Source organism: Streptomyces sp. MGP-BFMKR1, assembly GCF_057766585.1.
The window spans coordinates 5,356,375-5,414,045 of record NZ_CM173408.1 but is presented as its reverse complement, the minus strand read 5'-3'; the positions used below and the strand labels follow the sequence as shown (position 1 = coordinate 5,414,045).

Sequence of the window (57,671 nt, the reverse complement as noted above, 5' to 3'; positions counted from 1 at the left end):
ACTGGTCGAGAACCCCCTGACTCCGGTCATCAAGCGGTCGATCTCCGGCAAGCGGAGGCGGTAGGCGGGCGGGTACGCGGAGCGGCACCCGCGGAGTGATCGCGGAGCGACTGCGAAGCGACGCCGGCACGGCCGCGGAGCCCGTCGGCCCGGTACGCGCGCACAGCGCGGTGCCGGGCCGTTCGCGTTTGCGGGGGCGTTCGTGGCGCGGGGGCGTTCGCCTGGCCGGCCGTTGGTGGCGCGGGGCCTTGGCGGGGCAGGGGCGTTCGCGGCGTGGGGCCGTTCGTGGCGCGGGGTGGTTCGCGGGGCGGGGCCTTGGCGGGGCAGGGGCCTTCGCGGCGTGGGGCGTTCGCGGCGCGGAGCGGTTCGCGTCGGTGAGGCGGTTCGCAGCGGCGGGAGGTCAGGCGGGTTGGCTCGCCTGGCTGGAGGGGGCGGGGCTGGCCAGCAAGGTGGCCTCAAGGCCGGCGACGATCACCCGAAGCCCCTCCTCGAACCGGTCCCCGTAGTCGTGGAAGAGGTCCGGGCCCACCTCGACCGCCAGCGGAAACTCCGACCCAATGAACTCGGCGCGCTCCGCCACGTCGTACCCCGGCGCCTGCTCGCCCGGCATCGGATGCACCGCCTGCTCCTCGATGGCGAAGCCGAGGGTGTAGGTGAACGCGATGAACGAGGCGCGGGCGGCCAGCCCCACGGGGTGGCCGGCCTCGACGAACACCCGCAGGTGCGCGTCGAGCGACTGCGCGTGCCCGGCGTCGGTGAAGCGACTGCCGCTGAAGACCTTCGCGCCGTCCCGCAGGCCGAGCAGCGTCTGCCGCAGCCGCCTGCTGGACTCGGCGAGCTGCTCCTGCCAGGTGTCCGCGACGATCGGACGCTCCTCGTGCATCCGGCGGTAGATCGCCGTGGCCATCTCGTCCAGCAGTTCCTGCTTGTTCTTGAAGTGCCAGTACAGCGCGGGCGCCTGCACGTTCAGCTCCTTGGCGATCCTGCGCAGGGTGAGCCCGTCGAGCCCCACCTCGTTCAACAGCCGCAGCGCGGTGTCCACCACCTGGGCCCGGTCCAGTCGCGTCGTCGCCATGTGGCCATTTTCCCTTCCCGCTCCGGTCCCCCGCCCCCAGGCCGGCGAGCCCTTGACAACTTAACAGCGTTAAGCGCACACTCCAAGTACGCGAACTTAACGAGGTTAAGGAGCCGTGATGGCCACTCGCTCGACACCCCACGCATCGCCGGCGCCCGAATCCCTCGCCCCGCCCGACGCTCCGCCCGAGGGGGCGACGTTCGGGGCGACATCCGGGGCGGCGCGGCCAGCGCGGCCGGTGGACGTTTCCGAACCAGGGATGCCGACGGGCCCGGTGACAGGTGCGTTGGCCCAGGCCACGGCGGAGACCGCGCCGACGGCCGTGCTGATCGTCGGCGCGGGCCCGACGGGCCTCACGCTCGCCTGCGACCTGGCCCGGCGCGGCGTGCCCGCGCGCGTGATCGAGCAGTCGGCCACCCTCTTTCCCGGGGCGCGCGGCAAGGGCGTCCAGCCCCGGACCCGGGAGGTCTTCGACGACCTCGGCATCGGCCCGGCCATCGCCCGGTTCGGTGGCCCCTATCCCCTCATGCAGCGCTGGCGCGGCAGGCAGCGCCTTGAGGAGTGGGACATGCTGGACCGGGCCGAGCCGCACGAGGGTTCTCCGTATCGCGAGACGTGGATGGTGCCGCAGTGGCGCACCCAGGAGGTGCTGTACGAGCGGCTGCGCGAGTTGGGCGGCAGCGTCGAGTTCCGCACCAGGCTGACCGGGTTCCACCAGGACGCGCACGGCGTGAGCGCGACGCTGGCGAGACCCACCGGTCCTGACGAGACCGTCCGGGCCGCCTATGTGATCGCGGCGGACGGCGGGCGCAGCACGGTGCGCAGGCTGACCGGCGTGGCCATGAGCGGGCACACGGTGGACCCGTTGCCGATCCTGGTCGCCGACGTACGCCTCGCGGCCTCGCACGACGGCGTGTCCGGCCCCGCGTCCGACACCGGGGGGACGGTCACCCCGGTCTCGGACGAGGCGGGCGCGGCGGGGTCGGCCGACGAGACGGCTGGCCCTGGCGGCGCGGGGGCGGCCGGGGGTTCCGAGTGGCTGGCGGCGGCGCGGATCGATCGCGACCACTGGCACGTGTGGTCGGAGGACCAGGACGGGAGCACGGCGCTGTGTCCGCTCGCCGGGACGGACACGTTCCAGTTCCTGGCCCAGTTCGATGACCCGGACGCCGTGCCGGACACCACTCCGGACGCGGTGCGCCGGTTGCTGGCCGAGCGCACGTCGTTGCCCGCGTCGGCCGTCCGCGAGGTGCTCTGGGCCTCGGAGTTCCGACCGCGCGCCGCGATGGCCGAGCGGTTCCGGATCGGCAGGGTCTTCCTGCTCGGCGACGCGGCCCACGTGCACTCACCGGCCGGCGGCCAGGGCCTCAACACCAGCGTGCAGGACGCCTACAACCTCGGTTGGAAACTGGAGCAGGTGCTGCGACACGGCGCGCACGAGAGCCTGCTCGACACCTACGAGGAGGAGCGGCTGCCCATAGCCGCCGAAGTGCTCGGCCTCAGCACCCGGCTGCATCGCGGGCGCCCGCTCGACGAGGCCGGCGGTGGCGTGCGGATGGGCTCCGACACTCACCAGCTCACCCTCTCGTACGCGGGAGGCTGGCTCGCCGTGGACCGCCGCGCCCCACGCCCGGCCCCGGAATCCGACGCCCTGCGCCCCGGCGACCGGGCCCCGAACGCGCGCTGTGTGGACGCCGCCGGCAAGGAGTTCACCCTCTTCGACGCCTTCCAAGGGCCGCACTTCACCCTGCTGGACTTCCGCACCGCCCATGATCTGCCCGACGCGCCCACGCCACCCGACCGGCCCGCCACCCGGAGCGAGCCCTCCGAGACCGCCAGCCCCACATCCGCCACCGCCACCAGTGCCACCGCCCTCACCCCCACCGTCCTCACCCCAGCCGCCGGTCCCCCAACGCCCCCCGAACCCATCCCCGCCCACCACCACGATCAGGCCCCACTGCGGCACATCGTCATACGCCACGCCTCCGCGCACGCCCAACCGCGCTACGGAAAGGCGGTGTTCCTGATCCGGCCCGACGGTTACATCGGCCTCATCACCGACGACCCGAGCGACGTGCCGGATTACCTCACCCGCATACGCCGCGGGCGCCCCGCCACCACAGCTCCGGGTGCGGACCACGGCGCGGCACCCCACGTGGCCCGCGGCGCGACTCCCGGTGCGGGTCGCGACGCGACCGTCGGCACGGACCGCACGGTGGAGCGGGCGTCCGGCGCACCCGCGAGCCGCTAGGCCGGTAGGAACGGCACGGCGCTCCTACCCGCCCAAAGCGCCGATGCCCCGATGCCCCGATGCCCCGACCATGCTCGTCCGGGTGCCCGGGTGCCCGGGTGCAACAGGACTCGGCAGGACTCGGCAGCACTCGCGGCGTCAATTCCACCCCAGGAGGTAGGTGACGCCGGAATCCGGCGCCTCGGCGATTTTGACGGGTTGCGAACCCGCGCGCAGCGACTGGCGGTACACCTCGACCTTGTCACCGCGTTCCGCGAGAAAGGCGATCTGTTTCTTGTCCGGCGAGGGCACAGCACCGTAGGAGGGGAGATCGGTCTCGGGGAGGAGTGGTTCGACGTCCCGCACGATCTGGAGGTCTGCCGTGAATCGCACCCGGAGGATCTGGGCGTTCGACTTTCCCGCGTGGGAGCAGATCAGCTCGCGGGAGTCCAGCCAGAATTCGGGCGAGCAGTCGGGGACCTCGGTACTGCCACGGGGAATTCGCGGTCCGTTGCCGCCGTAGTCCACGCTTTTGCTCAACGGGGTTCCGGCGTCGCGGTCGGCACCGCGCTTACGGAGTTGGAGTTGGTTCCAGACGGTGTTGTGTTCGGCGACGTAGCCGCCGGTGGGGTGAATGGCGGACTCGTTCAGATCGGAGTCCTTCGCGCGCCAGGCCACGCCGCCGCCGAAGGAGACCTCGCTGAGGGGCTCGCCGTCGGCGTCGACGGCCGGGCCACGGTCCCGGGCGCTTTCCGGCGGGTTCTCGGGCAGCCGGCTGCGCAACCGGCCCGCGCGGTCGATGTACCACAGGTCGCCCTCGTGGAAGACCGGATAACTGTCCCGTGGAGCGTCGGCGGGGCTTCCCGATTCCGGCTCCGGCCCCGCCGGCAGCCCCGTACGCACCTCGAAGGCCACCGCCCGCTCGCCCACCCCGCCGGGCCCCGCGATGCGCCCGGCCATCAGGGTGTAGTCCTCGTTGAACATCTGCCGCAGCGCCGAGGAGGCGGGATATCCGCCGATGCCGTCGTGGCAGGCGTAGGAGCCGCTGGGGTTCTGGTCAGCCGGCAGGTCTCCCGACGCCGTGGACACGACGCTGCCGTCACGCACGGAGAGCGCGGTGAGGGCGAGTTCCCTGGCGGGAGAGCAGTTGAGCAGCAACACGGTCTCCGGGATTCTGAATTCGGTACCCCTTACCCGACTTTCGACGCCTCCCTTTACAGCGGTGGGCGACGGTGAAGAATCGGATGAGCTGTCGCAGCCTGCCTGGAGGGAGATGACGGAGAAGGCGAACAAAGCGGTCAACAGACGGAGAGTCCGTCGACGGAGAATGCACCCCATGTGGTTCTCCTAGAGTCACCGGTCGGGCTTCGACACGCTGCGGTGGCAAGGCGAGAGAGCGAGCGTCACTGTATCCGCCCGTGGGGCGGTGATCCAGGGCGGCGAAGGGTTCGATGGGTCAGGGTCGTTGGCGAATCCTTTCCGCTGGCGCACCCCTCTTTCTTTACGTCCGCCCGCCCGTTTTAAACTCCCGCTGACGCCTCTCGTTGCGCTCCCCACCCACGTTTCCCTTCCGGCGTGCGGCAAGGTGAGATACACCCACGTTTCCCGCCTCATCTCTCCCTATCACCGGCTATTTCCGGCCGTACGCGGAGCGCCCGCCCGTTTTGCCGGGCGGGCGGAGCCCGCCGTACGCGGGGTCTGCGGTGGCCTGGCCCAACTCGGGCCGGACGTGCAGGAGGTAGCTGTGCACGAGGGGTGTCGCGTACGGCGCGGAGGGGGGTGCGCCGCGAGAACTCAGCGGTCACGCGCGGAGCAGCGGGCGCCGGGACGGGCAGGCAGGCAGGCAGGCAGCGGCGAAGCCTATGAGGGCGAGGCGGAGAGAGCGAAGGGCGAGGCGGGAGAGGCGGGGGGTAAGGAGCGAGCCGGAACGGGAGGGCAAGCGCCGGGCGGCGGTGGGGCGTTGCGGGGTGGGGTCAACGTCGCAGGCGGGCGTGCCAGTCGTGTTCGAGGATGGCGTACCGGATGAGGTCGTACCAGGCGCCGTTCGCATAGGCGTAGTGCCGCAACACGCCCTCGCGGGTCATGCCCGCCCGCTCCGCGGCGCGTTGGGCGGCGGCGTCGGAGGGGAGGACGCCCGCCCAGAGGCGGTGCAGGCCGAGCCGGTCGAAGCCCAGCACGCCGAGGAGGTAGCCGACTTCCATGCCGTGGCCGACGCTGGCCTGGTCGGCGCGCAGGGCCATGCCGACCTCGGCGCCGCGGTGGCCGGTGCGTACGAGGGCGTCCCGCTCGGGCCGGTCGAGGATGAGCTTGGCCGTGCCGATCAGTTCGCCCGAGTGCGCTCGGCTGACGGCGAGGCGGTAGTGCGTGCGAGGCCGCTGCCGCGCGCTGGCCAGGGCTTGTTCGACCAGCGCGACCGCGTCGCGACGGCGGAAGGAGTGCGCCCCGAACGCGCGCGTGGCGCCGGGGTCGTCGAAGACGGCCAGTACGGCGTCCACGTCCGTGGGCGCGAGTTCGCGTAGCCGGAACCTGCTGCTCTCCACCACGACAGCGTGCTCGCCGGGCGGCGCCGGCTCGCCCGGTCCCCGCGCGCCCCGGTGCGTCGCCGGCCGCTCGGGCGTCGGCGGCGCCCAGGACACGTCGGGGACGGCCTCGTGGTGCGGGTCGGCGGCCCGTGTTGGCGGGGCCACGCCGGGGGCGCCGTCGCGCGCGGCGGCCACGGCCCGGTGGTCAGCGCCGGCCGGGTCGGTCTCCCGGGTGCCGTGGGCCCGTGGCCGGGTCCGTTCGTGCGCCCGCTCGTGGCCCCGCTCCCGGTCCCATGCGGCGCGCCGCGACATGTCGCCACGCCCGTTCATCGGCCGCCCCCCGCGCGCTGCCCCGTCGGCCCGTAGCTCCCCCGGCGCGCGCCCCGAACGCGGCGCATGGCCGGGTGGCGCGGGTCGCGACCACGGCGTCCGGCCGGGTGGCGAGGGCCGCTGCGGACCGTGTCGTGCGGGGCCGTGGGAAAGGTCAACGCCCTTGACGTGTCCGGGAGTACGGGCATTCGCCCCCGTACGTCCCGCTCGTGTACCTCCATGCGGCGAGCGTGGCGCAGCGGTGGCAGGCACACCAAGAAACGTCACTCCACTGCGCGCAAAGCCCACCCGTCCGACTGAGGGTCGGCGCCGCGCCGAGGGCGCGGGTTGACCGCGCCCGCCGCACCCACCGCGCTCCGGAGCCGCCGGCGTACGCGGGACCGAGCGCCCGCCGGACCGACAGCCGGGCGAGGCAGCCAGCACCCGCCGGACCGACAGCCGGAGAACGACGGCCGGGAACCGACGGGCGCGGGGCGGGGCGGAGCAGCGAGCAGCGAGCAGCGCTAGATGATCAGGGACAGGAGGAGGATCAGGCCGCCCGCCACGACCGAGATGATCGTCTCCATCAGCGACCAGGTCTTGATCGTCTGGCCGACGTTCATTCCGAAGTACTCCTTGACCATCCAGAACCCGGCGTCGTTGACGTGGCTGAAGAAGAGCGAGCCGGCGCCCACGGCGAGGACGAGCAGGGCCTGGTGGGTGATGGACATGTCGGTGGCCAGCGGTGCGACGAGGCCGGCGGCCGAGATGGTGGCGACCGTGGCCGAGCCCGTGGCGAGTCGGATGCCGACCGCGATGAGCCAGGCGAGCAGCAGCGGCGAGACGTCCCAGTCGTTGGAGAAGTCCAGGATCATCTGGCCGACGCCGATGTCGATCAGGGTCTGCTTGAACCCGCCGCCGGCGCCGACGATGAGCAGGATGCCCGCGATGGGAACCAGCGAGGTGTCCACGATGCCCGACAGCCGCTCCTTGGCGAAGCCCGCCGCCCGGCCGAGCGTGAACATGGCCACCAGGACGGCGGCGAGCAGCGCGATCAGCGGCGAACCGATGACGTCGGTGACCCGCTGGAGGTGGTTCTCCGGGTCGTCCACCACGATCTCCACCAGCGCCTTGCCCAGCATGAGCACGACGGGCAGCAGCACCGTGCAGACGGTGGCGACGAAGCTGGGGCGGCGTTCCAGCGTCTCGGACGGCCGCTGCGGAACGAGCCCCTCGGGCGGCTCGATGTCCACCCAGCGCGCCGCGTACCGGGCGAAGACGGGTCCCGCGATCACGACGGTGGGGATGCCGACGAGGACGCCGAGGGCGAGGGTGACGCCGAGGTTGGCGTCGATCGCGTCGATCGCGGCGAGCGGGCCGGGGTGGGGCGGCACCAGGCCGTGCATCACGGACAGGCCGGCCAGGGCCGGGATGCCGATGCGCATGAGGGAGTAGTTGCCGCGCTTGGCGACCAGCAGGACGACCGGGATCAGCAACACGATGCCGACCTCGAAGAAGAGCGGCAGCCCGATGATGCCCGCGATCAGGGCCATGGCCCAGGGCATGGTGCGCTGGTTGGCGCGGGCCAGGATGGTGTCCACGATCTGGTCCGCGCCGCCCGAGTCGGCCAGGAGCTTGCCGAGGATCGCGCCGAGCGCGATGAGGACGCCCACGCCGCCGACCGTGGAGCCGAGCCCCGCCGTGAAGCTCGCGATGGCCTTGTCGAGCGGCGCCGCCGCGACCGCGCCCAGCACCAGCGACCCGATGGTCAGCGACAGGAACGCGTGCAGCTTGAACTTGGTGATGAGCAGGACGATGGCGGCGATGCCGACGAGGACGGCGATGCCCAGTTGGGCGTGGCCGGCCGAGGTGATGGGTTCGGCGGCATCCGCTGCCAGCATCTCGACGCTGAGAGTGCTCACGGAACGGTTCCTTTACGTGGACGGGGTGCGGGGCGCGTACGGGGACACGGGGGCGTGTGGTGCGTACGAGGACAGAGGGCAGGAGGCAGGGGGTGTGGCGCGTGGCGCGTACGGGGGCGCGTGACGCGGCCCGGAGGCAGGGGCTGGGGCGGGGAGACGGGTACGGGCTCGTACCGACGGGGCGGGAGGCGGCCTCGGCGGGTGTGCGGGCGGGTCGGGGCCGGTCAGGTGGTCGGGGGGACCTCGTCGAGCCGGGCGATTTCCTCGATGGCGCGCTGGGTGATGACGGCGGGTTGCGGGGTGACGTCCACCGCCACTCCCCGTTCGTCGTCCTGGAGGGGTTCGAGGTCGGCGAACTGGGAGTCGAGCAGCGCGCCGGGCATGAAGTGCCCCTTGCGGGAGCTGAGCCGCTCGGCGATGAGGGCGCGGTCGCCGGTGAGGTGAAGGAAGACGATGCCGGGGGCGGCGGCCCGCAGTCGGTCCCGGTAGGCGCGCTTGAGCGCCGAGCAACTCACGACGCCGCCCCGGCCCGCCCGGCCCTGGGCCCAGGCGCCGATCGCGTCGAGCCAGGGGGCCCGGTCCGCGTCGTCGAGCGGGGTGCCGGCGGACATCTTGGCGATGTTCCGCGGCGGATGGAAGTCGTCGGCCTCGGCGTACGGGACGCCGAGGAGCGCGGCGAGTGAGCGACCGATCGTGGACTTGCCCGTACCGGACACGCCCATGACGACCACCACGTGGGGGGCATGCATGAACAACCTCGCTGTCTTCATCGACCTCGACGACGCCCCACACCTTCACGTATAGGTACGACGTATTCAAGAGGATGTGACTTAAAAGTCATACTTATTTGGCGTGAGCCCCACGCCGTAGGCTGACCGCCATGGAAAAGCACGGGCAGGGGCTCCACGCCCGCGTCCTGGCATCGCTCGGTCCGGCGATCACCGCGGGCGAGTACCCGCCGGGCACGGTGTTGCGCACGGACGAGCTGGAACGGCGCTTCGACGTGTCGCGCACCGTGATCCGTGAGGCCGTGCGGGTGCTGGAGTCCATGTACCTGGTGGCGTCCCGGCGCCGGGTCGGCGTCACGGTCCGCCCCACCGAGGAGTGGAACGTCTTCGACCCGCAGGTGATCCGCTGGCGGCTGGCGGGGGCCGACCGCCCGCGTCAGCTCCGCTCCCTCACGGTGCTGCGCTCGGCGGTCGAACCGGTCGCCGCCGGCCTCGCCGCCACCCTCGCCACACCCGAGCAGTGCGCGCGGCTCACCGAGCACGCCCTGGGCATGGTGGCCACCTCACGCGGCCAGCAGCTCGATGCGTATCTGGTGCATGACGTGGCCTTTCACCGAACGGTGCTGAACGCGTCGGGCAATGAGATGTTCGCGCGCCTCGGCGACGTGGTGGCCGAGGTGCTGGCCGGGCGGACCGAACACCATGTCATGTTCCCCGACCCGGACCCCGCGGCGGTCTCCCTCCACGTGCGCGTCGCCGAGGCGATACGCGAACGCGACGCGGCCCGCGCCGAGTCGCTGACCCGCGAGATCGCCACCGGCGCGATGGCGGAGCTGGACGTGCTGGCCCCGTGACCGCCGCCGTCCCCGGGCCCGACGGCCTCGGCCGGGCTCCGTTGCCACCCCGTCCGAGTCCCCACCCGGGATCCCGCCTGAGATCCGTCTGAGAACCCGCCTGAGATTCCGTCGCCGCGTCGAAATCCCGTTGCGCGCGCCGCGCGCGGCCGGTTCAGTCGGTGCCCATGACCGCCGTGAACGATCTCGTACGACCCGACCGTTACCCCCGCTCGGCCGCGTACGACCCGGTGTGGCTGCTCGACCTCGACATGGGGCCGAACCCGCTGTGGCTGCTGGAGGACCTGGCCCGGGACCTCGACCTGCGGCCGGGGGCACGGGTGCTCGACCTGGGGTCCGGCATGGGGGCGACGTCGGTGTTCCTCGCCCGGGAGTACGGGGCGCGGGTGGTCGCGGCCGACTGGTGGGTCGGCGCGGAGCGGGCGGCGGCCGTCTTCGCGGCGGCCGGGGTCGGGGACAGGGTGGAGGCCGTGCACGCGGAGGCGCACGCGCTGCCCTTCGCGGACGAGAGCTTCGACGCCATCGTGAGCGTCGACGCGTTCGAGTACTTCGGCACCGCCGACGGCTACCTGCCGTACCTGCTGCGCTTCCTGCGACCTGGCGGCCAACTCGCGGTGGCGACGCCCGCCATGACCCGCGAGGTGCGCGAGATGGGCGCGATCCCGCCACACGTCAAGGCCGTCGTCGGCTGGGAGGCCATCGCCTGGCACACGCCCGCGTGGTGGCGGTTCCAGTGGGAGATCACCGAACTCGTCGAGGTCACCTCCGCGCGGCTCCAGGAGGACGGCTGGCGGGACTGGCTGCTGTGGGCGCGCGCCTGCGCGCAGGCGCACCCGGCGCAGCGCGCGGCGCACCAGCGGGTCATCGACATGCTCACCACGGACCAGGGGGCGCACCTCGGCTTCGCGCTGCTGAACGCGCGCAAGAAGCCGCCCGTGGCCTGACCCGGCCAGGGCGACCGGTCAGGTCCGGCCGGACCGGCTCACGGCAGCCGGTCGAGCGGGGTCACCCGGGGCACCCAGGCCACCACGTCGAACCAGCTCGCGAGCCGTCCGCCGGCGAGGTGGAGGTCGGCGTCCCGCTCCGCCTCGTGGCCGGGCCCGACGACCCGCACCGTGGCCGGCGCGTCGAACCAGGTGTGCGCCGCGACGGGCTGCGGCGCGCGCAGGTCGAGGAAGTACGCGTCGGGGCGGGCGGTGCTCAGCACGGCGTCGGCGAGGCCGGGCGACGGAGGCGCGATGGTGTGCGGCGCCTCGCCCTCGCCGAACATCAGGGCCACCGACGCGTAGCCGGCCCCGAAGTGCCGCCGCAGCGCCCCGCCCTCGGTCCACAGCGGGGCCGGAGCCGCCGCTGGCGGGGGCCCCGCCACGGCCGAGCGCGCCGCCGCGGGCGGGTGGGACGCGGTGAGCGGGGCGCCGTCCGCGGTGTGGGCCAGGCCGCTCCACAGGATCAGCCGGTGGCCGGTGTGTTCGTGCCACCAGATCGCGTTCTCGGCCATGAACGGCGGCGAGCCGTCCGCTTCGCCGACGGCGTCCGCGCCGCCGGGCTCGGGATCCTGGTCGCGCCCGTGGTACGCGTAGAAGCCCTCGATCACCCGCGCGTGCCGCAGCGCGAGCGCCCGCCCCGGGCCCGGCGGCAGGCCGGCCACCACCTCGCGGGCCCGCCGCGCCGCCGCGCGCAGGGGGGCCTGGTCGGGCAGCGCGGCGTACCAGCGGACGTGCTCGGCGACGGGGCGCGAGGGGCGCAGCGCGGCGTACAGGTCGAGGAGTCGCGGCAGTTGGTCCGGGGCCGTGGCGCGGACGTGGTCGGTCACCGCGTCGTAGACGTGCGCCCCCACCGCGCTCCGGTCGAGGCCGACGACGCGCACCCGGTCGTCCGGGTGGCGCCGGTTGAAGGCGCGTATCCAGTGCAGCACGGCCAGGAACTCGGCGCAGCGGTACGGCTGTCCGGCGTCGGCGAGCAGTTCGCGCGGGCTCACCGGCCCGTCGCCGCCGTAGCCGGGCACGGTGGTGCCGGCCGCGTACGCGTCGTACTGGAGCCCCTTCGACCAGTCCTCGTCCAGGGCCAGCGAGCGGAAGCCCAACTCCTCGACGAGGTAGCGGATCAGTTGGTGGGCCAGCGTGGTGAGTTCGGCCGCGCCCCGGGTGGCCGCGCCGAGGCCGACCACGCGGGCGTCGCCCACCATGGCGCGCAACGGCGCGAGATGGTCGAGCGGCGCGCGGGCGCTCACGTCGGGGAGCGGGTGCGCGTGCCCCGCTATCCAGTGCCGCACGGCCGTGGCGCCCGCCCCGCCGTCGGGTACGGGAAGCGGCTCGGAGGGATCGGCGGGCGCGGGCATGGCATGCTCCTCGGTCGCGGCGTCGGGCCGTCCCGGCCGGCGCGGAGGACGCGTCACGGCTGGACGTGCGGTGAGACAGCGTACGGTCGCCCCCAGCCTGCGGCCTCGACCTCGGTTCAGGTCAAGGGGCCGCCGCGCCCCGGCACGCCCGGCGAGACCGCCGGCCCCGTGCCATCGGCCGGCCCCACGCCGTCGGCCGGCGCCTGGCCCGCCGCGCCGGCTCGCGAAGCCACTCCGAACAGCGGCAGGCACGGGTCGAGGCCGGTCAGGGTCACCGGCAGGTCGGGGTCCGGCCGCCAGTCGGCGCGGGCCAGCCGCAGTCGGTGCAGCGTCGCCGGCCGGCCACGGGAGACCACGCGGCGCACGCCGTCGGGCGCGTAACCGAGCTTGCGCGAGACGGCACGCGAGCGCGCGTTGTCCTCGAACGCGGCCGTCACCGCCTCCCGGGCGTCGAGCCCGGCGAAGGCCAGGTGCAGGATCGCGGCCCGCATCTCGGTGCCCACGCCCTGGCCCTGGTGGCGCAGGCCGAGCCAGGAGCCGGAGCCGACCACCCCCAGCACGCCGAAGTCATCGGCCGACAACTCCTGCGTGCCCACGGGCCGGCCGTCCCGGAAGACGGCCAGGTTCAGCGACCAGTGGTCCGGCGTCCAGTCGCCGCGGCGCAGCCAGTGGTACTGGACCACCGAGCGCGCCCGCCGCGGCCCGGGCGCGTCCGACCACGGGACGGTGAACGGCATCCGGTCGGGCGCGTGCACGCCCTCGGCGGCGAGGTCGGCCAGCGCGGCCAGTTCTTCGTCATCGGGCAGCCGCAGTTCCAGGCGCGGCGTGGTCACGCGCAGCCCGGCCAGCGGCCAGTGGTCGATCAGCATGACCCATTGTCGGCGGCGCGCACCGGGGTGAGCACGCGGTTTTCTGCCCGCGTCGGCCGAGTCGTGCCCGCGCCGGCCGAGCGCGCGGCGCTCCCGGGCCGGCTGATCGCGCGGCTCTCGCCCGCCGGTTGAGCGCGCGGGCGCGCGCCCCCGTCTCCGCTCGCCGCTCGGCGCGAGGTTCGACACCCGGCGGTCCCGGGCATATGTGGGAGGGGAAAAAATTGCCGTGATGTGGGGGGCGACAGATGCGCCGGATGTCCGTTTCCGTCTTACGGACCACGCTTGCCGTGGTGACGGCGGCAGCCGTGACGACGGTCGCCACGGGGTGCGAGCCCGCGTCCGTGCAGTCCGGGGCGTCCCGGGGGCCGAGCGCCACGGCGGAGCCCGAGCGCAGCACCCCGCAGCGCACGCACAAGGCACCGGAGCCCACCCGGACCAAGCCCCGCACCCAGCGCCCCGCGCCGCCGCGCACCCACCGCCCGGCCCCGGTCCCGACCCGGACGCCGGCCAAGCGCACCTGGCCGACGCGCCCCGCGAAGCCGCTGCCGCGCCCGGTGCTCGCGCTCGGGACCAGCGGTGAGAAGGTGCGCGAACTCCAGGCCCGGCTGCGCCAGCTCGGCCTGTTCGACCGTCAGCCCACGGGGTACTACGGCTCGGTCACCGGCACGGCCGTCTCCGCCTTCCAGCGCGGCCACAACCGCCCGGCCTCCGGCACCCTGGACGCCAAGACGTGGGCCAAGCTGCGCGATCTGACGGACCGGCCGAGCCGGACCGCGATGTACCCGCCGACGAGCCGCCCGATAGCCAAGCCCGACCCGCGCTGCATGACCGGGCGGACGCTGTGCATCAGCAAGGCCAGCCGGACGCTGTCGTGGATGGTCGACGGCAAGGTGCTCGCGGCGATGGACGTCCGGTTCGGCTCGCAGTACACGCCGACCCGCGAGGGCACGTTCAAGGTGGACTTCAAGAGCCGCGACCACGTCTCGACGATCTACGACACCCCGATGCCGTACGCGATGTTCTTCAGCGGCGGCCAGGCGGTGCACTACTCGTCGGACTTCGCCGCCCGCGGCTACAGCGGCGCCTCGCACGGCTGCGTGAACGTGCGCGACAAGAAGAAGATCGCCTCGGTCTTCGCCCAGGTGAAGGCCGGCGACAAGGTGGTCGTCTACCGCTAGGCGGGCCTTCCCGGACCGTACGGGCGAACGCGCTGCTCCCCCGGGCGCGGCCACGCCGCCAACCGTGTCCGCGTTCGTACCCGTGCCGGCATCAGGTCGTACGGGCGGCGCACGGTCAGCCGCCGCGCGCACATGCCCGCCTTCGGGGTGGTTCCGCGCGGCCCGATCGGACAACCCCGCGCGCGTCGTTCGGACGAACCCAGCGCACCGAGCCCCTCCGGCCATGTCGTGGGCGCGGCGGCGTCACAAGGTGTCGCAAGGGGCGGCCCGCGGCGGGGCAGTGGCCCAGCGGGCGTGCGTGGCGTGAGTCAGGCGGCCGGGCGGCGGCGGGCGCGTGGGCAGGAGGGGGCGCGGGCAGGGCCGGGGGAACGTGCCCCACCCGCGCCAGTTGCGCGTAGCCGCAGGTACGGGGGGAACCCCGGCTTGCGCGCGGCCGATGACCAGTCGGCCCGCTCCATTCAGCGCCGTGACGCGAGAAAACGTCACACCTCATCGGTTCTGGCCGGTACACGGTGCTCCACAGCGGGCACTTCGTCCGTTAACCAGCGGTATGCCGGGCGGAGGGCGCCCGCACACCTTCCGCTCGCCCGTGCGAGCGGCCGGGAACATTCAGTGACGCGTGGCGGGACTCGGCGTCGCGCTCGCGGTGTGGCTGGGGGTCGCGGTGGCGGTCGGCGTGGGCGAGGGGCGGCCCTGCCCGGGGGGCCGGCCGGCGTCGCCGTCACCGCCGCCCTGGTCGCCCTCGTCCGGCTCCTCGCCGGGCTCGCCGCTCTGGCCGCCGCCACCACCGCCGCCGCCTCCCCCGCCGCCGGGGCGCGGGGCGCTGTCCTCGTTGAGCAGGCCGGCACAGAACTTCCGCACCGCGCTCGCCCCACCCGCCGCGCGCTCCAGCTTCAGCAGCGTGTGCGAGTCCAGGCCCACGTCCTTGCCGTTCTTGTGCGCGACGTAGTCCCGGCACATGGCGAGGACCCAGCGCTTGCGGTTCGGGTCGGGCGTCCAGCGCGGTGGCTGGCTGCCCGGGCGGTTGCCGGGCGCGGTGGCGTCGGGGCCGTCGCCGGGGTCATACGCGTCGCCCGTGCCGTCGGTCGCGCCGCCGCTCGGGCTCGCGTCGCCGCCCGGGTCCGGGTCGTCGGGGCGCGCGGAGACGGACTCGGTGGGCCGCGTGCCGTCGCCGGGTGGGCGCGAGTGGCTCGGGTCGGTGGACGGCGTGCCCGTCGCGCCGCTGATCTTCGGTTGGGGCACCGAGCCGTCGGGGCTCCCGGCGGCGGTCACGCTCGCGGCCGGGGCCGGCTGCACGTCGTTCCGGAAGGGCGTCGGCAGCACGCCGGTGCCGGCGGCGACCGCGACGCTCCCGAGCGCGCAGCCCACCAGCGCCGCGGCGAGGCCGGCACGCAGCGGGCCACGCACCGGCACCGGTCTTCCCCGGCCCGGCCTGCCCTTGCGGCCGGGTCCGGTGTCCGCCCGGCCCACCACGGTGATCGCCGACGGGCCCGTGGTGCGCCGGCCGCGCGCCGTGGCCAGCGCGCCGCGGCTCTTGGCGGTCGCGCCCCGCGCGTCGGAGGCCGCCTCGGCGACCCCGGGCGCGCGGGCGGGCGCGCCGGCGGCGCCCCGTTCGCCGCGCGCCGCGGCCAGCGAAGCGTCGTCGTCGCCGGCTGTCGGCCCTTCGGGCAGCCGCGCGGCGGCCCCGTGGACGTCGCCGAGCGCGGGCGCGCCGGGCTCGACGCGCAGCCCGTCGGCGGACGCCGCGGGGGTGGCGCGCGCGGCGCGGAAGGCCGCGACCGCCGCCTCCTCACCGGGCAGCGGCCCCTCCTCGCCCCCCAGGCCACGGCCCAGCGGTCCGATCGCGTCCTCGGCCACGGCCGCGAGCACGGCGGCCAGCCGCTCCGCCGCTACCCGCGGGGCCTCGGCCTGGTCGGCCCGGTCGGGGTGGTCGTGCGTCGTGGGGGCGCCGCGACCGGGGTTGGCCGGGCCGCCGCCCGTCGGGCTACCGGCGGCGGTCGGCCGCGCCGCGGCGGCACCCAGGCCGTCGGTGTCGGCGGGGCCGTCCCCGGCGTGGGCCGAACCCGCGCCGGGTCCGCCGAGGCCCGCCGTGGCGATTCGTTCCGCCTCGCTCCGCCCCTGGTCAGCGAGGGTGGGTCCAGCCCCGTTCCGCTCTCTTCGCGCTCCGCCGAACCCGCTCTGACCAGGCACCGGGACGCCGCTCAGCAATCGCTCAGCGGCATCATCATCCAGCCAGCCGTACTGGTGCTTGTCGGCCATCACATGTCCCTCTGCGTCCGCGCGCACGAATCCGTCACACTCGCGGACGTCGTCGCGCCGCTGCGTCCCAGGCGCTGCGACGGGATCGGCTCTCCCGTCGCGTCCGCTCCCACCTCGGCCGGTGTGCTCTCCCTGCCGGTGAGCGCCGCGGCCCCCGGTCGTACGGCGGAAGCCGCTCCCCTCCGTGGCAGCGGGGCCGGTTCCCGCGCCGCCATGCTCTCCATCCGCCCCGACCCCGGGGGCGGGCCCGCGCCGCCGCCGGCGCTGCCTGGGCTCCCCGGCCCCGCCGGGCCGAGGGGCCCCGCGCCGCCCTGGTCGACGGGCTCGCTCGGTGGGCCTTCGATGAGGTCGGCCAGGCGCCGCAGTCCGCGGTGGGCCGAGGTGCGCACCGCGCCGGGGCGCTTGCCGAGCACACCGGCCGCGCTCTTGGCGTCCAGGCCGACGACCACCCGCAACACCACGGCCTCGGCCTGGTCGCGGGGCAACTGGGCGATGAGCGCGAGCGTGTGCCCGGTGCCCAGTGACTCCAGGGCCTCGCGCGCGGTGTCCGCGTCGGCCGGCCGTTCGGCGAGTTCGGTCTCGTCCCCCCCGATCGCCGGGCGGCGCCCGCGCATTCTGATGTGGTCGAGCGCCCGGTTGCGCGCGATGCGCGCCGCCCAGCCCCGGAACCGGTCCGCGTCCCCGCTGAACCTGCCGAGGTCGCGCGCGATCTGTAGCCAGGACTCCGACGTGACGTCCTCCGCGTCCGACTCGCCGACCAGCGTCCGTACGTATCCGAGCAACCGCGGGTGCACGGATCGGTAGACGGTCCGGAAGGCGGCCTCGTCCCCGTCCTGCGCCGCGCGCACCGCGGCGGTCAACTCCCCGTCGTCCCCCTGCACGCCCTCATCCTGCTCCACTTGGAGAATCCGCTGCTGAGCGGCGCCGTACGTGGTCGTCGTCCGGGCCGCCTCCGGTCTCAGTACCCGGCGGGACCGGAGCCGTACGGGTGCTGCTGGCCCGGCGCCTGTTGCCCCGGGGCGGGCGGCGGCGTGCCGGGGCCGCCGCCGTACTGCTGTCCACCGTACTGCTGGCCGTAGGGCGCGGCGCCCCCGTAGGGCTGGTTCGGGTAGGGCTGGCCCGCGGGGGCCCCGTACGGCAGGCCGCCGGAGGGGCCGTACGGCGCGGGGCCGGACTGCGGCGGGAGCGTGGCGCGCTCGGCCTGCATGGTGGTGATCTGGCGGACGAGGAGGAGGCCGAGGATCGCGGCGGCGATCAGCACGCAGGAGGAGAACATGCTGGCACCGAGCGCCGAGTGCATGGAGTCGATGGTGTCCATCGCCTCCTTCGGGGTCTCGATGTCGCCGTCCTCCATCTTGGTGTTGGCCACCTCGTACTGGACGCTGGCCACCAAGCCGACGACCTGACCGACGATGAGCGTCACCCACCAGCCGTTCAGCAGGCCGCGCTTGGCGGCCTGCGGGCCCTGCGGGGAGCTGGCGCGCCAGATGTCGTTGGCGATCTGCTTGGGGAACCAGAGGTTGACCACCGGCGTGAACCAGGCGCCCGCGGCCCAGCCGGGCGTGAACCGGTGCTGCCCCGGCGCGAAGACCTCGGCGTTCAGCCGCAGCCGGCGGAACCAGACGGCCCACACGATGGCGACCGCGACGACCACGAAGAAGTTGATGACCGACATGCCCATGGCGAAGTCGTCGGCGTCATCGGCCTTCTTGTAGGAGATGAACTTCCCGTCCTGGAAGTCCCCGAGGATGCTCCACTGGTCGGAGACGGCCACCAGGACCGCGATCTCCGAGGCGATCAGCACCCCGAACAGCACCGTGAGCGCGGTCGACAGGCCGCGCCGCAGGTCCACGGGCGCCGGCATGCCCATCCCCTGTGGACCGGGAGCGGGGTATCCGATCGGGGGCGCGCTGGGCAGCGGCTGCTGCTGTTGCTGCTGGTAGGAGCCGCACGCGGTGCAGCGCCCATCGGCGCCGACGGCGGTAGCGCGGCAATTCCCGCACGGAAACATTTCAGGCCCCCTGGAACGCGGCCGGTGATCCGGGCCGCGATGAGATATGCAAACGGCGCGCCCGACGGCGCGGACCTGCACGTTACGGGCATCCGCTAGGGCGCGTCCAGACCGGTCCGCGGGGCCGGTGTGACGCATTCGAGGCGCGTGGCGCTGTAGGTGGTACGGGCTCGTACGCGGGTCCGTCTCGTACGGCGGTCGGGGCCTCTCCTGTGGGGGGTGGCGGCCCCGACCGTCTTGAGCTTTCCCACGGCCCTGGCCTGCGATGACACGCGGACCAGGGCCTTCGTGCGACCCACGCGTGACCAACGCGTGACCCACGGCGCGCGGCTTCGGGAGAGTCCGGCCGGGCCGGTGGGGTGCCGCGCGCCGCCGGCTACCGGCCCGCCACCTGTTCGCCCAGCGCCGCGAACCGCGCCCAGGGCTCGCGGGGCTCGCGCGGGTCCCACACGCGCTGCGCCAGCGCGCGCAGGGGCGCGCGGATGCCGCGCGCGATCTGTTCCGGCGTCTGGGCGTCGGCGATGTCGCACCAGATGCCGAACCGGCCCCCCACCACCCGGTCCCGGCCACCGAGCGCGGCCGGCACCGACTCGCTGCCCCGCAGCACCCGCGGCGACCACTCCTCGTAGATCCGCCGGCCGGTGGGGTACGTGAAGTCGTTGGGCTCCCCGAGTACGTAGTAGAGGTACTCGTCGTTCACGTTGATCACCGGGCGGCCCTCGCGCAGGTACTCCTCCGGCTGTCGGGCCCCGATCTCCTTGCCGGTCCAGTACTCCACCTCGCGGTCCTTGTCCGCCTGGACCACGCCGCCCCGGAAGAGGCCGTCGTTCCACGACTTGACCCGGGCTCCGGCCGCGCGGGCCGCCTTGGCGCGGTCGTTGAGCCAGCCGGTGGCCAGGTCCCGCACCCGCGCCCCGGACCCGTACCTGCGCTCGGCGTGCCGGGCCAGTTGCGGGAAGGTGTTCTCCGGGTCGCGCACGGTCAGGGCCAGGTACTCGTCCCCGCCCAGGTGCCAGTACGGGCCGCCGCCGGCGTCGGTCGCGAACAGCGGGGCGAACTCGCGCAGCAGGTCGTCCAGGATGCGGGCCGCGCCGGGAGCGGAGATGTCGATCGTGCCGCGGGGGGCGCTGCCGTCCGCGCCGCGCAGTTGCAGCGAGGGGTGGGCGCGGATCACCGTGCCCAGGTGGCCGGGCGAGTCGATCTCCGGGATCACCGCGACGTGGAGTCGCTCGGCCAGCCGTACGATCCGCCGCACCTGAGCCTTGGTCAGGTGCTGGGCGGAGACGATCTCCGGGTGCGATGTGCTCTCGATCCGGAAGCCCTGGTCGTCCGAGAAGTGCAGGCCGACCTGGTTGAGCTTGAGTTCGGCGGCCTCGCGCACCCGGTCCTCGATCCAGCGGGCCGTGAAGTGCTTGCGCGCCGTGTCGATCATGAGCCCGCGCTGCGGCCGGTCCGGACCGTCCCGCACGACGCCGGCCGGCAGCCGCCCGTCGCCCGAGCGCAGCGCCTGCCGGACCGTGCGGGTGCCGTAGAAGACGCCCGCGTCGGCCGAGCCGGTGATCAGCGCCTGCCCGTCACGCACCGTCAGCACGTAGGACTCGCGCGCGATCTGGTCCTCGCCCGGCCGCTCCGGCGCCCGCGCGCCGCGCGGTGCCGAGCGCTGGTCGGGCCGCCGCGCCGAGCCCTTGTCGTCCCCGCCCTTCGGCGTGGCCCGGATGGCCGACGCGGGGCGCAGCGCGAGGGCGATGTCGCCGCGGCGGGGCGGCCCCGCGGCGACGGTGAGCCCGAGTTCGCGGGCGAGCCGGTCGGCCTCGTCGGCGAGCGGGCCCTTCCGGTCCACGACCACCCGCGAGTCGTCGCCCGGCCGCCAACCGGGGCCGCCCTCGGGCTCGTACGAGCGGACGGCGGGGATGACGCGCGGGGCGGGCGGCGGGTCGGCCGAGCCGAGGGAGCGGGGCGGGCGAGCGTCGAGCGGCGGCGGCTGCGAGGGGCCGGCGGAGGCGGAGCCGGGGCCGTCGCGCGCGGGCTCGGAGTCGTCGTCGCCGCCGGGCCACCCCACCACGGCCAGCACGATCGCCAGGGCCGCCGCGACCGCGAGGGCCGCGACGATGATCGTGGTCTTGGAGTCAGAGCGAGGCATCCTCATGGGGGCAAACTTCCCATTGAGGGGCGAAAGAGCGGAGATAGCGGAGGCGAATCGTCCACCACCCGCAGAAAAACTCTCTCCTTCGGGTGAAGTTCACGTCGCACCGGGTCCATTTCGGAGAGGTGTCGCTACCGTGACCTCCGCCTCCCCCTTGAGCTCTCGCCTGCCGCCCGCGCACCCTCCCGCTCCCTCCTCCCGCTGGCCCACCTCGCTCGATCCCCCTCCCGCCCGCCAGGCGCCCCCTCGGCGACCCTGGCCAACGCACTCCCTCTTCCCGCCCACTTTCCCTGGCCGTTCCCTTCACGTATCCATCTCGTCACGCTCCGCAGCGACCGGCCTCCGCGGTCCGGCACCGCGGTCGCCCGCACCCACCCCGTTCGCCGCCTTCTTCTCCGGGCCGCTCATCCCGAGGAGGCCACCGTGTCCAGCGACACCCCGGACGTGCTGACCGGCGCCACCACCGCGTCGACCCAGCCCTCAGCCATCGCCCCGCCGGCCCCGGCCGCCGCGCCCGCCCCCGCCGCCGGGGCCCCCGCCGCGCCGCCCCCGTCGCCCGCCGCGCCACCGCCACCGCCCGGCTGCGCGCTCGACCGGCTCAACGCCGCCCAGGACGGGGCCGTCGAGGCCGCGTTGCTGGCCTGTTGCGGCAGCCGCCGCTGGGCCCGCCGGCTCGCGACCCACCGCCCCTACCCCGACCTGCCCGCGCTGCTGGCCGCCGCCGACGAGGCGAGTTACGACCTCACGCCCCGCGACCTCACCGAGGCGCTCGCCGACGAGTCCGTGGCCCAGCACGCGCCCTCCGGCTCCCGTGGCCCCGGCACGCTCGCCGCGCACACCGCGCTGCGGGCGGCGCACGCCGCGTACGAGAGCAAGTTCGGCCACGTCTTCGTGGTGTGCCTGGACGGCGTCCCGCACGAGGAGGTGCTCGGCCACGTGCTGGCCGCCATCCGCGCCCGGCTCGACAACGACGCGGAGACCGAGCGCGAGGTGGCCGCCGACGAACTGCGCCGCATCGCGCGGGGACGGCTCGCCCACCTCGCCGCGACCAGGCCACACGGAACCTGAGACTCCGCGCGCCGCGCCGTGCCCGACGCGTCGGGGGCCAGGCGGCCCTAGGCCGTACGTGGCTGTTTGATCACACCTCCGGACCCCGGCGCGGGGAACCGACAACACGTCGCTACGATGGCCAGGGCCGGTGGACCGTACCCGGCCGGGCCCGACCGACAGCAAGCCGGTGGCCCCAGTCCCCGCTCCCGGAGGGTTTTCCGTGCCGGCTGGAACGCTGTACCGCGGCCGGGAAGGCATGTGGTCCTGGGTGGCTCATCGAGTCACCGGCGTGACCATTTTCTTCTTCCTGCTCGTCCATGTGCTGGACACCGCGCTCGTCCGCGTATCGCCCGAGGCGTACGACGACACGATCGCGATCTACAAGAATCCCGTAGTGAACCTGATGGAGTACGGCCTCGCCGCCGCCGTGCTCTTCCACGCGCTCAACGGCCTGCGCCTGATCGCCGTGGACTTCTGGTCGAAGGGTCCCCGATACCAGAAGCAGATGCTCTGGGCCTCGGTGGGTATCTGGGTCGTCCTGATGGCGGGCGCCTTCTACCCGATCATGGAGCACTCCCTCCGCGACCTCTTCGGGAGCTGATGATGGCGACTGACACCACCCCCGCGACGGCCGGCACGGTCACGACGTACGACGTCGACAACCCCGCGCCGGTCATCGAACCGCCTCGGGCCCGCACCTCCAGGACCCCGAAGGCCAGCCGGACCAACTTCGAGCTGTACGGCTGGCTGTTCATGCGGCTGTCCGGGATCCTGCTCACCGTCCTGGTCCTCGGTCACCTGCTGATCCAGCTCGTGATCGACGGCGGCGTCTCCCGGCTCGGCTTCGCCTTCGTCGCCGGCCGCTGGGCCTCGCCGTTCTGGCAGGCGTGGGACCTGGTGATGCTGTGGCTGGCGATGCTGCACGGCGCCAACGGGCTGCGCACCATCATCAACGACTACGCGGAGCGCGACCAGACCCGCTTCTGGCTGAAGACGGTGCTCTACTGCGCCACCGTGTGGACCATCCTGCTGGGCACGCTGGTGATCTTCACCTTCGACCCGAACATCCGCTAGAGCCCGGGGCTGACGCAATCCGATGAAGATCCACAAGTACGACACCGTCATCGTCGGCGCCGGTGGCGCCGGGATGCGCGCGGCCATCGAGTCGACCAAGCGCAGCCGGACCGCCGTCCTGACGAAGCTCTACCCGACCCGCTCCCACACCGGCGCGGCGCAGGGCGGCATGGCCGCGGCCCTGGCCAACGTCGAGGAGGACAACTGGGAGTGGCACACCTTCGACACGATCAAGGGCGGCGACTACCTGGTCGACCAGGACGCCGCGGAGATCCTGGCGAAGGAGGCCATCGACTCGGTCCTGGACCTGGAGAAGATGGGCCTGCCGTTCAACCGCACCCCGGACGGCACCATCGACCAGCGCCGGTTCGGCGGCCACTCGCGTAACCACGGCGAGGCCCCGGTCCGCCGGTCCTGCTACGCGGCGGACCGCACCGGCCACATGATCCTCCAGACGCTGTACCAGAACTGCGTCAAGGAGGGCGTGGAGTTCTTCAACGAGTTCTACGTCCTCGACCAGCTCATCACCGAGGTCGACGGCGTCAAGAAGTCGGCCGGCGTGGTCGCGTACGAGCTGGCCACCGGCGAGATCCACGTCTTCCAGGCGAAGGCCGTCATCTACGCCTCCGGCGGCTGCGGCAAGTTCTTCAAGGTGACCTCCAACGCGCACACCCTCACCGGCGACGGCCAGGCGGCCGTCTACCGGCGCGGGCTGCCGCTGGAGGACATGGAGTTCTTCCAGTTCCACCCGACGGGCATCTGGCGGATGGGCATCCTGCTCACCGAGGGCGCGCGCGGCGAGGGCGGCATCCTGCGGAACAAGGACGGCGAGCGCTTCATGGAGAAGTACGCGCCCGTCATGAAGGACCTCGCCTCGCGTGACGTCGTCTCCCGCTCGATCTACACCGAGATCCGCGAGGGTCGCGGCTGTGGCCCCGAGGGCGACCACGTCTACCTGGACCTGACCCACCTGCCGCCGGAGCAGCTCGACGCCAAGCTGCCGGACATCACCGAGTTCGCGCGGACCTACCTGGGCATCGAGCCGTACACGGACCCGATCCCGATCCAGCCCACCGCGCACTACGCGATGGGTGGCATCCCGACCAACGTCGAGGGCGAGGTGCTGGCCGACAACGACACCGTCGTGCCCGGCCTGTACGCCGCCGGCGAGGTCGCCTGCGTGTCCGTGCACGGCGCGAACCGGCTCGGCACCAACTCGCTGCTCGACATCAACGTCTTCGGCCGTCGGGCCGGCATCGCCGCCGCCGAGTACGCCTCCAAGGCCGACTACGTCGAGCTGCCCGAGAACCCGGCCTCGCTGGTCATCGAGCAGGTCGAGCGGCTGCGGGACTCGACGGGCAGCGAGCGCGTCACCGAGATCCGCAAGGCGCTCCAGGACACCATGGACGCCAACGTCATGGTCTTCCGCACCGAGCAGACCATCAAGACGGCGGTCGAGGAGATCGGCGCCCTGCGCGAGCGCTACCGGAACGTTTCCGTGCAGGACAAGGGCAAGCGGTTCAACACCGACCTCCTTGAGGCCATCGAGCTGGGCAACCTGCTCGACCTGGCCGAGGTGATGGCCGTCTCCGCGCTGGCCCGCAAGGAGTCGCGCGGTGGCCACTACCGCGAGGACTACCCGAACCGCGACGACGTCAATTTCATGCGGCACACCATGGCGTACCGCGAGGTGGGCGCAGACGGCACCGAGTCGATCCGGCTCGACTACAAGCCCGTCGTGCAGACCCGCTACGAGCCGATGGAGCGTAAGTACTGATGAGCAGCGCGACCCTTGAGAAGAACTCCTCGGCACCGGCGGACGCCGAGTCCGCCGCCGCGCACCTGATCACGGTCACGTTCCGAATCCGCCGGTTCAACCCGGAGGTCTCGGACCAGGCGGTCTGGGAAGACTTCCAGATCGAGATGGACCCCAAGGAGCGCGTCCTGGACGCCCTCCATAAGATCAAGTGGGAGCTCGACGGAACCCTGACGTTCCGCCGCTCGTGCGCCCACGGCATCTGTGGCTCGGACGCCATGCGGATCAACGGCCGCAACCGGCTCGCCTGCAAGACGCTGATCAAGGACATCAACCCGCACAAGCCGATCTCGGTCGAGCCCATCAAGGGCCTGACGGTCCTGAAGGACCTCGTGGTCGACATGGAGCCGTTCTTCCAGGCGTACCGGGACGTGATGCCCTTCCTGATCACCACGGGCAACGAGCCGACGCGCGAGCGCCGACAGTCCGCGGCGGACCGCGAGCGCTTCGACGACACCACCAAGTGCATCCTGTGCGCCGCGTGCACGTCCTCGTGCCCGGTGTTCTGGAACGACGGTCAGTACTTCGGCCCGGCGGCGATCGTCGGCGCGCACCGCTTCATCTTCGACTCGCGCGACGAGGGTGGCGAGCAGCGGCTTGAGATCCTCAACGACCGGGACGGCGTGTGGCGCTGCCGCACGACGTTCAACTGCACGGAGGCGTGCCCGCGCGGCATCGAGATCACCAAGGCGATCCAGGAAGTCAAGCGGGCGCTGATCACCCGCCGCTTCTGACCTCGCGGTCGGCCGTCGTGGCCGACCTCGTGGTCGGTCCCCAGCGCGTGTGAGGGCCCCGTACCGGCTGTTGGCCGGTGCGGGGCCCTCGCGCTGTGCGGATGGCGCTGCTACGGGTTGGTGGGCCGGGCGCCGGTTGGCGGGCCGGGCCCGGGGCGGGCGCCGGGTCAGCTCGCGATGCTGGAGGGGGCGGCCGAGGAGGGGCCCGGGCCCGGCGTCGGGTTCGGGGCGGGGGCCGGGGTGGGGAGGTCGGAGAGGGCCGCGTAGTCGGTGAGGGCGGCGCGGCGGCGCTGGAGTTCGGCTATGTCGTCGTCCAGCTTCGAGAGCTGGCCGTCCACGATGTCGGTGAAGTGCGCGCAGTCGCGTACGCCGGGGCCCGCGCTGTGCGTGCAGGGCAGCACCGTACGGATCGCGTCCGTGTTCAGCCCCGTGGCCAGCAGTTCGCGAACCCGGCGCACCCGCTCCACGGCCTCCGGGGCGTAGCGGCGGTAGCCGTTGCTGTCCCGTTCGGAGCGGAGCAGGCCCTGCTCCTCGTAGTAGCGCAGCAGCCTCGTGCTGACGCCCGTGTGCCGTGCCAGCTCGCCGATCAGCATCCCGCCCGGCCGTCCTTCCGTTTCGACTTGACCTTCACACCGATGTCAAAGGGCAACCTACCGGCCATGGCACAGATTCCCGCGGCCAGCACCGCGCACCCAGCCCTGTCCCCGGCCCCGTCCCCGGCTCTCGCGTCCGCCGCTGACGCGGCAGCGTCCGCCGCGCCCGGGCGGCCCGCCCCCGGCCCCGTCACCGCTCCCGCCCCGGCCGCGCCCGTCGGTCCGTTGGCCACCCGGGTCACCGGCTCGGGTCCCGGGGTACTGCTCGCGCACGGGGCTGGCGGCAGCGTCGAGGGCAACTACGTGCCCATCCTGCCGGCGCTGGCCGCGGGCCACACCGTCGTGGCGCCCGACTACCCGGGCTCCGGGGACACGCCGCGCGCCGGCGCGCCGCTGACCCTGGACGGGCTGGCCGACGCGCTGGTGGCGGAGGCGGTCGGGGCCGGCGTGGAGACGTTCACGCTGGTCGGCTACTCGCTCGGCACGGCAGTCGCCGTACGGGCCGCCACCCGGCACCCGGAGCGGGTGCGCGGCCTGGTGCTCACGGCGGGGCTGGCCAGGGCCGACAACCGGCTGCGGACCACGCTCGCGCTGTGGCGCCGCCTGCTGGCCCTGAGCGACCGGCGGGCCTTCGCGGAACTGGTGGCGCTGACCGCGTTCGCCCCCGCGACGTACGAGGCCCTGGCGGCCGACCAACTGGACCCGTTGCTCGACGACATCGCCGCCTCCGTACCGCCCGGCACGCCCGACCAGGCGGCGTTGGTCGGGGACGTGGACACCACGGCCGACCTCCCGCGCGTCGCCGTGCCCACGCTGGTCATCGCCACGACCGCGGACCTGCTGGTCTCCCCGGACCACTCGCGCCCGCTGGCCGAGAACATCGCGGGGGCCGAGTACGCCGAGCTGGCCACGGGTCACCTGCCCATGGTGGAGGCACCGGCGGAGTGGGCCGAGCTGATCACGGACTTCCTGGCCCGGCACGGACTCTGAGCACGGGCTCTGAGCCCGGGCTCTGAGCAGGCGCTCTGAGCGCCCCGCGCGAGAGCCGCTGGAAGTCCCCCACTGGCCGGGCCGCCCGCGGACGGGGCCGGCCCGGCGTGGTGGTCAGATGCGGTCCAGCTCCCACAGCCGCCACATGCCAGTGCCCTCGGAGAGGAACTGGGTGCCGGCGATCCCGTCCTTGCTGACCACGATGTCCTTGCCCTGCCACAGCGGCAGTATCGGCACGTCGTGGGCGATCAGCCGCTGGATCTCCCGGAAGTCCCACACCACGCGTTCCCGCTGCGGGGTTTTCTGGGTGTCGCGGATCAGGGCCCGCACCCGGTCGCTGCGATAACCGTTGTGCAACGTGGACTGCTCCCCCACCAGCGGGCTGATGAAGGTGTCGGCGTCGAGGAAGTCCGGATACCAGATGATTCCGTACGCGTCGTAGTCGCCCTTGTTGAAGCCGCGCTGGAACTCGTCCCACTTGTACTGCTTGAACGAGACCTTGAACAGGCCCGTCCTCTCCAGTTGCGCCTTGATTTCCTCGCCCTCGGCCTTGCCCGCCGAGCCCGGCGCGTACGCCATGCGGAAGCTGACCGGGGTGGAGATGCCGGCCGCCTGGAGGAGTTGGCGGGCCTCGTCGGCGCTGGGCTTCGGGTAGGAGTCGTAGAAGGCGGTGTTGTGGCCGGTGACGCCCTTCGGGATGAGCGAGTAGAGCGGGTCGACGGTGCGGCTGTGTGCCTTGCGGATGATCTCGCCCCGGTCGATGGTGGCGGCAATGGCCCGGCGCACGGCGGGGTTCTTCAGCGCCGATCCCTCGCGCACGTTGAAGACCAGATTTCCGGTGGTGGCGCCCGGGTTTTCCATCACCTTCATGGCGGGGTCGGTCGCGGAAAGCGAACGCACGTAGGCGGCCGGCAACTGTCGCGCGGCGACGTCCACGTCCTTGTTCTTCCAGGCGTCCCGCAGCGCCTCGGAATCCGCGAAGTAGCGGACCGTGACGGGCTTTCCGGTGTCCTTTATGGCGCCCTGGTAATCGCCGTTGGGGCGCAGCTCGGCTATTTTCTCGGGCTCGTACTTCCTGAGCACGTACGGCCCGGACCCCGTCACGTCCTCGCTGGTGCTCAGCTTGTCGGGGCTGTACTTCTCCCGGTCCACGATGGAGCCGGCGCCGGTCGCGATCTTGTACGGGAACGTCGCGTCGGCCGTCCTGAGGTGGAAGATCACCTTGTCGTCGCCCTGGGTCTCCACCGACTTGAGGCTGGTCAGCAGCGACATCGGGCCGCGCGGGTCGTTGATGGCGACGATCCGGTCGAAGGAGAACTTCACGTCCTCCGCCGTGATGTCGCGCCCGCCGGCGAAGCGCAGGCCGGGGCGCAGCTCGCAGATGTACGTGCGCAGTTCCTCGCCGGCGAAGTCGCATCTCTTCGCCGCGTCCGGCACCGGCTTCGGGCTCTCGGTCCGGAAGGTCAGCAGCGACTGGAAGACGTTGCTGTACAGACCCCAGGAGCCCGCGTCGTACGCGCCCGCCGGGTCGAGCGTGGTCACCGGGTCGGCTGTGCCCACCGTGATCGGCTCGTCGTCGTCCGACGAGGACAGGACGTCACAGCCGCTCACGCCCCAACCGGTCACCACGGCACCCAGCGCCCACCCCAGAGCAAGACATCGCTTGCCGACCCATCGCATCCCGCGCCCCCTCCGGCACTTCACAGCCCGGGGAAGAAATCGCAGGCGCATGCGACAAACCCGCAACCCGTTCCCCGCTCAACAATGCGCTTCACCCAATCACACGGCTGACGCATGCGCTAGCAACCTTCTTTTTCCGTCGGGGATTTGACCACTTTACGCATGCGTACGGTGCGACTGCCACGCACCGGTAAGCGGCCCGCCCCCGGAAAGAGTCTTTCCGCTCGCCTCTCGGCGCAGCGTTTCACGGAGATACCGGAAGAGGCGGGCAAAGAAGGCGCTTCGCCGTTCCGGGGAGAAAGAGGGGCCGATCCGCACCACAAAGAGGGCAAGTCGCTCGGCGGCGGCCAACAGATCTCCCGAACCGCCGCCATTTCCCTGTCGGCGGCGGCCCGATAAACGAAAGTCCTTGCGGTTGTGGTGCGATGCCGGTTTGCGAAGTGGACGCGGTGTGCGGTGATTGTGGCGCGGGCTGCCGCGGTGCGGGGCGTGGGATACGGGCCTGTGGTACGGGCGCGGGAGCGCGGTACGTAAAAGGCCCAGACCAATGCGCCGAAGCGGGAGAAAGGAAGGGAAGTAAGCCGTCCGATCGGGTGTGCGGCGAAATGCGGGACGACCGCTTTAGGCGTGGAGCGAAGCGAGTTGGACGACCGTGATGTCCGGCGGCGCGCCCACGCGCACCGGCGGGCCCCACGCGCCCGCGCCGCGCGAGACGTAGAGCTGGGTGTCGCCGTACCGCTCAAGCCCCGCGACCGTGGGGTTAGCCAGCTCCGCGAGGTAGTTGCCGGGCCAGAGCTGCCCGCCGTGGGTGTGGCCGGAGAGCTGGAGGTCCACGCCGTGCCGCACGGCGTCGTGGATGACCACGGGCTGGTGCGCGAGCAGCACGGCCGCGCGGCCCCGGTCCCGGTCCCCGAGCGCCTGGCCGAAGTCGGGGCCCTTGCCCTCGTCCTCGCCCGCCACGTCATTGACCCCGGCCAGGTCGAAGCCGGGCAGTTCGGTGCGCTCGTTCTCCAACGGGCGCAGGCCCAGCTCGCGCACGTGGTCCACCCACGCGTCGGCGCCGGAGAAGTACTCGTGGTTGCCCGTGACGAAGAACGACCCGTCCCGCGCCCGCAGGTGCCGCAACGGCTCGGCGGCGGGCCCCAGGTCGGCCACGCTGCCGTCCACCAGGTCGCCGACCACGGCCACCAGGTCCGGGTTGACCCGGTTGATCGTCTCCACCACGCGCTGGGTGTGCGCCCGGCCCAGGATCGGGCCCAGGTGGATGTCGCTGACCACCGCGATCCGGTACCCGTGCGCCTGCCGGGACAGCTTGGCGAGCGGCACGGTGATCCGCTTGACGCGCGGGCCACGGAAGACGCTGTACGTGCCGTAGCCCACGGTCGCGGCGGCGACGGCCCCCGCCCCCGCGGCCACGGTCCGCGCGACGAACAGCCGCCGCGAGGTCCGGGCCGCGTCCGGGGTGGCCGCGGCCGGGGTGGTGCCGTCCGGGGTGGCGCCGTCCGGGGTGGGGGTGCGGTCCGGGGTGGTGCCGTCCGTCGCGGCGGACGCGGTGGCCGTGGCGGGGGCGGTGGGGGCGCTCGCGGTGGCCGTGTCCGGGATGGTGGCGGTGGTGCTCGGGGTGTCGGTGGTGGGCGGGGCGTCAGTGGTGGGCGGGCTGTCGGTGGTGGGTGAGGTGGCGTCCGGGCTGCCCGTGGCGTTCGGACGGTCGGTAACGGTGCCGGTGCCGGTGCCGGACGAGGTGGGCTTGGCGGCGGTGGTGGCGGTGGCACCGCTGGTGGCGGCTGCGGCGGGCGTCGGGGTGGGGCCTGCGGTGGTGGTGCCCGCGCGAGTGGTGGCAGTGACGGTCTCCGTGGCGGAGCCGGTCGCGGCGGGGGGACCAGCGGAGGTGGTGGTGGCCGAGGCGGTCGTGGCGGCGGGGGGCGGGGGCGGGGTGCGTCTCGCGCGCCGTTCGAGGGCCCGCAGGAGGAGCGGCCGGACCGCCTCGCCGACGACCAGGGCGAGGGTCAGGTACAGCAGCGTCGCCAGCCACAGGTAACCCGGCCAGGCCAGCACCCGCTGCACGGTGAACGGGGCGCCCGCGCGCCCGCTGACCAGAGCCCCGACGCTGAGCAACGGCAGGGCGATCACCGCCCAGGTGCCGAGGCGCCGTGGCCAGCCGCCCGCCGCAGTGACATCGCGCACCATGCGGCGCCAGACGTACCAGTGCACGCCCCCCAGCAGTGCGACGATCAGCAGCGCGACCAGCGCGAAGACGGCGACCATCCCCCCATCCTTCCGTTACGTCGAGGCGCCTTCGCGCCGCAGGGCCCGCACGCCACGGAACCCGAGCACCCCGATCCCCGTCCCCAAGAGAAACGAGGTGATCGCGAGCGCGAGATGGACCCAGAAGTACGTGGTCGGGTCGCCGGACTCGTCGAAGGCGAGTCCGCTTGAGTCTTTCCAGAGGTTTTTCACAAAGGTGAACCAAATGCACCAGCTCCACGCCCCGAACGCGAGCAGGAACCAGGACACGGGGCGGCTGAGCTTCATGGCTTCCAGTATGCGGAACCACTCCACGGAGCCGGCGGGAGGGTCGCGTTCTCCCGAGGCGCCGGTGACGCCCCGTACCGCTACCGATACGTTCACGTCCGTGCCGACGACTTTCCGTACTTCGCGTACCCCCCGCGCTCCGCGCACCGCCGAGGCCCCTCCCCCGCTTCCGCGCTCCCGAGGGCGCGGGCGCTCCGCGGCGGTCGCCGCGCTGCTGGCCTCGTGCCTGCTCGCCACCGCGCACCCCGCGCTCGCCGACGACGGGCCGGGGAAGGAGAAGCCGAAGGAGCCGAAGCCGCCGGCCGCGATGTCCACCGTGGGCGGCACCCAACTGGGCAAACCGGGCACCCAGGTGCGTCTCAAGGCGGGCGCGCCGCCGCTGCCGAAGGGGCTCACCGCGCGGTCGTGGATGGTTTCGGACGCCGAGTCGGGTGAGGTGCTGGCCGCGCACAACGCGCACTGGCGACTGCCCCCGGCCAGCACGCTCAAGATGCTTTTCGCCGACACGCTGCTGCCGAAGTTCCGCAAGGACCAGACCCACAAGGTCGAGCTGTCCGACCTGGCGGGCATGGGCGAGGGCAGCAGCCTGGTCGGGGTCAAGGAGAAGTACACCTACTCCGTGCACGACCTGTGGCTCGGCGTCTTCCTCCGCTCGGGCAACGACGCCGTGCACGTGCTCTCCGCCATGAACGGCGGCAAGCCGCAGACCGTACGCGACATGCAGGCCCACGCCGACGAGCTGAACGCGCGCGACACACGCGTCGTCAGCCCGGACGGCTACGACGAGAAGGGCCAGGTCAGCAGCGCGTACGACCTGACCCTCTTCGCCCGCTCCGGGCTGCGCAAGGCGGACTTCCGCGAGTACGCCTCCACCGCGCGGGCCAAGTTCCCCGGTGAGGTGAAGAAGGACAAGAAGACGAAGAAGGCCAAGCGCGAACACTTCGAGATCCAGAACACCAACCGGCTGCTCACCGGCGACACCGACCTGGACCCGTACGAAGGCATCGCCGGGGTCAAGAACGGCTCCACCACACAGGCCGGCGCCACCTTCACCGGCGTCGCCGAACGCGGCGACCGGGTGCTGCTCGTCACCGTCATGAACCCCGCGAAGAACGAGCACAACGAGGTCTACAGGGAGACCGCCAAGCTTTTCGACTGGGGCTTCAAGGCGGCCGACGCCGTCGAACCGGTGGGCACGTTGGTCGCGCCGGGCCCCGACGGAGTGGCCGACGCCGAGGCCGACGAGAAGGACGGGGTGGTGGGCGGCGGCAAGAACAGCCACCAGCAGGCCAACGCCGCCGTCCCGGCCGGCGGCGACGGCGCGGGGGGCGGAGGCTGGACGGCCGCGGGCATCGCCGGCGGCTCGCTGGCCCTCCTCGCGGCAGCCGCCTACGCCGTACACCGCCGCTGGCCCCTCCCCGACATGGCCCGCCGCCGCTCCCGCCCCTGACACCCACCCCGCGGGGGCCGCCCCTCCACGGCGACCCCCGCACCCTGGCCCGCGCCACCCACCGCCGCACGCTGCCTGCCTGCCCGTTTATCGCCTGTCGCCCGTCGGCCGCCGGCTGCTCGATACGGGTTGGTACGGGTTGGTACGGGTTGGTACGGGTTGATACGCGGCGCCTGGCTGCCCGCTGTCCGCCCGGGTTGCTTCCCCAGCCGGGGTACGTCGCTACCGGCTCCATCGGGCCTGGCCCCCGGGCGGAACCGAAACGGCTAGTGCCGTGACCGCGTAGGTGCGCCGGGGTGGGTGACAACGGCCAGTGCGGATTCCCCACGGCCAGTTGTCGTTTCACGGACGGTAGTCAGTGGTGGAGCGCAGATGGTGCTCCAGAGGTAGGCGACGACCGCGCGCCCGTGCCGAGCGGTGCGTGCTGCGCAGTGTGGAGGCGTCAGTCTCGCGACCCCAGGTGGTGTTGTCGAAACGTCGCCAGCCTCTTCGCCTGCGGTCGCCTAGCGTCGGCGAGCATGTCACAGCAGAGCCGCAGCATCGTCCAGAACGCTTGGAAGGCGTTCGCCAGCCACGACGCTGACCGCATCTCCGCGGTCTTCACCGAGGACGCCGAGTGGCTCGCGCCGCCAGGCAACGCCACTGCCATCGCGCTGGACGCCCCCAGCCACATGGTCGGCAGGAAGGCGATCGTGCGCTTCCTCGCTGAGGATTTCCCCCGCTTGTTCGTGCGTGACGTCACAGTCACCTTCCACGCGTTCCACGCCGACAGCGAGCGGGTGGTCGTGGAGGAGACCATGACGGCGACTCTGGCCAACGGCAACCACTACGCCAACGACTACTGCTTCGTTTTCGAGCTCCGGGACGAGCTGATCCACCGGGTGCGCGAGTACATGGACACAGCCCGGGGGCACCGCATGGTCTTCGGAGAGGTTCCGTCGTCGTCATCCTCAGCCTGGCCGCGGTGCGGTCACACCCCGCCGAACAGCGGATCCGCATCGGCGACCAATGCCGGCTGCCCCAGCGCACGGTGAGTCGGCCGACCACCGAATCTCAACTGGCCATCCACAGTTCTGTGCCGAGCAGGCGGGGGCGCCCTCCCGCTCACCGGGGGTCCAGGCAGGCCAGACCGATCTCGTTGAACCGGTGGATCACATCCCGGACGGTGTCCTCGTCGGCCTGTACCAACTGGGCGACCACCGGTACCCGGTTCCCGCCGGCTGAGGCCAGCAGCATCATCGCGCGCCGGTAGCGCACCGAACTCGTACTGCCCCGGCGCACGATCTGCTGCGGCTTTTGCCCCTCCTGGTCGGTCAGTCTGCGCACACTGACAGGCTCGGCCACCGCGCCTCCAGCGGTCGGTTCGGACGCCACCGCACATCCGACCGCCACGACCACCAACCCGGCGAACCTACGCGGTCACGGCACTAGCTGCTGCCGGGGCCCAGCCTTCCCCGGGCCTGCCGCTCGCGCTCCTGCCGCCCCGCCGGGGCGCCGGCGGCGCCGGCCGGGTCCGCCGGGGTCGCGGCCTCGCCGGCGTCCGCCGTGTTCCCGCGCGTCCGTACGGCATCCGTGGCGGCCGGGGTCGCTCGCGCGTGCGCCGCTTCCGCGGGCGCGGGCCCCGCGTTCGTGGGCCCCGCGTTCGTGGGCTCGGCGTTCGTGGGCTCGGCGGGCGTCGGCCGGGCCGGCGCCGGCCCGGCGTGGGGGTCCTTCGTCAACCGGACCCGTCCCTCCGGTCCGGGGTCCCCCTCGGCTGGCCCGGGCTCCGTTTCTGTCGGTGCGGGCTGGTCGTCGGGGGGCGCGGGTATCTCGTGGGCCTTGGACGGGGTCGCCGTCCAGCCCGCGCAGAACAGCGAGAGCTTGGCCGTGAAGTTGATCCACAGCAGCAGTGCAATGGGCGTGCCGAACGCCCCGTACATGCTCTTCGCCGCCACGCCCTGTATGTAGCCGCTCAGCAGCGACTTCAGCAGTTCGAAGCCGATCGCGCCGATGAGCGCGGCGACGACGACGGCGCGGCGGGGCGGGGTGACGCCCGGCAGCCAGGTCAGGACGTAGCACAGCAACAGGAAGTCGGCGCCGACCGCGGCGGCGAACGCGGCCAGCCGCAGCAGCCAGCTCCCCACCCCGTCCTCGGGGATGTCCAGCTTCGAGGCCGCCCAACCCACCGCGGTGACCGCGAAGGTGGAGACGGCGAACGAGCCGAGGGCCACCCCACCGAGGCCCAACAGGATGCCGCCGTCCTTGAGCTTGCGCGCCACCACGTTGTCGTGTTCGTCGTCCAGCTCCCACACAGCCCGCAGGCACTCGCGCAGCGAGCCGACCCAGCCGATGCCGGTGAACAGCAGCGCCGCACCCGCCAGGACCCCGACCGTGGCCGCGTTCTCCACCAGCGCGCTGAGGTCGAGCTGGCCCGAGATGCCCGGCACCTGAGCGGCCAGCCTCTCCTCCAGTTCGCGCATGCTGGCATCGCTGAGCACCGCGGCACCGATGGCCGCCCCCACCGTGATCAGCGGAAACAGCGCGAGGAAGCTGATGAAGGTGATGGCGGCGGCCAGCCGCGTCCAGTGAACCCGCTCCAGGGTCTCGTACGTGCGCCACGCGTGCGTACGCATCAGCCGCGCCATGATCGGGCCGATCCACGGCAGTCGGGTCAACCAGTCCATGAGCCTTTTTCTACCCTTACCCGCATATTCACTCCTCTGCCGGTCCGCCCGTTATGCCTGGCTCGTCTGGCTCGTCTGGTCCGCCCGTTCCTCCCGCCCCGTCTGGTCCGGCCTGCCCGGTGGTCGTCGGTCCTCCTCGGGGGCCGTCCGCGCGTCCCCTGTTCGGGCTGCGCTTTCCCCGTCGCCGCGGGCGCTATCCCCCTCCGGTCGACGGTTCGGCTCCGGGCTGGGCCCGCAGCGTGCCCAGGGCCGGCGGCAGTGGGCGGGAGTGCACGATGCGCAGCCCCGACACCGCCCGGGTGAGCACCACGTACAGCCGGTGCAGCCCGCGCGATTCGGCCGCCACGATCGCCGCCGGCTCCACGGCGACCACCTGGTCGTACTCCAGGCCCTTGGCCAGGGACGCGGGCAGCACCGTCACCCGCCGCGCCGGGTCGGCCTCGTCTGGCTCGGCCGTGGCGATGCCCGCCTCCGCCAGGGCCCGGCGCACCTCGGGCACGGCGGCGTCGGCGGCTATCACCCCGATGGAACCGGCCGCGCGCCGCGCCGCGCGCACCGCCGCCACCGTGCCGGCCATGGCGTCGGTCGCGGAGTGGACGTGCAGCTCTCCGTCGCTTCGCAGCGAGCGGGCGGGCGGCACCCGGGTCTCCAGGTGCGGCAGCAGGGCGTTCGCCACGGCCACGATGGCGGCCGGCACCCGGAAACCGGTCGTGAGCGGGGCGACCGTCGCGTTCGGCTTGCCCAGGTGCGCGAGGTGCTCCGGCCAGCTCCGCGCGGCCCAGGGCGTGGTGCCCTGGGCCAGGTCGCCCAGCACGGTCAGGGAGCCGAAGTCGCTGCGCCGGGCCAGCACCCTGCACTGCATGGGTGACAGGTCCTGCGCCTCGTCCACCACCACGTGGCCGAAGCTGCCCGGGCGCTCGATCAGGCCCGCCACCTCGTCGATGAGCACCAGGTCCGCCGCCGACCAACGGGCACTCTTGGCCGAGCGGGGCGGCTTGGCCCAGCACAGGGCGGCCTGTTCGGCGGGCGAGAGCAGTCCGTCCGAGGCCGCCCGGATCGCGTCGGGGGCACTCAGCAGTTCGGCGACGACCTCCTCGGGTCGCACCACGGGCCAGGCGGCGTCCAGGAACGCCTTGACAGCGCGGGAGCGGCTCATGCGACGCACCCACTCCTGGGGCGGCGGGCCCGCGCGCCGCTCGACCTGGCGGCGGACGAGTTCCATGGTGCGCGAGAGCACCCAGTCGCGGCCCGTGGCGTAGGGCGGGGCCTGCTCCCGGACCTGGGCGACGATCTCGGCGAGTTCGTCGGCGTCCACCCGCCAGCGGTAGGTGCCGTCGGGGATGGCCAGGGACTCGCTCGGTGGGCGCACGCGCTGGTACAGGGCGCGCGCGAGGACCTCGGCCATGCGGGGGTCGTGCTTGACGGCGGCGGCGTCCGGGGTGTCCTCGCCGCGCACCGGGAAGCGGTCGATGAGGTCGTCCGCGGTGCACTGGCGGACGTCGATCTCACCGAGCGCGGGCAGCACCTCGGCGATGTAGCGCAGGAAGGTGCGGTTGGGCCCGACGACCAACAGGCCGCCGCGCTGGATGCGTTGGGGGTAGGTGTAGAGCAGGTAGGCGGCGCGGTGCAGGCCGACGGCCGTCTTGCCCGTGCCGGGAGCGCCCTGCACGCACACCGATTCGGCCAACGCGCCCCGTACCAGGTCGTCTTGTTCGGGTTGGATGGTGGCGACGATGTCCCGCATCGGGCCCACCCGGGGGCGTTCGATCTCCGCGGCCACGATCCGGCTGCCGCCCCCGGCCGCCGCGGCCTCCGCGTCCCGGCCCGCCGCCGTGGTCGCCGCGCCGAGTCGCTCGTCCTCCAGGCTGGTGAGGTCGCCCGGCTCGCCCCGGCTGGCGGCGGCCCAGCCGAACCTGCGGCGTACCGCGACGCCCTGCGGATCGCGCGGGGACGCCTGGTAGAAGACGCGGGAGACGGGTGCGCGCCAGTCGATCACCATGGGCGTCGCGGTGGCGTCGGCCGCGATGTGCCGGCGGCCGATGTAGTAGCGCTGGCCGCGGTGGTCTCCGGTGGTGGGGGCGGTGTCGAAGTCGAGGCGCCCGAAGAACAGCGGGGCCTCCGGCTCCTCCGCCAACTGCCGGGCGTAGCCGCGCAGGTAGCGGCCGAGCACCTCGGCGCTCGCGCCGTCGCCGGAGACGTCCTCCCCGAGCGACACCTGCCGCCGGGCCGACTCGACCATGCGGGCCAGCGTGGCCCGGCACGCGCCGACGTGCGCCCGCTCGGCGGCCAGCCCTCCGTCCGAGTCACCGCCGGCCACCTCGCCCGGTCCCCCGCCGGAACCGCCGCTCGGGCCATCACCGGAACCGCCGCCCGAGTCGTCGCCCGGACCGTCACCCGGGCCGCCGCCCGGGTCGTTGCGACGGGGAGCCGGTGGGCGCGGGGTAGCCCGGGGCGGGCCCGGCGGTGGCGGGCCCTGCTCGGTCGGGGAAGGTTCGGCCGAGGGCGGCTGGTTCGGGGAAGCCGAGGCCGAAGGCTGATGCGGCGCGTCGGCGGCCACACCGTGGGGTCGTGAGGTCATTTCGGTACACCTTTCGCGTGCGAGTGGCGGGCGGGCCGGCTCGGCGGGCGCGCTCGCGAGCAGCGCGCATCACCGCTCGGCGCGCGCCGAGCGGGGTGGACGATCGGGTGGTGGTGTGCGGCGGGGCGCTTGCCCCCACGGGCTGGGTGGCGGAAGGCGGGTGATCGGTGGGAGGCCAGCTCCTCTGAACGAGGCCGGAGCCCGAGGTAGCAGGCAGGAGCACGCCAAGCCCACGCCTCGCGCCCCAGCCCCGCGCCAGCGCGCCCCCGGCCCCCGCCCCCCGACGCGCGGTCAGCGGTCAGCGGTCAGCGGTCAGTCCAGGGTGTGGGCGGGCGCCCGTCAGGGCCGCTGGCCACCTCACTCAGAGGTGGGAGCCGAGCACGGAGAAGGCGTGGTCGGCGGCGGTGACGGCCGACGGATAGACCTCGTCGGCGCTCTCCCCGTCGGCTATCCGGCGCCAGTTGTCGAGCGCCAGGATGCGCTGCGCCCCGATGACCTGGCTGGCGGTGAGGCGGGCCGTCAGCGCCTCCAGCCTGGTGGGCTCCCCAGGGCCCGGCAGGCCGGCGCCGGCGCCCGGCAGGCCGGGACCACCGAGCGGGCCCGGGGCCGCCCCGGCGCCGGCCACGCGCGCGTCAGCCGACGGAACATCGACCGGCGAAGCCTCGGCCGGCGGAGCCTCGGCCGATGGAGTGTCGGCCGGGTGGGGCGTCGCCTCGGGGCCGTGCGCCGCCTCGTACAGCGTGTGGGCCAGGGCCTCCTCGGACCGCGTCGTGTACGCGTACAACCGCGCCACCAGGCTCGGGGTGCCGTACAGCAGGCGGTGGAAGGCGAGGACCTCGCTGTCGTCGCACAGGCCCGTGACCGGGTCGCGGCGGTCGAGGCCGGCGCGGAAGTGCGCGTGCAGCGCCTGGAGGGGGCTCTGCTCGGGGGCTCGGTCGCGGACCACGCGGCTGGCCTCGCCCTCGTGGTCCGCGAAGCGGTAGAGCGCGAGGTCTTCCTTGGTCGGGAAATAGCGGAACAGCGTGGGCTTGGACACCATGGCCGCGGCGGCGATCTCCGCCACCGAGACCTGGTCGAAGCCCTGCTCGAGGAAGAGCGCGATCGCGGCGTCGGAGATCGCCTGATAGGTGCGCTGCTTCTTGCGCTCGCGAAGACTCGGTTGGCCGTCCATGAGGACAGCCTACCGACATTGAGACCCGGTTAAAAGTGCGTCGCGGAATCTTTTCTTACTCGGTCACATTCAGCGGTTCGTTCCGTGTCGGACCGTGGCCCCGGCCCCGGTCGCGAGCGGAGTCCCGGCCCCGGGTGCGGTCCCGCCCGTCCCGGTCATGGTCCGCGTGCTGCGTCTGGCGCGGGAAGGTCGGGGCCGGACCCCGCCCTCCCGCCGGGCCGAAAGGGTATTCGCGCTCCAACCGCCAGACGCCGTCCTGGCCTTGTTCGTAGAGCGCGAAGCCCTCGATGGTCCACGCCGCCTCGTAGTCCTTGAGCTCGGCGTACGCGCGGTCCATCGCCTCCTCGGAGATGCCGTGCGCGATGGTGACGTGGGGGTGGTACGGGAACTGCAGCTCGCGGGCGCACGGCCCGGACGCCGCCCGGACGCGCTCCTGGAGCGCCGTGCAGTCCTCGGCGCCCTCCACGATCTTCACGAAGACGACCGGCGAGAGCGGGCGGAAGGTGTCCGTCCCGGACAGCCGCATCGGGAAGGGGCCCCAGCCGGCCGCGACCTCCGCGAGGTGGCGCTCGATGCCGGGCAGCGCCGCGGCGTCCACCTCGGTGGGCGGCAACAGCGTGACGTGCGTGGGGATGCCGTGCGCGGCCGGGTCCCCGAAGCCCGCGCGCCGCTCCTGGAGGAAGCTGCCGTACGGCTCCGGGACCGCGATCGAAACGCCGATCGTTACGGTCCCCACTGCGTTCTCCCTTCCGCACCACTGTCTGGTCAAGCTGTCCGTCACGCCGCACACCTCGTGTCCCTGTCAGGCGGTGGAGCGCCCGTGTCAGTGTGCCGGCTTCCCGGCCGTCCCGGCTAGGTTCCTCGGGCCCCACCGGCCTGGACCAATGCCCCGTCCGCTGCCGAACCGGACCCGGCCACCGGGCCGCCGGGCCACCGCCGGCCCGGCGGGCGGGGCGTGGCCGCTCAGTGCTTGGCGGGCAGCAGGCCCACCCTGTCGTACGCCAGGGCCAGGGTCTCGGCCGCGACGGTCCGCGCCTTCTCGGCCCCCTTGGCCAGGATGTTGTCCAGCGTCTCGGGGTCGTCCAGGTATTCCTGGGTGCGGCTGCGGAACGGTGTGACCCAGTCGACCATGACCTCCGCCAGGTCGGTCTTCAGCGCGCCGTAGCCCTTGCCCTCGTACTTGCGTTCCAGGTCAGCGATGCTGGAGCCGGTGAGGGTCGCGTAGATGGTGAGCAGGTTGCTCACGCCGGGCTTGTTCTCCTCGTCGAAGCGGATCACGGTGTCGAGGTCCGTCACCGCGCTCTTGATCTTCTTCGCGGAGACCTTGGGCTCGTCCAGCAGGCTGATGATGCCCTTCGGCGTGGACGCCGACTTGCTCATCTTGATCGACGGGTCCTGCAGGTCGTAGATCTTGCCGGTCTCCTTGACGATGTGCGCCGAGGGCACCGTGAAGGCGTGGCCGTAGCGGCTGTTGAACCGCTCCGCGAGGTCCCGGGTCAGCTCGATGTGCTGGCGCTGGTCCTCGCCGACCGGGACCTGGTCGGCCTGGTAGAGGAGGATGTCGGCGACCTGCAGGACCGGGTACGTGAAGAGGCCCACGGTCGTCCGGTCGGCACCCTGCTTGGCCGACTTGTCCTTGAACTGCGTCATGCGGGACGCCTCGCCGAAGCCGGTGAGGCAGTTCATCACCCAGCCGAGCTGCGCGTGCTCGGGCACGTGGCTCTGGACGAAGAGCGTGCACCGGTCCGGGTCGAGTCCGGCCGCCAGCAGTTGCGCGGCGGCGACCCGGGTGTTGGCGCGCAGTTCCCGCGGGTCCTGCGGGACCGTGATCGCGTGGAGGTCGACCACCATGTAGAAGGCGTCGTGGGTTTCCTGCAACGCGACGTACTGACGGATCGCGCCGAGGTAGTTCCCGAGGTGGAAGGAGCCCGCAGTGGGCTGGATACCGGAGAGCGCGCGGGGACGGTCGTGGGCCATGGCATCCATTCTCTCAGGTACGCGGCCCGACCACGGCCCCCGGTCGAAGACTGGGGGGCGGTTGGCAGCACCCTGCCGCCGCGCGCGAGGCAGGCGCCGGCGCGCGCCAGCGCGCACGGGACGCGCGCGGCACGGGACGACCACGCACGGCGACGGGCCGGCGACCCGCCGACACGGCGTCGGCGCGGCGCGGAACCGCGGGGCCCACACGGTTGGCTACGCAATTTTTCTTCGCATTCCCCCCGGGCAACGATAGAAAGAAGGCTGCACCCGCCCCGACTCCGTAAGGATGGAGCGCACGTGACCGCTAGTGAACGCAGCATCGCCGCAGCAGAGGCGCACAGCGCGCACAACTACCACCCGCTGCCCGTCGTCGTCGCCGCCGCGGACGGCGCCTGGGTGACCGATGTCGAGGGGCGCCGCTACCTCGACATGCTCGCCGGATACTCCGCGCTCAACTTCGGACACGGCAACCGCCGCCTCATCGACGCCGCCAAGGCCCAGTTGGAGCGGGTCACACTGACGTCGAGGGCGTTCCACCACGACAGGTTCGCCGACTTCTGTACGGAGCTTGCCGCGCTGTGCGGCAAGGAGATGGTGCTGCCGATGAACACCGGCGCCGAGGCCATCGAGACCGCGGTCAAGACGGCCCGCAAGTGGGGCTACCAGGTCAAGGGCGTACCGGACGGCCAAGCCAAGATCGTGGTGGCGGCCGACAACTTCCACGGCCGCACCACGACCATCGTCAGCTTCTCCACCGATCCGGACGCGCGGGCCGACTTCGGTCCGTACACGCCCGGCTTCGAGATCGTCCCGTACGGCGACCTGGCCGCCCTGGAGGCGGCGGTGGACGAGCACACCGTCGCCGTGCTGATCGAGCCGATCCAGGGCGAGGCGGGCGTGCTGGTGCCGCCGGCCGGCTACCTGCCGGGCGTGCGGGAGCTGACCCGGGAGCGGAACGTGCTGTTCATCGCGGACGAGATCCAGTCGGGGCTCGGGCGCACCGGCAGGACCTTCGCCTGTGACCACGAGGACGTGGTTCCGGACGTGTACGTGCTGGGCAAGGCGCTCGGCGGCGGCGTGGTGCCGGTCTCCGCCGTCGTCGCCGACCGCGACGTGCTGGGCGTCTACCGCCCGGGCGAGCACGGCTCCACCTTCGGCGGCAACCCGCTGGCCTGCGCCGTCGCCCTTGAGGTGATCGACATGCTGCGCGGCGGCGAGTACCAGCAGCGGGCCACCGAACTCGGCGAACACCTGCACCGCGAGCTGGCGGCGCTGACCGGCGGCGGCGCGGTGCGCGAGGTGCGCGGGCGCGGCCTGTGGGCCGGCGTGGACATCGACCCGGCGCTCGGCACGGGCCGCGAGGTCTCCGAGCGGCTGATGGCCCGCGGCGTGCTGGTCAAGGACACCCACGGCAGCACCATCCGGATCGCCCCGCCGCTGGTGGTCAGCAAGGAGGACCTGGACTGGGGCCTTGAGCAGCTCCGCGCCGTGCTGGCCTCGGCCGGCGAGGACGCCCAGGGCAGCTAGTCCGCCCAGGGCGGACGACGACAGCCAGACAGCCAGCTCCTCTCGCTCACCTCACGAGGAGGCGGGCCCGCCGCGAGAGCCGCGGGCCCGCGCGCGGGGTCCCCGTCACGGCAACGCCCGGCACAGGGCGTCCAGCGCGCCGGCGTACGCGTGGTCGGGCGGGGTGCCGTAGCCGACGACCAGGGCGTCGCCGATGACGTCGTCGCGCGGGGCGCCGTCGCCGCCGGTGCCCGCGCCCAGCCGGAAGCGGCGCAGGCCCTCCAGGGCCAGGCCCTGCCAGGCGGCGCCGTTGATCACCGACTGCTCGGTGCCCGGCGGGAGTTCGAGCACCGCGTGCAGGCCGGCCGCTATGCCGCTGACCTTGACGTGCGGGGCGCGCTCGGCGAGGGCGGCGACGAGTTGGTCGCGGCGGCGCTGGTAGCGCTGGCGCATGCCGCGTACGTGCCGGTCGTACGCCCCCGAGGTGATGAACTCCGCCAGCGTGAGCTGGTCCAGGCCGCTGGTCTGGGAGCCGGGGCGGCGCTTGAGTTCGGCGACGGCCGCGAACAGCCGCTCGGGCAGCACCAGCCAGCCGAGCCGCAGCGCGGGCGACAGGCTCTTGCTGACGGTGCCCATGTAGACGACGTGTTCGGGGTCCAGGCCCTGCACGGCGCCGACCCGCTGCCCGTCGTAGCGGAACTCGCCGTCGTAGTCGTCCTCCAGGAGCACGCCGCCGGTCTCCACCGCCCACTTGACGGTGGCCGCGCGCCGGTCGGGCGGCAGTGAGACGCCGAACGGGAACTGGTGGGCCGGCGTCATCAGCGCCGCCCGGGCCCCCGTGCTCGCCAACTCCTCGGTGCGCGGGCCGTGTTCGTCGAAGCCGACGGCCACGGTGCGCAGCCCGCAGCCGGTGAGCAGGTCGCGGTGGATGTCCAGGCCGAAGGACTCGACCGCCACCAGATCGGCGCCGGGTGTCGCGCCGGGCAGCCGCGCGGTGTCGCCGAGCACCTCGCCGACCAGGCGCAGCCCCTCGGACAGGCCCGAGCAGATGAGGATGCGCTCGGGCGCCGCGCGTACGCCCCGGGCGCGGGCGAGGTACTCGGCGAGCGCCCGGCGCAGTTCGGGGCGGCCGGCGACGTGCGTGCCGTAGCCGAAGGCGTCGTTGGGCGCGTGGGTGATGGCCTTGCGGGCGGCGGTCAGCCAGGCGGCGCGCGGGAAGGACGACACGTCGGGCGAGCCTGGCATCAGGTCGTAGACCGGGGCGGGGGCCGGCGCGGGACGCGGGGGCGGGCGGCGTACCGGGGTCGGGGGTTCGATGCGGGTCTCGGGGGCGACGGCGCGTTCGGCCACGCGCGTCCCGGAGCCCTGGCGGGCGGTGAGCCAGCCCTCGGCGACGAGTTCGGCGTAGGCGTCGGCGACCGTGTTGCGGGCGATGCCCAGGTCGGTGGCGAGGGTGCGGGAGGAGGGCAGGCGGGTGCCGGGGGCGAGCCGGCCGGATCGTACGGCGTCCCGCAGCGCGCTCATCAGCGACGCCCGGACACCTCCCGTTCGGCTCAGCTCCAGGTGGAGGTCGCTGCCGACGGCGAAGTCGGCGGCCTCATCGGACGGCGTCTCAGTGGCCCAAGAATCTGCCATGGAAATGGACCATACCCCTGGGCTAGTGCCGCCGTAGCGTGAGGGCCATGGCGACGAGCGAAACGGCCCGTAGACGGGAGCCGAGGATGGCACTGCCCACCCTCGCGCCCGAGTTCTACAAGGCCATGATCAATCTTGACGCGGCGGCCAGACGGGGTCTCGACCCCGCCCTGATCGAGCTGGTGAAGATTCGCGCGTCGCAGATCAACCACTGTGCCTTCTGCATCACGATGTACACCCGGGACGCGCGGACGGAAGGGGAGAGCGAGGAGCGGATATATCTGCTCAACGCGTGGGAGGAGTCGCCGACGTACTTCACCGCCAAGGAACAGGCAGCGCTCGCGCTGACCGAGGCGGTGACCGTCCTCACCGACGGGTTCGTACCGGACGCGGTCTACGACCGGGCGGCCGAGCACTTCGAGGCCGCCGAACTCGCCCAACTCGTCAGCCTGATCATCACGATCAACGCGTGGAACCGGATCAGCGTGACCACGCGGATGTCCCCCGGTAAACCGCCCTCCGAGGAGCTGTGATGCCCCCCACTCACCCTGACAACACAGCGGACACCGCTGAGAACGGCGACGCCGCTCACGCCGACAACGCCGCTAACGCCGCCAACGCCGACAACACAGCCAAGGCGTTCCTGGCCCTGCACCACGGTCGGGCGCCGGCCGACCCGCTGATCCTTCCCGGTCCCTGGGACGCGGCCAGCGCGCGGATCTTCGCCGACGTCGGCTTCCCGGCGCTGGCGACGCCGAGCGCGGGCATCGCGGCCTCGCTCGGCTACGAGGACGGCGGCGGCACGCCGGTCGACGAGATGTTCGCGGCGATCACCCGCATCACCCGGGTGGTGGACATCCCGGTGTCGGCCGACGTCGAGGACGGCTACGGCCTGGCCCCGGCCGAGTTGGTGGAGCGGCTGCTCGAAGCGGGCGTGGTGGGCTGCAACCTGGAGGACACCGACCTGGCGACGGGCCAGCTCAAGGACGCCCGGCAGCACGCCGACTGGCTGGCGCAGGTGCGCCAGGAGGCCGGCGACCGGCTGGTGATCAACGCCCGGGTGGACACCTTCCTGCGCGGCGACACCAGCGCGGCGGCGGCCATCGAGCGGGCCAGGCTGTACGTCGCGGCGGGCGCGGACGTGATCTACCCGCTGCTGGCTCCGGTCGAGTTGGTCACGGAGCTGGCCCAGGGCGTCGGCGCGCCGCTGAACATGGCCGCCATGCCCGGCGGCCCGACCCTGGCCGAGATCGGCGAGCTGGGAGCGGCCCGGATCACCTTCGGGCCCGGGCTGTTCCACGAGGCGATGGAAGCGCTGCGCGGCCACGCCGAGCGACTGCGCTCGGCCCAGCCCGGCGCATAGCCCCTGATCGGGAGCGCCGGACACGGGGGTTCTGGCGCCCCTGGCCTCCGCCACGGTCCGTCCGTGGCGGAGGCCCACAGAGCGGGCCGGTGGGGTGGGACGCGTACGACGGGGGACGTGCGTACGACGGGGGCCACCTCACCGGCCGGATCGCCGGGCAGCGGGGCGTGGCGGGCGCCTCGCCACCCGCGGGCGGGCCCATCGGGGCCAGGCCGCGCGGGAGCCCGGTGGCACGACGCCGGGGCCTGCGGGCCCGGTGGTACGGCACGTCGCGGCCCACGGGCCGCGGCGCGACGGGGGAGCCACGTCGCACGGGGGCGACGGGGCACACGGGGGCCGCGCCACCACGGGGGTGGCACGGCGACACGGGGGGAACCGCGCCGCCTGTCCGGGGCGCGGCGCACGGGGGGAAAGCCCGGCCGCTGATCGAGCGGCCCGGCGTAACGGGGGTGCCGCGCCGCTCGGTGAGCGGCCGGCCGTACGGGGGAAACCGCGGCGCACGGGGGCACCGCGGCGGGCCGCCGAAATGCCTGGCATTTCGGCGGCCCTTTCCGTTCGGCGGCCCTTCCCGGGTGCGCGCGGCCCCGCTACCGGCGCCGGGGGCCGGCGCCCGGGCCAGCCGTCACGGAAGCCAGCGCTTCCACACCTCCGGGTTGGCCCTGACCCAGCGCTCGGCGGCCTCGTCGGCCGACAGGCCCTGGGAGGCGATCATCTCCGAGACGTCGTTCTGGTGCTCCTTCGACCAGTGGAACTTCCTGAGGAACCGGGCCGCGTCGCCGCCCTTGTCCGCGAAGTCCGCGTTCAGGTACTTCTGCAACGACGTCGTCGGGTAGGCGCAGTCGACGGAGGCCGGGTCCTCGGTGCCCCTGGTGGCGCACTCCTCGGTGTACTCGGGCAGCTTCACCTCGACCATCGGCACCTCGTTGAACAGCCACTGCGGCTCGTACCAGTAGGTCAGGAACGGCTTCTTCTGCTTGGCGAACTGCTTGATCTGGGTGATCTGCGCCGCCTCGGAGCCCGCGAAGACCACCTGGTAGTCCAGGCCCAGGTTCTTCACCAGCGCCTTGTCGTGGGTGACGTAGGACGGCGAGCCGTCGAGGAGTTGGCCCTTCCTGCCGCTCTCGGCCGTGCGCAACCGGTGCGCGTACTTGTTGAGGTTCTTCCAGTCGGTGACGTCCGGGTGCGCGTCGGCGAAGTACTTCGGCACCCACCAGCCGATGTGGCCCTGGACGCCGAGGTCGCCGCCGCGCGCGATGGTCTTCTTCTCCTCGACGTACCGCTGCTCCTGCTCCGGGTGGCCCCAGTCCTCCAGGATCGCGTCCACCCGGCCCTGGCTGAGCGCGTCCCAGGCCGGCACCTCGTCCACCTGCACGGTGTCCACGCGGTAGCCCAGCTCGTGCTCCAGCAGGTATTTCGCGACCGCCACGTTGCCCTGCGCGCCCACCCAGGACTGGACGGAGAGGGTGACGGTCTTCGCGCCGGACACGTTCGCGTACGGGGACGACTGCTTGGTCATGTCGGCCTTGCCGCAACCGGTGAAGGCCAGCAGCGACGCCACCGCGGCGAGCGCGCCGACCGTGCGCGCCCGGCCACCGAGCCGGCGCCCCCCGCGCGCGGGCGCGGCGGAGTGCCGGGAGGCGGCCGGGCGGGCGCGCGGGGTGCGGGAGTTGGGCGTACGGATGGCCATGTCAGGCTCCCTTCCGGGCGCGGCGCGCCGTCGGCTGCGTCACGCGGTCGAGCATCAGGCCCAGGCAGACGATGGCCGCGCCCGCGACGAGGCCGGTCGCCAGGTCGCCCTGGGCCAGGCCGAACAGCACCTCGTAGCCGAGGCCGCCGCCACCCACCAGCGAGCCGATGATGACCACGGCCAGCACCAGGACGACGCCCTGGTTGACCGCGAGCAGCAGCGCGGGCCTGGCGAGCGGGAGTTGCACCTGGCGCAGTTGCTGGCCACGGCTCGCGCCGAGGGAACGGGCGGCCTCCAGGGCCGCCGGGTCCACCTGGCGCAGCCCCTGGGTGGTGATGCGCACCACCGCGGGCAGCGCGTAGACGATGGCGGCGGCAGCGGCCGGGGCGCGCCCGACGCCGAACAGCGCGACCACCGGGATCAGGTACACGAACTGCGGCATCGTCTGGAACACGTCGAGCACCGGACGCAACAGCCGCTCCAGGCGCTCGCTGCGAGCCGCCGCGATGCCGATCGCGAAGCCGATCACGAGCGTGACGGCGACGGCGGCCAGCACCTGGGAGAGGGTGTTCATCGACTCGTCCCACACGCCGAGCACCCCGACGGCTGCCATGGCCAGGGTGGCGGTCAGGGCCGTGCCCCAGGTGCCGATCAACCAGGCGAGGGCGGCGACGATCAGCAGCGCCGACCACCACGGCAGGCCCTGTAGGCCGTCGCGCAGCGGGTCGAGCACCCAGGAGGTGAAGTGGCCGGCCCAGTCGGCGGTGCCGCCGATGACCGGGACGCCCGAGTAGAGGTGGTCGGTCATCCAGTCGACGGCGTCGTTGACGGGCGCGGCGATCTCCACCGTCCAACTCCTGGGCCACGTCAGCGAGTCGGCGAGTTGGCCCGCGACCAGGGCCGCGGCGACGGCCCAGCCGTCCAGGCCGCGCAGCCAGCGCGGGGCGGCCGGGGCGTGGGAGTGCTCGCCCGCGGCGGCGGTCGTCCGGTCCAGGACGACGGCCAGCAGCACGATCGGGATGCCGGCGGCCAGCGCGGCCCCGACGTCGACCGACGACAACGCCTGGTAGACCCGGTCACCGAGGCCGCCGCCACCGATCATGGAGGCGATCACGGCCATCGACAGCGCCATCATGATCGTCTGGTTGAGGCCGAGCAGGAGTTCCTTGCGGGCCAACGGCAGCCGGGCGGTCACCAGGCGCTGCCAGCGGCCGGCGCCCAGCGAGTCGACGGCCTCAAGCACGCCGGGGTCGGCGCCGCGCAGCCCGAGCGCGGTGAGCCGGGCCATGGGCGGGGCCGCGTAGATGACGGTGGCCAGCACCGCACCCGGCACGCCGATCCCGAAGACCAGGACGACGGGCAGCAGGTACGCGAACGCCGGCAGCACCTGCATGGTGTCGAGCACCGGGCGCAGCACCCTGAAGGCCCGCTCGAACAGCCCGCCGGCCAGCCCCAGCAACCCGCCGACCACGACGGACAGCGCGACCGCGACGACCATCAGCGCGAGCGTCTGCATGGTCGGCACCCACATGCCGAGCAGCCCGCACACCGCGAACGAGACGGCGCTGGTCAGCGCGGTCCGCGCGCCCGCGGTGCGCCAGGCGACCAGCGTCGCGGCGGCGGTGACGCCGGTCCAGCCGAGGGCGAGCAGCACCAGGTAGACGCCGCGCACCGAGGCCACGATGCCGTTGCTGATGTGCCCGAAGAAGTAGAGGAACAGCGGGTGGCTGTCGCGGTTGTCGATGATCCAGTCGTTGGTGTCGGTCAGTGGGTCCGTCAGGTCGACGGTCAGCGCCTCGGGCCAGCTCCCGCTGGACCACTTGGCGTGCGCGATCGGCACCAGGACGGCGGCCAGCACGGCGAGCACCGCGAGCTTGTGCAGGCCACGGTGGCGCAGCAGCGCGCGGACGCGGCCCTGGTCGCCGCCGTCGCCCCCGGCGGGGGCGGTCCCGGAGTCGGGCTTGGCCTTGCGCTTGGGCTTGCGGGCTCCCGTGCTGGTGCCTGGGGTGCCTGGGGTGCCCGTGTTGTCCGTGCTGCCTGTGTTGTCTGTGCTGCCTGTGCTCGGCGCGTCGGCGGCCGGGGTGGTGGCGGGGTCGGCGCCGGGCGTGGACCCCTGGCCGGTGGCGGGCGGGGTGGCGGCGCTCATCCGCGGCCCCCCGTGCCGGCCGCCGCGCCGGATTCGGTGCCGTCGCCCGGGGGTTCGGGGGCCGGCTCGGAGGTCTGGTCGGGGGCCTGGCCCGCGGCTGGCTCGGGGTTCTGGTCGGGAGCCTGCTCGGGGGACTGGCCGGTGGCCGGGTCGGGCGTTGGGGCGTCCGTGACCGTGGCCGTGGCGGGCGGGGCGACCGGCGCGGGAGCGGCCGGGTCGTCCGCGTGGGTGGTGGCCGGTGCGGTGGCAGCCGGTTCCGTGGCGGCCGGTTCATCGGGGGCAAGGGTGGCGGCCGGCGCTGCGGGGCCGATGATGGCGGCCGGAACGCCGGGGGCGGTGGCGGCGGCCGAGACGCCGGGAGCGGTGGCGGTGGCCGGCTCGTCCAGGCCGGCGACGACGCCGAGCAGACCGGCGTGGTCGACCACGCCGAGGCAGCGGCCGGCGTCCATCACGCGGGCCGGGCCGCCGGAGCGGGCCACGGCCTCGATGGCCTCCGCGACGGTGGCGCCCGGCGCCAACGCGGGACCCTGGTCGGCCTCGCCGGGGCGGACCGGACGCATCGCGCGGCGGACGGTGAGCACCTGCTCGCGGGGCACGTCGCGGACGAAGTCCCGTACGTACGCGTCCGCCGGAGAGCCCACGATCTCCTCGGGCGTGCCGAGTTGCACGATCCGACCGTCGCGCATCAGCGCGATGCGGGTGCCCAGGCGCAGCGCCTCGCTCAGGTCGTGGGTGATAAAGACCATGGTGCGGCCCTCGTCGCGGTGCAGGCGGATGACCTCCTCCTGCATGTCGCGCCGGATCAGCGGGTCGAGCGCGCTGAACGGCTCGTCGAACAGCAGCACCTCGGGGTCGACCGCCAGCGCGCGGGCCAGGCCCACGCGCTGCTGCTGGCCACCGGAGAGCTGGCCGGGCCGGCGGTGCTCCAGGCCGGTCAGGCCGACCTTGGCCACCATCTCGGCGGCCTTCGCGCGCCGCCGCGCCTTGCCCAGGCCCTGCACCTCAAGGCCGTACGCGACGTTGTCGAGCACCGAGCGGTGCGGCAACAGGCCGAAGTGCTGGAAGACCATGGCGGCCCGGTGCCGGCGCAGTTCGCGCAGCCGGGAGCGGTCCATGGCGAGCACGGACTCGCCGTCGATGTCGACGCTGCCGCTGGTCGGCTCGATCAGCCGGGTCAGGCAGCGCACCAGCGTGGACTTGCCCGATCCGGACAGGCCCATCACGACGAACACCTCGCCCTTGCGGACGTCGAAGCTCACGCCGCGCACGGCCGCCGTGCAGCCGGTGCGCTCGCGCAACTCGGCGGCGGGCAGGTCGGCTTCGGGGCTGCCGGGAATCCGGTCGGCCTTCGGGCCGAAGACCTTCCACAGGTCGCGCACCGCGAAGACGGCCGGATCGCCCGCCTGCCCGGTGGTCGGGGTGGCGGCAGTCACGCTGGTCGGGATGGCGGCGTCGGAGCGCGCGCGTTCCGACGCCGGCGGTTTCGGCCCCCGCGTGTTGTCCTGGGAGTGGCGGGCGCTGCTCACGCGGCACCTCCCGGCGTCTGGGTGCGCACCAACATCTCGGCGCACTTCTCCCCCACCATCAGGACCCCGATCATGGGGTTGACGGCCGGCATCGTCGGGAAGACCGACGCGTCGGCTATGCGCAGGTTCCGCAACCCCCGCACCCGCAACTCCGGGTCCACGACGGCCAGTTCGTCGTCGCCGGCGCCCATCCGGCAGGTGCCGGCGGGGTGGTAGACGGTGTGTGCGACCTTACGGGCGTACTCGCTGATCTCCTCGTCCGAGGTGACCTCAGGCCCCGGGCACACCTCGCGCCCCAGCCATCCGGCCAGCGGCTCCTGCGCCGCGACCCGGCGCGCGATCTTTATGCCGTCCACCAGGGTGCGGCCGTCGTAGTCGTCCTCGTCCGTGAAGTACCGGAAGTCGAGCGCGGGCTTGACGGCCGGGTCGGCGCTGGTGAGGTAGAGCCGGCCGCGGCTGCGCGGCTTGGGGATGTTGGGCGTCATCGACACGCCGTGCGCGGGCTTCTCGTAGCCGAGGCGCTCCGGGTTGTCGGTGAAGGGGATCTGGTAGAAGTGGAACATCAGGTCCGGGCCACGGGATGCGGGATCGCGGCGTACGAACAGGCCGGCGTCGGAGTCCATCGCCGAGTTGTCCGGGATCGGGCCGTTGGTCTCCCACACGATGACCGACTCGGGGTGGTCGAGCAGGTTCTCGCCGACGCCCGGCAGGTCGTGGACGACGGGGATGCCCAGCGCCTCCAGGTCACCGCGCGGGCCGATGCCCGAGTGCATCAGCAGCCGCGGGGTGTCCACCGCGCCCGCGCACACCAGCACCTCGCGCGACGCCTCGACGAGTTCCTCGGTGCCGTCCTTGGCCCGCACCCACACGCCGGTGGCCCGGTCCGCGTCGAGTTCGAGCCGGTAGGCCCAGGTCTCCAGGAGGAGGGTGAGGTTCGGCCGGTCGCCCGCCTCGATGTGCGGGTGCAGGTAGGCGACGGAGGCGGAGGAGCGCTTGTTGTCCTCCGGGTGGTACGCCAGGTCGAAGAAGCCGACCCCCTCGTGGAACGGCGCCTTGTTGAACCCTTCGACGCGCGGCACGTCGAGCGCGGTCTGGGCGGCGGCGACGAAGTCGCTGGCTATCGCGTTCCGGTCCTTCTCGTGCACCGGAACGATGTTGTTGCGCAGCCGGGCGAAGTACGGGTCCATGGACGCCGCGTCCCAACCCCGCGCGCCGGCCTCGGCCCACTCGTCCCAGTCGCCGGGCAGCGGCTTGAAGCTGATCAGCGTGTTGTGCGAGGAGCAACCACCGAGGACCCGGGCGCGGCTGTGCCGGATGTGCGAGTTGCCGCGTGGCTGCTCGGTGGTCGGGTAGTCGTAGTCGAGGTCGCCGCCGAGCAGGCCGAGCCAGCGGCGCAGGGTGAGTACGTCGGGGCGGTCGATGTCGGTGGGGCCGCCCTCGATGACGGCGACGGTGACGTTCGGGTCCTCGGTCAGCCGGGAGGCGATCACCGAGCCGGCGGTGCCACCACCGACCACGACGTAGTCGTAAACGGGCATGGAGGGTCACTCCTTCTGCAAGGTACGTGCGTGAACGTGGGACGTGGGCAGGCGGGTTGGCGTGCCTGCGGGGGTGAGCGGGTTGGCGTGCCTGCGGGGTGAGCGGGTTGGTACGTCCGCGCGGGGGCGGGGGTGCTGGCGCGTCCGCTCGGGTGGGGCGGGCTTGCCTGCCCGCGAGGGTGCTGGCGCTTGTGCGCGGGTGCCCGGGTGCCCGGGTGCCGGCGGGACCGTGGCGGCCGGCGGGCTGAGCCGCCGGCGGCCGTGGGCGGGTGGGCGCGCCCGCGGGGGCGGGCGGGTTGGGGGTGCCCGCGGGGGCGCGCGGGCCAGGGTGCCCGCGGGGCGTCAGCCCGCGAACCAGCGGACGGGCCGCGGGTCCAGGTTCTGGTAGATGTGCTTGGCCTCGCGGTACTCCGCCAGACCCGTGGGGCCCAACTCCCGCCCCACGCCGGACTTGCCGAACCCGCCCCACTCGGCCTGCGGCAGGTACGGGTGGTAGTCGTTGATCCACACGGTGCCGTGCCGCAGCCGCCCGGCGACCCGGCGGGCGCGGCCCGCGTCGGAGCTCCACACGGCGCCCGCGAGCCCGTACTCGGTGTCGTTGGCCAACGCCACCGCCTCGTCCTCGGTACGGAAGGTCTCCACGGTGAGGATGGGCCCGAAGGTCTCCTCGCGGACCACGCGCATCTCGCGGTGGCACTGGTCCAGCACGGTGGGGGCGAAGAAGAACCCGGTGGCGGGGCGGTGCGCGGCGGGCTCGGGCTGGCCACCGCCGCAGCGCAGCGACGCGCCCTCGGCCAGCGCCGACTCGACGTACGCCCGCGTCTTCTCCCACTGCTGGCGGGAGACGAGCGGGCCGCACTCGACGCCGGGCTCGGTGCCCCGGCCGAGCTTGATCCGCTCGGCGCGGCGGGCGAGTTCGGCGACGAAGCGCTCGCGTACGGACTCCTCGACGATCAGCCGGGCGCCCGCCGAGCAGACCTGGCCGCTGTGGATGAACGCGGCGTTCAGCGCCTGGTCGACGGCGGTGTCGAAGCCCTCTTCGGTGGCGCAGGCGTCGGCGAAGACGACGTTGGGGTTCTTGCCGCCCAGTTCGAGGGCGACCTTCTTCACGGTCGGCGCGGCGGCCTGGGAGACCTTGACGCCACTGGCGAGACCGCCGGTGAAGGAGACGAGATCGACGTCCGGGTGCTCCGACATGCGGGCGCCCACCGGGTCGCCCGCGCCGGTCACCAGGTTCGCCACGCCGGCCGGCAACCCGGCCTCCACCAGGAGGCGCACCAGGTGGACGGTGGACAGCGGGGTGACCTCGCTGGGCTTGAGGACGAAGGTGTTGCCCGCGGCCAACGCCGGGGCGACCTTCCAACTCGCCTGGAGCAGCGGGTAGTTCCACGGCGTGATCAGCGAACAGACGCCGACCGGCTCGTGGACGACCACGCTGTGCACGTCCGGGCTGCCCGCGTCCACGACCCGGCCGCCGCTCTCGTTCATCACGAGGTCGGCGAAGTAGCGGAAGGCGGCGGTCACGTCGTCGACGTCGACCCGACCCTCCTCCAGGGTCTTGCCGGTGTCCCGGCTCTCGGTCAGCGCGATCTCCTCGCGGTCCCGCTGGAGAAGGTCGGCCACCCGGCGCAACAACGCGGCGCGCTCGGCCACCGGCGTACGCGGCCACGGCCCGCTGTCGAAGGCCCGACGCGCCGCGGCGACCGCCGCGTCAACGTCGGACGCGTCGCCCTCGGCCACCGTTGCGAGGGTGGTCGCGTCCGCTGGGTCGAGCACCTCCCGCTCGGCGCCACTGGCAGCCGCTTGCCACTCTCCGTCAACATGGATGGTCTCGATCGCCGACACGTTGGTTCTGCCTTCCGATACACCGAAATGTTCCACTGCTGGTCACACCAGCAACCGGAACCCCTCCCCGGAAGACACCAACGTATGCATCACTCTTCATGGAAAGTGGTCTGTCTCACTACCTGTAATCAAGCCTGGCAATCTTTGGGGAGTAAAGAGCTGATAAATTCACCCTCCGCTAGTTAACTGAGGGGGATGGATCTCACCATGACGAGGAAGCACGGCGTACTGGCCGCGACGGCCTGTGTGGTTGCGGTGCTGGGCCTGACGGGCTGCGGCGACGACAGCGACAGCAAGAGCGACAAGGGGTCGCAGGAGCCGAAGAACGAACTCGCCGACCTGTCCGCGCAGCAGATCTCCGACAAGGCCAAGGAGGCCCTGCTCGGCGCGACCTCGCTGCGCATGAAGATGGACCAGGGCACCGGCGCGGAATCGCTGAAGATCAACCTGGCCCTCGACAAGAAGGGCAACTGCAACGGCACCATCGGTGACGGCCAGGGCGCCAGCTCCGAGCTGATCAAGGCCGACACCAAGGTCTGGATGAAGCCGAACGCCAAGTTCTGGACGCAGCCCGACGTCGGCGGCAAGGAGGGCGAGGCGGCGGCCGAGCTGTTCAAGGACCGCTACATCCACGGCACCACCGACGACGAAATGCTCAAGGACAACGCCGACATGTGCAACCTGTCGGCGATGCAGGCATCCATCAAGTCGGACAGCGACACCAAGGACAAGCTGACCAAGGGCGAACCCACCAAGCTCGGCAGCCAGCTCGTCGTCCCCCTCACGGGCCCCAGCGACGACGGCGGCAAGCAGACGATGTACGTCGCCGCCACCGGCAAGCCCTACCCGCTCAAGATCAGCGTCGTGGGCGGCAAGGAGCCCGGCACGGTCGAGCTGAACGACTACGAGAAGCCCGTCGACACCACCCCGCCGCCCGCGAGCGAGGTCATCGACATCGCGAAGTTCGAGGAGCAGTTCGGCAAGTAGGTCGCCGGTGGGGGCGCGGTGGCCGGTCGGGGCGCGGTGACTGGTGGCTGGCTGGATAGCTGGCGGTGCCGGGCCGGTCTGGGTTTGGCGCGGCGCCTTGGCTTGGTGGCTCGGCTGGGCTTAGTGCCTTGGCTGGTCTGGGCTCGGTGCCGGGCCGGTCTGGGCTCGGTGCGCCCCTCGGCTTGGCGCCTTGGCTTGGCTTGGTGGGGTCTGGCCTCCGTTGCGTGGCCTGCTCGCTCGGGCCCGGCTTGGCTCGTTCGGGTTCGGGTTCGGGTTGGGGTGCGGGGCTCGGCTGGCCCTTTCGGAGCGGTTCGCCGGCTCTTTCGGGGTGACTCGCTGCGGCCGGTCTCGGCTCGGCCCGGCTCAGGTGGCCAAGCCCCTACGGCCTGGCCGGTCTAATGCCCCGGCTCTCGGAGCCCGCACCCCGGCTCCCTCTACGGCCCGCCTCGCCGCTCGGCGCGGGGCGGGCCGTTGGCATGGGGCGGGCCGTTGGCGTGGAGGCGCTGGCGGGAGGCGCGAGCGGGGCGTTGGCGTGAGGGGGCATGGACGGGAGCCCGGAGAAGCCGCGTGGGGGCGGGGGCCCCTCCCCCCTCCCTCCCCTCCTCCCCCGCCGCCCGCAGACCTTCACCGGGTGTTCGCGGTCCCTCCACCAGCGGGTCGAAGTTACCTGCGAGAAACCTGGCATGTGCGATGACGAATACACACCGCCGCGCCCGGATCTGACCGAGAGGCAGTGGCTCGACCTCGACGACAGCATCGTCACCACCGGCCGGCCCGCCGCCGAGCCCGTCGCCGGTGCCGCTGGCTCGGGCGTGGGTCGCCGCACCGTGCTGGGTGGCGCGGTGGCCGGGGCGGCGGCGCTCGCCCTGCTACCGCAGGCAGCCCAGGCGGCGCAGGCCGCGCAGGCGGCGAGCGGCGCCCCGGTGGACAAGTTCCCCCTACCCAGCCGGCCGGGGCCCGGGGGTTCGTATGCGGTGCTGGTCACCGGGGACGCGGGCACCGGCAACGAGGCCCAGTACGCCGTCGCCGAAGCCGCCAGGCAGGTGTGCCGCACCGAGGGTGTCGGGCTGGCCATTGGCCTGGGCGACAACCTGTATGAGAACGGGCCCGAGTCGGCGCACGACGACGAGTTCCACACCAAGTTCGAGAAGCCCAACACCGGCATCGACGTGCCGTGGCTGATGGTGCTGGGCAACCACGACTGCTCCGGGCTGATACCCGGCAGCGGCGGCGACCCCTCGCGCGGCGACCGCGAGGTGGCGTACGCGACGACGTCGCGCCGCTGGCACATGCCCGCGCGCTACTACTCGACCGCGCTGCCGGCCGGCCCCGGCAGGGGCGCGCCCGTGGTGGAGTTCTTCGCGGTGGACACCAACCCGGTGGCCTCGACCGTCACTCAGCTCGACCCGTATTTCCGCTGGGACGGCCCCTACATGCGCGAGCAGCGGCGTTGGTTGGACTCGGCGCTCACGGCCTCCCGTGCCACCTGGAAGATCGTCATCGGGCACCACCCGTACCTGAACAACGGCAAGCACGGCAGTGCGGGCTCCTATGACGGCTTCACGATCGGCCACTACACCAGCGGCGTGCACCTCAAGGAGCTGTATGAGGAGGTGGTGTGCGGCCGGGCCGACCTGATCCTGTCCGGGCACGACCACACCCAGCAGATCCTTGAGCCCACCAAGCGGTCGCGGGGCACGCGGCAGATCGTGTGCGGCACCGCGGGCAAGAAGGGCGACGGCAAGGCACATGACGATCACCCGGCGCGCTGGCAGGACTTCGGCCAGCACGGCTTCATGGTGATGAAGGTGTCGACGGGCAAGCTGACCATCGATGCCTACACCGTGGACGTGGCCACTGCCACCGCCACGCGGGTCCATCGCTTCACCTCCACTTCGGCGCTGAGCGCACGCTCCTGACGCTCTGTCAGCCACGACGCCAGCGGCAGGGGCGCGTCCTGTGAGAACGCGCCCGCCCGTCATCGCGACGGCGAACGGCACGTGGTCCCCGACGGGTTGCGGGGGTGTCGTCCGCGAGCTGTGTTTCACGTTAGAGGAGGCGGGGCGGGCGTGGGGAAAAGCGGAAGAGGCTGTGGATAAGTGGGGCCGGGCCCCTGTGGACAACTGCTGGTTCGTATGACTTACGCGTGCCGTCGGCCGACGTACGCCGCGCCGGCACGCCCCGCCGGCACACCCCGCCGGCAGGCCCCGTCGGCACGTCCTGTCAGTACGCTCCGCCGGCACGGCCCCGTCGTCACAGCCCGTCGCACGACGAAGGCCGTCCCCCAGCACGCTGCCGGGGAACGGCCTTTCGTGTCTCTCAGGCACGGCGTACGCGCCACGACCCGCGAGCCCGGCCGCGGAGGACCGGAGCCCGGAAGCCCGCGAGGCTCAGCGGCCCGGGGCGGGCCGGTGGATCAGAGCAGGCCCAGACCGCGCACGGCCTCGCGCTCCTCGGCCAGCTCCTTGACGGACGCGTCGATGCGGGTTCGCGAGAACTCGTTGATCTCCAGGCCCTGCACGATCTCGTACGTGCCGCCCTGCGTGGTGACGGGGAAGGAGGAGATGAGGCCCTCTGGCACGCCGTACGAGCCGTCCGACGGGATGCCCATGGACGTCCAGTCACCAGCGGCGGTGCCGTTGACCCAGGTGTGCACGTGGTCGATGGCGGCGTTGGCGGCCGAGGCGGC

At 73.1% G+C, this 57,671-nt stretch carries 43 protein-coding genes and 3 pseudogenes (2 of these 46 only partly in view); 18 read left to right on the top strand and 28 right to left on the bottom strand.

Features of this window, described 5'->3' with window-relative positions; translation table 11 throughout:
- Positions 1-64, top strand: partial view of an acyltransferase family protein gene (locus AC3CHW_RS21370; RefSeq protein ID WP_488467537.1) — the end only. The gene continues 1,124 nt to the left of window position 1, outside the view; 64 of the gene's 1,188 nt are visible here — the last part of the coding sequence; the start codon falls outside the window, past its left edge; it ends in the stop codon at positions 62-64.
- A gap of 336 nt (positions 65-400) precedes the next feature.
- On the opposite strand, the gene AC3CHW_RS21365 is transcribed toward AC3CHW_RS21370, so the two are convergent.
- Entirely contained in the window at positions 401-1,075 is a 675-nt protein-coding gene (locus AC3CHW_RS21365) for a TetR/AcrR family transcriptional regulator C-terminal domain-containing protein (RefSeq protein ID WP_488467536.1), read from the bottom strand.
- 274 nt (positions 1,076-1,349) lie between these two features.
- On the opposite strand from AC3CHW_RS21365, the gene AC3CHW_RS21360 reads away from it, so the two are divergent.
- On the top strand, positions 1,350-3,326 hold the full coding sequence (locus tag AC3CHW_RS21360; protein WP_488467535.1) for an FAD-dependent monooxygenase: 1,977 nt from the start codon (positions 1,350-1,352) through the stop codon (positions 3,324-3,326).
- A gap of 138 nt (positions 3,327-3,464) precedes the next feature.
- Here the strand turns inward: AC3CHW_RS21360 and AC3CHW_RS21355 are convergent, their stop codons facing one another.
- From AC3CHW_RS21355 to AC3CHW_RS21340, 4 genes are all read right to left on the bottom strand, one after another.
- Positions 3,465-4,466 (bottom strand): hypothetical protein, encoded by a 1,002-nt coding sequence (locus AC3CHW_RS21355; protein WP_488467534.1) that lies wholly within the window; start codon positions 4,464-4,466, stop codon positions 3,465-3,467.
- 812 nt (positions 4,467-5,278) lie between these two features.
- Positions 5,279-6,157: a GNAT family N-acetyltransferase gene (locus AC3CHW_RS21350; RefSeq protein ID WP_488467533.1), complete on the bottom strand. Its 879-nt coding sequence runs from the start codon at positions 6,155-6,157 to the stop codon at positions 5,279-5,281.
- A 503-nt stretch (positions 6,158-6,660) separates the two neighbouring features.
- The gene (locus tag AC3CHW_RS21345) at positions 6,661-8,058 is read right to left on the bottom strand and encodes a GntP family permease (protein WP_488467532.1); all 1,398 of its coding nucleotides are present in this window, start codon (positions 8,056-8,058) and stop codon (positions 6,661-6,663) included.
- Positions 8,059-8,282: 224 nt separating this feature from the next.
- A complete protein-coding gene (locus AC3CHW_RS21340; RefSeq protein WP_488467531.1) occupies positions 8,283-8,807 on the bottom strand; it encodes a gluconokinase in 525 nt (174 codons plus the stop codon).
- A 131-nt stretch (positions 8,808-8,938) separates the two neighbouring features.
- Between AC3CHW_RS21340 and AC3CHW_RS21335 the strand changes: the two genes are divergently transcribed.
- Together AC3CHW_RS21335 and AC3CHW_RS21330 are read left to right on the top strand one after the other, a co-directional pair.
- Entirely contained in the window at positions 8,939-9,640 is a 702-nt protein-coding gene (locus tag AC3CHW_RS21335; RefSeq protein WP_176162084.1) for a FadR/GntR family transcriptional regulator, read from the top strand.
- A 167-nt stretch (positions 9,641-9,807) separates the two neighbouring features.
- On the top strand, positions 9,808-10,584 hold the full coding sequence (locus AC3CHW_RS21330) for an SAM-dependent methyltransferase (protein WP_488467530.1): 777 nt from the start codon (positions 9,808-9,810) through the stop codon (positions 10,582-10,584).
- A gap of 38 nt (positions 10,585-10,622) precedes the next feature.
- Here AC3CHW_RS21330 and AC3CHW_RS21325 read toward each other — a convergent pair whose 3' ends face one another.
- Both AC3CHW_RS21325 and AC3CHW_RS21320 read right to left on the bottom strand, forming a co-directional pair.
- Entirely contained in the window at positions 10,623-11,978 is a 1,356-nt protein-coding gene (locus AC3CHW_RS21325) for an erythromycin esterase family protein (protein ID WP_488467529.1), read from the bottom strand.
- A 116-nt stretch (positions 11,979-12,094) separates the two neighbouring features.
- A complete protein-coding gene (locus tag AC3CHW_RS21320; protein WP_488467528.1) occupies positions 12,095-12,847 on the bottom strand; it encodes a GNAT family N-acetyltransferase in 753 nt (250 codons plus the stop codon).
- 290 nt (positions 12,848-13,137) lie between these two features.
- Here AC3CHW_RS21320 and AC3CHW_RS21315 point away from each other — a divergent pair, with 290 nt between their 5' ends.
- Positions 13,138-14,025: a L,D-transpeptidase family protein gene (locus tag AC3CHW_RS21315; protein ID WP_308118006.1), complete on the top strand. Its 888-nt coding sequence runs from the start codon at positions 13,138-13,140 to the stop codon at positions 14,023-14,025.
- A 609-nt stretch (positions 14,026-14,634) separates the two neighbouring features.
- Here AC3CHW_RS21315 and AC3CHW_RS21310 read toward each other — a convergent pair.
- From AC3CHW_RS21310 to AC3CHW_RS21295, 4 genes are all read right to left on the bottom strand, one after another.
- Positions 14,635-16,284 carry a hypothetical protein gene (locus AC3CHW_RS21310; protein WP_488467527.1) on the bottom strand — a complete coding sequence of 550 codons (1,650 nt, stop codon included), beginning with the start codon at positions 16,282-16,284 and terminating at the stop codon, positions 14,635-14,637.
- A complete protein-coding gene (locus AC3CHW_RS21305) occupies positions 16,284-17,165 on the bottom strand; it encodes an RNA polymerase sigma factor (protein ID WP_488471127.1) in 882 nt (293 codons plus the stop codon). The genes AC3CHW_RS21310 and AC3CHW_RS21305 overlap by 1 nt, the downstream gene beginning before the upstream one ends.
- A 77-nt stretch (positions 17,166-17,242) precedes the next feature.
- A complete protein-coding gene (locus AC3CHW_RS21300; protein WP_398610282.1) occupies positions 17,243-18,148 on the bottom strand; it encodes a DUF4328 domain-containing protein in 906 nt (301 codons plus the stop codon).
- 523 nt (positions 18,149-18,671) lie between these two features.
- Positions 18,672-20,441 carry a family 20 glycosylhydrolase gene (locus AC3CHW_RS21295; protein ID WP_488467526.1) on the bottom strand — a complete coding sequence of 590 codons (1,770 nt, stop codon included), beginning with the start codon at positions 20,439-20,441 and terminating at the stop codon, positions 18,672-18,674.
- 420 nt (positions 20,442-20,861) lie between these two features.
- Between AC3CHW_RS21295 and AC3CHW_RS21290 the strand changes: the two genes are divergently transcribed.
- The 5 genes from AC3CHW_RS21290 (at position 20,862) to AC3CHW_RS21270 (ending at position 25,112) form a co-directional block, all read left to right on the top strand.
- Complete coding sequence (locus AC3CHW_RS21290) at positions 20,862-21,506, top strand: 2-oxo-4-hydroxy-4-carboxy-5-ureidoimidazoline decarboxylase (protein WP_488467525.1); 645 nt, start codon at positions 20,862-20,864, stop codon at positions 21,504-21,506.
- A 202-nt stretch (positions 21,507-21,708) separates the two neighbouring features.
- Positions 21,709-22,089, top strand: a complete 381-nt coding sequence (gene sdhC, locus AC3CHW_RS21285) for a succinate dehydrogenase, cytochrome b556 subunit (RefSeq protein WP_176162091.1) — start codon at positions 21,709-21,711, stop codon at positions 22,087-22,089.
- 2 nt (positions 22,090-22,091) lie between these two features.
- Positions 22,092-22,562, top strand: a complete 471-nt coding sequence (locus AC3CHW_RS21280; protein WP_381158463.1) for a succinate dehydrogenase hydrophobic membrane anchor subunit — start codon at positions 22,092-22,094, stop codon at positions 22,560-22,562.
- A gap of 22 nt (positions 22,563-22,584) precedes the next feature.
- Positions 22,585-24,339: a succinate dehydrogenase flavoprotein subunit gene (gene sdhA / locus AC3CHW_RS21275; RefSeq protein ID WP_398610342.1), complete on the top strand. Its 1,755-nt coding sequence runs from the start codon at positions 22,585-22,587 to the stop codon at positions 24,337-24,339.
- Positions 24,339-25,112 carry a succinate dehydrogenase iron-sulfur subunit gene (locus AC3CHW_RS21270; RefSeq protein WP_398610343.1) on the top strand — a complete coding sequence of 258 codons (774 nt, stop codon included), beginning with the start codon at positions 24,339-24,341 and terminating at the stop codon, positions 25,110-25,112. Before sdhA ends, AC3CHW_RS21270 begins: the two co-directional genes overlap by 1 nt.
- A 167-nt stretch (positions 25,113-25,279) precedes the next feature.
- Here AC3CHW_RS21270 and AC3CHW_RS21265 read toward each other — a convergent pair whose 3' ends face one another.
- Positions 25,280-25,705, bottom strand: coding sequence for a MerR family transcriptional regulator (locus AC3CHW_RS21265; RefSeq protein ID WP_488467524.1), 426 nt, complete (start codon positions 25,703-25,705; stop codon positions 25,280-25,282).
- Positions 25,706-25,771: 66 nt separating this feature from the next.
- On the opposite strand from AC3CHW_RS21265, the gene AC3CHW_RS21260 reads away from it, so the two are divergent.
- A complete protein-coding gene (locus AC3CHW_RS21260) occupies positions 25,772-26,695 on the top strand; it encodes an alpha/beta fold hydrolase (RefSeq protein WP_488467523.1) in 924 nt (307 codons plus the stop codon).
- 114 nt (positions 26,696-26,809) lie between these two features.
- Here AC3CHW_RS21260 and AC3CHW_RS21255 read toward each other — a convergent pair whose 3' ends face one another.
- The 3 genes from AC3CHW_RS21255 to AC3CHW_RS21245 form a co-directional block, all read right to left on the bottom strand.
- Positions 26,810-28,375, bottom strand: a complete 1,566-nt coding sequence (locus AC3CHW_RS21255) for an ABC transporter substrate-binding protein (RefSeq protein ID WP_488467522.1) — start codon at positions 28,373-28,375, stop codon at positions 26,810-26,812.
- Positions 28,376-28,996: 621 nt separating this feature from the next.
- Positions 28,997-30,640: a metallophosphoesterase gene (locus AC3CHW_RS21250; protein ID WP_488467521.1), complete on the bottom strand. Its 1,644-nt coding sequence runs from the start codon at positions 30,638-30,640 to the stop codon at positions 28,997-28,999.
- Positions 30,641-30,655: 15 nt separating this feature from the next.
- Positions 30,656-30,907: an SCO4848 family membrane protein gene (locus tag AC3CHW_RS21245; protein WP_232109995.1), complete on the bottom strand. Its 252-nt coding sequence runs from the start codon at positions 30,905-30,907 to the stop codon at positions 30,656-30,658.
- A 100-nt stretch (positions 30,908-31,007) separates the two neighbouring features.
- On the opposite strand from AC3CHW_RS21245, the gene AC3CHW_RS21240 reads away from it, so the two are divergent.
- Entirely contained in the window at positions 31,008-32,357 is a 1,350-nt protein-coding gene (locus AC3CHW_RS21240; RefSeq protein WP_488467520.1) for a D-alanyl-D-alanine carboxypeptidase family protein, read from the top strand.
- Between the two features lie 518 nt (positions 32,358-32,875).
- Positions 32,876-33,391 (top strand): nuclear transport factor 2 family protein, encoded by a 516-nt coding sequence (locus AC3CHW_RS21235; RefSeq protein ID WP_488467519.1) that lies wholly within the window; start codon positions 32,876-32,878, stop codon positions 33,389-33,391.
- A 73-nt stretch (positions 33,392-33,464) separates the two neighbouring features.
- On the opposite strand, the pseudogene AC3CHW_RS21230 reads toward AC3CHW_RS21235, so the two are convergent.
- The 6 genes and pseudogenes from AC3CHW_RS21230 to trpS all read right to left on the bottom strand — a co-directional run.
- A pseudogene (locus tag AC3CHW_RS21230) lies at positions 33,465-33,701 on the bottom strand (helix-turn-helix domain-containing protein); the annotation flags it as partial.
- 389 nt (positions 33,702-34,090) lie between these two features.
- Positions 34,091-35,020, bottom strand: a pseudogene (locus AC3CHW_RS21225) (YihY/virulence factor BrkB family protein); the annotation flags it as partial.
- Between the two features lie 193 nt (positions 35,021-35,213).
- The gene (locus tag AC3CHW_RS21220) at positions 35,214-37,259 is read right to left on the bottom strand and encodes a HelD family protein (RefSeq protein WP_488471126.1); all 2,046 of its coding nucleotides are present in this window, start codon (positions 37,257-37,259) and stop codon (positions 35,214-35,216) included.
- Between the two features lie 700 nt (positions 37,260-37,959).
- Complete coding sequence (locus tag AC3CHW_RS21215) at positions 37,960-38,769, bottom strand: TetR/AcrR family transcriptional regulator (protein WP_488467518.1); 810 nt, start codon at positions 38,767-38,769, stop codon at positions 37,960-37,962.
- A gap of 55 nt (positions 38,770-38,824) precedes the next feature.
- On the bottom strand, positions 38,825-39,505 hold the full coding sequence (locus AC3CHW_RS21210; protein WP_488467517.1) for a 2'-5' RNA ligase family protein: 681 nt from the start codon (positions 39,503-39,505) through the stop codon (positions 38,825-38,827).
- Positions 39,506-39,732: 227 nt separating this feature from the next.
- On the bottom strand, positions 39,733-40,746 hold the full coding sequence (gene trpS, locus AC3CHW_RS21205) for a tryptophan--tRNA ligase (RefSeq protein WP_488467516.1): 1,014 nt from the start codon (positions 40,744-40,746) through the stop codon (positions 39,733-39,735).
- A 300-nt stretch (positions 40,747-41,046) separates the two neighbouring features.
- Here trpS and rocD point away from each other — a divergent pair, with 300 nt between their 5' ends.
- The gene (rocD, locus tag AC3CHW_RS21200) at positions 41,047-42,276 is read left to right on the top strand and encodes an ornithine--oxo-acid transaminase (protein WP_187060475.1); all 1,230 of its coding nucleotides are present in this window, start codon (positions 41,047-41,049) and stop codon (positions 42,274-42,276) included.
- Between the two features lie 105 nt (positions 42,277-42,381).
- On the opposite strand, the gene pdxR is transcribed toward rocD, so the two are convergent.
- Positions 42,382-43,890, bottom strand: coding sequence for a MocR-like pyridoxine biosynthesis transcription factor PdxR (pdxR, locus tag AC3CHW_RS21195; RefSeq protein WP_488467515.1), 1,509 nt, complete (start codon positions 43,888-43,890; stop codon positions 42,382-42,384).
- Positions 43,891-43,937: 47 nt separating this feature from the next.
- On the opposite strand from pdxR, the gene AC3CHW_RS21190 reads away from it, so the two are divergent.
- Complete coding sequence (locus AC3CHW_RS21190) at positions 43,938-44,423, top strand: carboxymuconolactone decarboxylase family protein (protein ID WP_187059676.1); 486 nt, start codon at positions 43,938-43,940, stop codon at positions 44,421-44,423.
- Positions 44,423-45,253 carry an isocitrate lyase/PEP mutase family protein gene (locus AC3CHW_RS21185; RefSeq protein WP_488467514.1) on the top strand — a complete coding sequence of 277 codons (831 nt, stop codon included), beginning with the start codon at positions 44,423-44,425 and terminating at the stop codon, positions 45,251-45,253. The genes AC3CHW_RS21190 and AC3CHW_RS21185 overlap by 1 nt, the downstream gene beginning before the upstream one ends.
- Before the next feature lie 622 nt (positions 45,254-45,875).
- On the opposite strand, the gene AC3CHW_RS21180 is transcribed toward AC3CHW_RS21185, so the two are convergent.
- The 5 genes and pseudogenes from AC3CHW_RS21180 to AC3CHW_RS21160 all read right to left on the bottom strand — a co-directional run bounded on the left by AC3CHW_RS21180 (position 45,876) and on the right by AC3CHW_RS21160 (position 53,995).
- Complete coding sequence (locus AC3CHW_RS21180; protein WP_488467513.1) at positions 45,876-46,940, bottom strand: ABC transporter substrate-binding protein; 1,065 nt, start codon at positions 46,938-46,940, stop codon at positions 45,876-45,878.
- A gap of 1 nt (position 46,941) precedes the next feature.
- Complete coding sequence (locus AC3CHW_RS21175) at positions 46,942-49,086, bottom strand: ABC transporter permease subunit (protein ID WP_488467512.1); 2,145 nt, start codon at positions 49,084-49,086, stop codon at positions 46,942-46,944.
- Positions 49,087-49,457: 371 nt separating this feature from the next.
- Positions 49,458-50,531 (bottom strand): annotated as a pseudogene (locus tag AC3CHW_RS21170) (quaternary amine ABC transporter ATP-binding protein); the annotation flags it as partial.
- A 77-nt stretch (positions 50,532-50,608) separates the two neighbouring features.
- Positions 50,609-52,150, bottom strand: coding sequence for a GMC family oxidoreductase (locus tag AC3CHW_RS21165; protein WP_488467511.1), 1,542 nt, complete (start codon positions 52,148-52,150; stop codon positions 50,609-50,611).
- Positions 52,151-52,492: 342 nt separating this feature from the next.
- Entirely contained in the window at positions 52,493-53,995 is a 1,503-nt protein-coding gene (locus tag AC3CHW_RS21160) for an aldehyde dehydrogenase family protein (protein ID WP_488467510.1), read from the bottom strand.
- Between the two features lie 207 nt (positions 53,996-54,202).
- On the opposite strand from AC3CHW_RS21160, the gene AC3CHW_RS21155 reads away from it, so the two are divergent.
- Together AC3CHW_RS21155 and AC3CHW_RS21150 are read left to right on the top strand one after the other, a co-directional pair.
- On the top strand, positions 54,203-54,982 hold the full coding sequence (locus tag AC3CHW_RS21155) for a hypothetical protein (RefSeq protein ID WP_488467509.1): 780 nt from the start codon (positions 54,203-54,205) through the stop codon (positions 54,980-54,982).
- Between the two features lie 683 nt (positions 54,983-55,665).
- A complete protein-coding gene (locus AC3CHW_RS21150) occupies positions 55,666-56,901 on the top strand; it encodes a metallophosphoesterase (RefSeq protein ID WP_488467508.1) in 1,236 nt (411 codons plus the stop codon).
- Between the two features lie 497 nt (positions 56,902-57,398).
- Here AC3CHW_RS21150 and AC3CHW_RS21145 read toward each other — a convergent pair whose 3' ends face one another.
- A protein-coding gene (locus AC3CHW_RS21145; RefSeq protein ID WP_176162112.1) for a malate dehydrogenase crosses the window boundary here: on the bottom strand, positions 57,399-57,671 show its final stretch. The gene runs 717 nt beyond the window's last position; only the last 273 of its 990 coding nucleotides appear in the window; its start codon lies beyond the right edge, outside the window; the stop codon is at positions 57,399-57,401.

What these genes read in the sequence shown, in the direction of transcription:
- AC3CHW_RS21365 (WP_488467536.1), bottom strand. Translation starts at nt 1,075, where the DNA reads ATGGCGACGACGCGACTGGACCGGGCCCAGGTGGTGGACACCGCGCTG.
- AC3CHW_RS21350 (WP_488467533.1), bottom strand. Translation starts at nt 6,157, where the DNA reads ATGAACGGGCGTGGCGACATGTCGCGGCGCGCCGCATGGGACCGGGAG.
- AC3CHW_RS21340 (WP_488467531.1), bottom strand. Translation starts at nt 8,807, where the DNA reads ATGCATGCCCCCCACGTGGTGGTCGTCATGGGCGTGTCCGGTACGGGC.
- AC3CHW_RS21335 (WP_176162084.1), top strand. Translation starts at nt 8,939, where the DNA reads ATGGAAAAGCACGGGCAGGGGCTCCACGCCCGCGTCCTGGCATCGCTC.
- AC3CHW_RS21330 (WP_488467530.1), top strand. Translation starts at nt 9,808, where the DNA reads ATGACCGCCGTGAACGATCTCGTACGACCCGACCGTTACCCCCGCTCG.
- AC3CHW_RS21325 (WP_488467529.1), bottom strand. Translation starts at nt 11,978, where the DNA reads ATGCCCGCGCCCGCCGATCCCTCCGAGCCGCTTCCCGTACCCGACGGC.
- AC3CHW_RS21320 (WP_488467528.1), bottom strand. Translation starts at nt 12,847, where the DNA reads ATGCTGATCGACCACTGGCCGCTGGCCGGGCTGCGCGTGACCACGCCG.
- AC3CHW_RS21310 (WP_488467527.1), bottom strand. Translation starts at nt 16,284, where the DNA reads ATGGCCGACAAGCACCAGTACGGCTGGCTGGATGATGATGCCGCTGAG.
- AC3CHW_RS21300 (WP_398610282.1), bottom strand. Translation starts at nt 18,148, where the DNA reads ATGCCGGCGCCCGTGGACCTGCGGCGCGGCCTGTCGACCGCGCTCACG.
- AC3CHW_RS21295 (WP_488467526.1), bottom strand. Translation starts at nt 20,441, where the DNA reads ATGAGGATGCCTCGCTCTGACTCCAAGACCACGATCATCGTCGCGGCC.
- AC3CHW_RS21280 (WP_381158463.1), top strand. Translation starts at nt 22,092, where the DNA reads ATGGCGACTGACACCACCCCCGCGACGGCCGGCACGGTCACGACGTAC.
- sdhA (WP_398610342.1), top strand. Translation starts at nt 22,585, where the DNA reads ATGAAGATCCACAAGTACGACACCGTCATCGTCGGCGCCGGTGGCGCC.
- AC3CHW_RS21270 (WP_398610343.1), top strand. Translation starts at nt 24,339, where the DNA reads ATGAGCAGCGCGACCCTTGAGAAGAACTCCTCGGCACCGGCGGACGCC.
- AC3CHW_RS21265 (WP_488467524.1), bottom strand. Translation starts at nt 25,705, where the DNA reads ATGCTGATCGGCGAGCTGGCACGGCACACGGGCGTCAGCACGAGGCTG.
- AC3CHW_RS21260 (WP_488467523.1), top strand. Translation starts at nt 25,772, where the DNA reads ATGGCACAGATTCCCGCGGCCAGCACCGCGCACCCAGCCCTGTCCCCG.
- AC3CHW_RS21255 (WP_488467522.1), bottom strand. Translation starts at nt 28,375, where the DNA reads ATGCGATGGGTCGGCAAGCGATGTCTTGCTCTGGGGTGGGCGCTGGGT.
- AC3CHW_RS21250 (WP_488467521.1), bottom strand. Translation starts at nt 30,640, where the DNA reads ATGGTCGCCGTCTTCGCGCTGGTCGCGCTGCTGATCGTCGCACTGCTG.
- AC3CHW_RS21245 (WP_232109995.1), bottom strand. Translation starts at nt 30,907, where the DNA reads ATGAAGCTCAGCCGCCCCGTGTCCTGGTTCCTGCTCGCGTTCGGGGCG.
- AC3CHW_RS21235 (WP_488467519.1), top strand. Translation starts at nt 32,876, where the DNA reads ATGTCACAGCAGAGCCGCAGCATCGTCCAGAACGCTTGGAAGGCGTTC.
- AC3CHW_RS21220 (WP_488471126.1), bottom strand. Translation starts at nt 37,259, where the DNA reads ATGGTCGAGTCGGCCCGGCGGCAGGTGTCGCTCGGGGAGGACGTCTCC.
- AC3CHW_RS21215 (WP_488467518.1), bottom strand. Translation starts at nt 38,769, where the DNA reads ATGGACGGCCAACCGAGTCTTCGCGAGCGCAAGAAGCAGCGCACCTAT.
- trpS (WP_488467516.1), bottom strand. Translation starts at nt 40,746, where the DNA reads ATGGCCCACGACCGTCCCCGCGCGCTCTCCGGTATCCAGCCCACTGCG.
- pdxR (WP_488467515.1), bottom strand. Translation starts at nt 43,890, where the DNA reads ATGGCAGATTCTTGGGCCACTGAGACGCCGTCCGATGAGGCCGCCGAC.
- AC3CHW_RS21190 (WP_187059676.1), top strand. Translation starts at nt 43,938, where the DNA reads ATGGCGACGAGCGAAACGGCCCGTAGACGGGAGCCGAGGATGGCACTG.
- AC3CHW_RS21185 (WP_488467514.1), top strand. Translation starts at nt 44,423, where the DNA reads ATGCCCCCCACTCACCCTGACAACACAGCGGACACCGCTGAGAACGGC.
- AC3CHW_RS21180 (WP_488467513.1), bottom strand. Translation starts at nt 46,940, where the DNA reads ATGGCCATCCGTACGCCCAACTCCCGCACCCCGCGCGCCCGCCCGGCC.
- AC3CHW_RS21175 (WP_488467512.1), bottom strand. Translation starts at nt 49,086, where the DNA reads ATGAGCGCCGCCACCCCGCCCGCCACCGGCCAGGGGTCCACGCCCGGC.
- AC3CHW_RS21165 (WP_488467511.1), bottom strand. Translation starts at nt 52,150, where the DNA reads ATGCCCGTTTACGACTACGTCGTGGTCGGTGGTGGCACCGCCGGCTCG.
- AC3CHW_RS21155 (WP_488467509.1), top strand. Translation starts at nt 54,203, where the DNA reads ATGACGAGGAAGCACGGCGTACTGGCCGCGACGGCCTGTGTGGTTGCG.
- AC3CHW_RS21150 (WP_488467508.1), top strand. Translation starts at nt 55,666, where the DNA reads ATGTGCGATGACGAATACACACCGCCGCGCCCGGATCTGACCGAGAGG.